A 56,300-nucleotide genomic window follows, 5' to 3' on the forward strand; every position below is an offset into this window, starting at 1 on the left:
CTCGTCGTTCCTGGCCCAAGCTCAGATCGCGTGTCTCTGCTTATGGCTTAAAATTTCGTGACGACACGCCTTAGGTCGATAGCATTTCGTCTACGAGATCCCTCAGTGCTTCAGACCTAAGACCAGACGCCCAAGCGCTCTCTAAGGCCCTTGATACTGCGAGAGGGTTCTTATTTAACCCCCCAGCATTGCCGTAGTATGCAGCCGCCTGATCGACGTGCTGCTTCCATTGTTCACCTAACTCGGGCCCGATTGTCTTTGTAATATTCGTTTCCCACATTCTGAGATTGTGCTTCTTAATATCGTGGCCCGGCCAGTTTTCACCTTTATCGTGCCCCAATAAATGCAAGATAGCCGCGTTATCTTTCTTATGTTTTCCAATCTCTTGTTCATTTGTCTTGTCGGTGTCGGCGTCGCACACCACAAAAACCTTAATATCGAGTAGCTTGGCGATAGCTAGTGGCTTTATCAGTTCATTTTTCCCGCCTACAGGAATAATGTGATACCCAGAGCGCCTAAAATCGTTATACCTATCCATTAACTGTATATACGATGTTATATATGCGACATCTTCCACTCCTTCAGCCAAAACAAGCCTTTCGCTGAAAAACATTTCGCTGATCTCTGGGCGTAGAGTTGGATAAAGCTTTGCAACCATGCCGCTTTCTTTTACAGGATTTTCGCCAGCATTGCTCAATTCTAACGCCAGCTCACTATATTCTAGAGAAGAAACGGCGGAACGAGCAGGATTACCAGACTCCCTAACAAGCCTCACATTATGAAAATCATCGCCCGGTATAAAATGAGGACTGTGCGAACATAGTATAACCTGAGACTGGTCTCTTGATAGCTCCTGCAAAACTTCTGATAAATATCGAGCTTGGGGTGGATGCTGATAAAGCTCTGGCTCCTCGATAGCCATTATTAGAGTTGGCGAATTTTCTTCGTCTAAATCTGCAAGCTCTTGCAATAAGGTTAAAAGATACGATCTCTGCATGCCATGGCCGAATCGTGCAAGATCACTTTCAAAACCTTTTTCGCCAATCCTAATATGAGCAAGCGGCTCTTCTATTTTAATTGATTTTTCAGCATGGTTTTCCAGAGAACCTTTGCTTTTGCACTGGGGTTAGCCCATAATTTTAGTTTTTTTTCAAGCGAATCAGATATATCCGAAAGAACCCCTTGCTCCTCATCCAGCATTTGTTGGTAGCTTTGCCGTAACCCGTCTTTCAACTCATCCACTTTTTCTGTGAAATTGACCTTGGCCCTAATAGCCCTAGACAGGAGCTACCCAAGAGCAGAATTTTTACTTTCTTCCGCCTCCTCGGAAAAATCTTTTGATGCAGAGACGAAGACCCACTGCAAATGAGGCGCAAGCCGATTGGCCCCTTTTGAAACCCCGTAGAATTGATCTTCACTCGGAATCAAGCTACAGCTATCGGGGTTAGATGCTTCAAATTCATTTAAATCCGCTGCCATATCAGATTTCGAATTTGCTCCTGTAATTCCAGGCCATTTCTCCCTTAGCTGCGCGAAAATCTCTTTCAATTTTTTGGCTGGCGTTTTCGATTTCTCCGCTTCAAACCAAACCTTGAAGTCAGTTATGCCAAGACGATTCCCGAATTGCTTGACCTCAGCTCGCTCCGTCCCCTCATCGTATTCAGCTTGCGCAGTTATAACGAGCTTTTCTTGCCTTACGTAATCAGCTAAATCCTTCTTGGCTTCATCTGAGAGATCTCCAAATGTGACGGTTATCGAAATTGGATCAGCTGTATTTTTATGATGGAAATCGTCGGCTGATAGCTTACTCAGGTCAGTTTTCGAATCTTTATGTTGTCTAAAAAACACATTTAGCGCGTTTATTACAGTTGACTTACCGGCACCATTTGGCCCCACAAAACAGTTGTAATCATCAAATTCAATCTTCTCGTCTTTGAATGCTCGAAAGTTCTGTATTCGCACCGATTTCAATTTCATTTTTGTTCCCTGATTTAGAAACTAACGCCGAAGCTCAGTTGCCGACCGAAGCGCGGCAGCGCTTTCGGAGTAAGATTGGGAGTAGGTCTTGCATCGTGCATCAACTGCGCGATCCCGAGTTCCGCGATTAGCCGCGAGCCCAAACCATCGAACGCGTCGGCTCCAAAGTCTGCGCCATAGCCCTACCAGCATCCGCGTGCGCCGTACTTTCACCGGCGCACAGCGCCGCGCGGCGATAATTCGACAACTCATGTTCCCCTCGTCTCGCACGGCTGCTTGCCGCGACCCGGCTAGAGCGCAAGTGCACCCGAAAACCGAAAAGACAACATTCCATGAACGGCGCGCAAAGAAAAGGCCCGCCGAGGCGGGCCTTTCTTAGCTATTCGTCGCACAGAGCGGCGAAATCAAGGCATGGCAAACGATGCACGCTTACCCCTCGGCGGCGCGGCGCGAGCGGCTGCCTCGGCCAGCCCGTACCGAAGCGCGGCCCTAGATCAGCAACAACGCCCCAATCGCCACACCCGTAACCAGCATGATCACCACACAGAAGCCCATGATGTCGCGGGCCTTGAGGCCGGCGATGGCGAGCGCGGGCAGCGCCCAGAAGGGCTGGATCATGTTCGTCCAGGCGTCGCCCCAGGCGAAGCCGGTGATGACGTTGCCGATATCGGCATTGAGCGACTGCGCGGCTTCGATGAGGATGGGCCCCTGCACGGCCCACTGGCCGCCGCCGGAGGGGATGAAGATGTTGATGAAGCCGGCCGACAGGAAGCTGATGAACGGCAGGGTGTGGGCGGTGGAGATGCTCACGAAGCCGTTGGCGAGTTCGGCCGCGAGGCCGGAGGCGCTCATCATGCCCATGATGCCGGCATAGAACGGGAACTGGATGAGCACGCCGGCCACGCCGCGCACGGCTTCGTCCAGTGTTTCCAGAAAGGCCTTGGCACTGCCGTGCAGGGCCAGACCCAGAAAGATCAGCACGAAGATGACGATGTTGAGGTTGAGCCCGCCGCCGGTGAAGGCATAGGCGAGCACCGCGGCGAAGCCGAGTGCGGCGCTGATCCAGGCCAGCCATTTCGACTGTTCCAGGCGCTCGGCCGGGCGCGTCTGCTCGTCGTGATCGCGCTTGGCGGCGGGCGCATCCTCGAGCTGGTCGGCCTTGACGGTGACGGGGTCCTTGATGCCGCGCATCATCAGCCCGCAGACGATCGGCATGAGGACCAGTATCACCAGACAGATGATGAGATTGATCGGGCTGAAGATGGTCTCGCTCGTGGAGATGAGCCCGATCTGGTCTTCCAGGAAGTGGCCGGGCGTGGCCACGACCAGGGGCGCGGCCGCCGACAGGCCGGCATGCCAGATGATGAAGCCGGCATAGGCGCTGGCGACCAGCAGGCGGTAATCCACGCCCTCGACGCGGCGGGCGAGTTCACGCGCGAGAATCGCGCCCACGACCAGACCGATGCCCCAGTTGAACCACGTAACCACCAGCGACACGAAGCTGACCGTGACCACCGCGCGTACCGGCGTGCGGGCGACGGTGGCGATACGCGAGACCAGGCTCATGAACAGCGGCGTCTTGGCGACGGTGAAGCCGGTGACCAGCATCAGCGCCATCTGCATGGCGAAGCTGAGCAGATTCCAGAAGCCGTCCTGCCAGAAGCCGAGCATCGCGACCGGGCCGTGGCCCTGGAAGACCATGCCCGCGGCGAACACCACCAGCGTGATGATGAGCACGAGGATCAGTGGATCGGGCAGGTAGCGGTCGAATACGCGAACACAGCCGCGGGTGAGTGCGCTGAACATAGTTGGAATCCCCCTTGTGAGCCGGTGGGCTCGTTATAGACACAAAGTCAGTGGGCGTTGGCCTCGTAGATGAGCGTCGCGCTGGCCAGATCCTCCAGCGCGGTGCCGACGGCCTTGAATACGGTGATGTCGTTGTCGTTCTCGCGGCCGGGATGGTCGCCGCGGCACAGCGTGGCCAGATCGGCGCGGATGTCGGCCTCGGCGAGCGCGCCGCTGGCGATGGGTTCGATGAGATCGCCGCTTTCGTGCAGCGCGCCGAGCACGTCCACGAAGACCTGTCCGCGGGCGAACACGGCGTCGTCGGCCTCGCGCATGGCGGGCGAGAAGCTGCCGATGAGGTCCACGTGCACGCCGGCCTGCAGCCACTCGCCGTGAATCAGCGGCGCGGTGGACAGCGTGGCGCCGACGACGCAGTCCGCCGATTTCACGGCGGCTTCCAGGTCGGACACGACCTCGGCGTCGAAGCCGTCCTCGCGCAGCGCGCCGACCAGGCGCTCGGCGTTGGCGGCGGTCGGATTCCAGACGCGCACGCGCTCTATGGCCCGCACGCTGCGATAGGCCGCGGCCATGAGCGAGCCGATCCGCCCGGCGCCGAGAATCAGCAGCTCGCGGGCGTCCTCGCGGGCGAGATAGGACGCGCCGAGCGCCGAGGCCGCGGCCGTCCGCCTTGCGGTGATCTGGTCGCCGTCGATGAGGGCGAGATGCTGGCCGGTATCGGCATCGCAGAGCAGATAGCTGGCGTGCAGGCCCGGCAGGCCGCGCTGGCCGTTGCCCGGAAACACGCTCACCACCTTGATGCCCATATAGCGCTCGGACCACGCCGGCATGAGCAGCAGCGTGCTGTCGGCAGCGTTGCCCACGCCGTGGTGATGATGGCGCGGCGGCGCCTGGCAGCCGGCGACGAAAGCGTCGCGCAGGGTGGGCACGAGGCGCTCGAAGGCCAGGCACTGGCGGGCGGTGTCGGCGTCGATGGTCAGCATGGGAACTTCCGGGGTCGTGAACATGGGGCGAGCGCATGGCGGCGGCGACAGACGGCGCGCCGCGCGTTCATGCGTCGAGCTCGATATCGGTGAGCGGCACGGCCTGGCAGGTCAGGCAGACATCGTCGGCGAGTGCGGCGGTATCGACCGCGGTCTGCACCCGCCCGGAGACCAGCCGCAGGGCACAGCTTTCACACTGGCCGGCGCGGCAGCCGCTGGGCAGCTCGACGCCGTGGCGGTCGGCGCAGTCGAGAATGGAGGCATGCGTCGGCGTCCAGTCGATCGTGATGCCCGAGCGGGCGAGATGCACCCGCTGCGGCGCCAGCCCGGCGCGATCGACCGGCGCCGGGGCGGTGAACGCTTCGGAAAATATCTCGAAATCGAACACGCCGCGCGCGGCCAGCAGGGTGCGCGCCTGCGCCATGAGCGCATCCGGCCCGCAGAGATAGAAGCGCGCACGGCGCGCGATCCAGTCGTCGGCGATCACGCGGTCGTCGAGGCGTCCGGCGCGGTGGTAGTCGCGGCCAGGTTCGTCGGTGGCGCGCGGCGCGCTGTAGAGATCGCTCACGTTCAGCCGGGGCAGGCGCGCCTGCAACGCACGCAGGCGCGCGGCGAAGGCGTGGCTGGCGCCGTGGCGGTTGGCGTAGACGAGATGAATCTCGGGCATGGCGTCGTCGTCGCTCGCGGCCAGCGTTTCCAGCAGCGACAGGAACGGCGTGATGCCGATGCCGCCGGCGATCAGCACGATCGGCGCGTCGTGACGCGTGGGCAGCGTGAAACGCCCGGCGGGCATGCGCGCTTCGACCACGTCACCCTCGCGCAGGGCCTCGTTGATATGCGTGGACACGACGCCGGGCGCGCCCTCGCCTGCGCGCGCGAGCCGCTTGACGCTGATGCGGTAGGTGCGCGGCGTGTCGAGCGCGGCGCCCGACAGCGAATAGAAGCGCTCGGCGGCCTCGCCGTTCGCGAGCGCGAAGCGCAGCGGCAGATGCTGGCCCGGGCGAAAGCCTGCCAGCGGGGCGCCGTCCACGGGCTGCAGGATCACCGAGGCCACGGCCTCGCTCTCGCGCTGTATCGCCATGACCCGAAAGGCGCGATAGCCGGCCCAGCCGGTCGCGCCGGCGAGCGCGCGCACCTCGCAGCGCGCGCTGCGCAGCGCGATCGCCCCGCTGACCGGGTCGCGGGCAGTGTCGTCGATCACGGCGTTGATATTGCGGGTCGCGGCGCCGCTGATCGGCGCGCCGGGCAGGCCGAGATCGTCGCAGGCCTGCCACCAGCCGTAGTCGGCGATGGCCACGTCGTCCTCGAGCGCGTCGTCGATCGTCAGACGCAGATGCGCGCTGCCGGTCGCACCTTCGACGGCCACCCACTGCCCGGCCCCGAGGCCGCGCTGCGCGGCGGCGCCCGGCGACAGCGCCACGCGCGGGTCGGGCGAGCGCCGGCGCAGCGAGCTGATCTGGCGATGCTGGGAATGACAGTAGTAGCCGTCCTTGACCGTGACCAGCCGCAGCGGCCGCCCGGGCTGCGCCGCGGCCGGCGCGCGCGCCTGCGGTACCGCCGGATAGCCGTGGACGTGCAGCATTTCGCTGTAGAACTCCACCCGGCGCGAGGGCGTGGCGAAACCGGCGGCTTCGCCGTCGGCGTTCACGCGCGCGTACTTGCGCTCGCCGCTGTCGAGCTCGACGCGGCGCCCGCCGGGCTCGGCCCGCAGCGTATCGACGTCGAGGCCCAGCGGTTCGAGCATGTAGTCCCAGCCGGCCTCGATATCGCCGCCGAAGAAGTCGCCGGCCATGCCCAGCCGACAGGCGAGCGCCATGGCGACGTCGTAGTCGGCCCGGGATTCGCCGCGCGGCGCGACCATGCGCGGGCGCAGCTGCACGTGGGCCGCGGCATCGGCGTCGACCTCGAAGCCCAGGCGCAGGCCTTCGCGCTCCCAGGGTGTGTTGATGGGCAGCAGGATATCGGCGTAGGCGTTGGTGGGCGTATGAAACAGGTCGCAGTGGACATGAAACTCCAGCGCCTCGAGCGCACGCTGGCCGCGCTCGGTGCCCGGCTGGGAGACGAGAAAATTGGCGCCGAAGCCGAACAGCGCCTTGACGGCATAGGGTTTGTCGTCGAGCACGGCGTCGTAGACATCCGCCGCGGTGACCCAGCCCGTCGCCGGCGGGCCGAGCGGGCGCGTGTCGATACCCAGGGCTTTCGCGCGCTGGGTGGCTTCGAGCAGCGACGGATCGTTGACGCCGTTGGCGGGCAACGGCCCGTAGATACGATTGCCGCCGATCCGGTCGAAGCTGCCGGTGAGCGCATAGAGCGTGGCGATGGCGCGCTCGGTCTGGGTGGCGTTGGCGTGCTGGCCGATGCCGGTCCAGCCGTGATAGCTCACCGCCGGCCCGGCGGCGGCGATCATGTCCGCGGCGCGGCGGATATCGTCGGGCGCCAGGCCGGTCACCTCGGCGGTGCGCGCGAGCGTCCACGGCGCGCAGGCGCGCCGGTAGTGGTCGAACGCCGGCCGACAGGTGACGGTATCGCCGTTGGCGAGCGTGACCTCGTAGCGCCCGTGCAGGCACAGGTCGTCGGCGTGCGCGGCCGGCATCGGCGTGCGCGTATCGACCGTGAAGGCGCCGTGCCCGGTGCGCGACCAGGCGACATAGCCCTGCGCATGCTCGTCGAACCGCTCGGCGCGCAGCAGCGCACCGCTGGCCTCGTCCACCAGAAAACCGGCGTTGCTCCAGCGGCGCACGAAGTCGTGATCGATACGCCGTTGTTCGATCAACAGCCGGGCCAGGCCCAGCGCCAGCGCGTCGTCGGTACCGGGGCGAATACGCAGCCACAGGTCGGCCGCACGGGCGTGGGCGGTGGCGCGCGGGTCGACGACCAGCAGCGTGCGGCCCTTGGCCACGCGCGCCGCCTGGGCCAGCCAGACGCTGGACGGGTTATGGCCCCAGAGAATGTTCAGACGCGCGCGGGCATAGTCGGCCACCGGCATACCGCAGCCGAAGGTGAACTGGTGGGCGACATCCTTGTGCCAGTTGCACAGCTCGGTGGCATAGATGGTGTTGGGGCTGCCGTAGCGCCGGATGAAGCGCTCGACCCAGTCGATGCTGTCCGACATCGGCGTGCCGCTGGGCGTGGTCACCGAGAACGCCACGCTCTCCGCGCCGAGGCGCGCGCGATAGTCGGCGAGGCGATCGGCAATCTCGGCGAGGGCCACGTCCCAATCGATCCGCTGCCAACCGGGGTCGGCATCGCCCTTGGGGCGCGTGCGCTTGAGCGGGTAGAGAATGCGATCGCGCGCATGCACGAGTTCGGGCGCGGCGCGGCCCTTGGCACAGGTGGCCTGGCCGGTGGGATGCGCGGGGTCGGCCTCGACGGCGACGAGGCCGTCGCCGTCGACGGTATTAAGCGTGCCGCAACGCGAGCGACACAGCGTGCAATAGCCGGGAATGCGGCGTGTCACCGCGATGTTGCGCACATTCTGTCCATCACTCGACCCTACCGGGGGCGGCTCGAAACAATCTAATATGTATTTTCGAGCCCAGCGTATAGATAAAAACTATAGATGAAGCTTCAGCAACTGCGCCATTTCCTGGCGGTCGCGGAGACAGGCACGCTTTCGGAAGCCGCCCAGCGCTGCCATATCTCGCAGCCGTCGATGTCGGCCTCGCTGCAGAAGCTCGAGCAGGACGTCGACAAGCCGCTGTTCCTGCGCCACGCCCGCGGGCTCACGCCCACCGAGTACGGGCGGCGCCTGCAGCAGTACGCCCTGCGCATCCTGCGCACGGTCGAGGAGGCCCGCCTGAGTCTGGACGACGAGCCCGTGGAGCTGACGGGCTGCCTAACCGTGGGCGTCACCGAGACGATCTCGGCCTACCTGCTGCCCCGTATCCTGCGGTGGCAGCAGAGCATGCTGGCCGGGCTCGCGATCCGCTTCGTGGAGGACGATATCGCCGGGCTCCAACAGCAGGTCAAAGACCGTCGACTCGACATGGGCCTGATGGTCACCGACAACGTCACGCCGGACGACGCGCTGCGCTGCGACGTGTTGTTCACCTCCCCGCGCCATCTCTGGCTGAGCTCCGGCCATCCACTGCAGCAGGCCGAACGGATCACGCTGGCCGACGTGGCCGATTACCCGTTCGTGCGGCTCGAGATGGACGAGCACGCCAGCACCTGGACGCGCTACTGGCGCACCAGCCCCGTGCGACCCGAGATCGCGTTCCGCAGCCATTCGATCGAGGCCGTGCGCAGCATGGTCGGCCGCAACATCGGCATCACGATCCTGTCGGATCTGGTATTCCGCCCGTGGACGCTCGACGGCGAGCATCTATCGCGCCGCGCGCTGGTCGACAGCATCCCCGGCATGGACATCGGCGTGATTCGCAGCGGCGGCGCCGACAGCGCGCCGCTGCAGGCCTTCGTCAACATGCTGAACCACAACCTGCAGCGCGATGCTTTGCTCGAGCAACAGCGCTGAGCACACGCTCGCCGTACACACGGCCACGACACCGCGCCGCCGGACGGCGGGCGCGCCCGGCCCGACCCGGGCCCTCGGCCCGCCAGAGCGAAGCCACCGCACCAGCCAGCCCACGGCTTCGCGCCCGTACGGGCGCCTCGTGTCCGGGCCTCGTCAGCCGGCCGCCGACCGCACCGCGCCGAAGTCCTTCGCCAGCTGGGTGCGCACCAGCGCGGCGACCAGGCGGGGGAACTCGCGCGGCTCGACCAGGCCGGCGAGATGCTCGACCTCGGTGGGCAGCCCCAGTTTCTCGGCGGCCTTGAGTGCGGCCTTGTCGGCGAAGGGATGGAACTCCGGCCATGCGGCCTGGACCTCGCGCAGGAAGATGCCGGCGCCGGTCTCGCCGATGCCGTGGAACTGCTTCAGGGCCTTGCGCGCGGCGCGCAGGTCGCCGTCCGCCTCGCCGCGCAGCCGTCGCAGGTCGCCGCCGTATTCGGACAGCAGCCGGTCGTTGAACCGCTCCAGCTGGGTGGCGGTCTTTTCATCCACGCGAGCGTAGCCGGCGCGGTTGAGCACCGCCGCGCGCTCGGCCCAGCTGCTGCGGCGCAGCTTGTCGGGCGTGGTCCAGCCGGCCGTGCCCAGCGCCTGCGCGCCGCGCATGGCCAGATCGGCCTGTACCGGCGCGCTCGTCAGCAGCGACAGACACAGCAGCCGGAACAACGGCGAGGGCGTGTTGCGCTGCAGCCGGACGCCGAGCTCCGCGGCGAAGGTGCGGCCGTGCCGCCGGAGCGCGGCCTGCGCGATATCCTGTTGCCGGGCCATGCGGGCTCCACGGTTGATGTTCTGCCCGCATTGTCGGGGCCGCATCCGCCACGGGCCCATCCGTAGGATTCCGGGTACGCGGGCCTTTTCACGACCTGCGATAGCCGGACGCCCGCGCCATGGAAGCGCCCCGCGCCGCGCGGTTTGCGGCGCCACACGCTGCCGGCCGGCTCCGCCGCATCGCTCAGGATGCGGCATATGGCGGGCCTCGAGCGGGCTCAGCGATATCCCCAAATGCGGCGGATATCGAAGCTCCGCGCCGACAACGCGAGGCGACGGACGACGCAACCCGCAGTGCGTCAGCGTTCGGGCACGGGCCGGGCGGGTGCGACCGCCCACGGTGGGTCGCTGCGCAGCAGCGCGGCGAGATCCTCGGCCGGCACGGGGGCAGAGAACAGATAGCCCTGGGCCTGATCGCAGCCGCGGGCGGCCAGTTCGGCGAGCTGGGCCTCGGTCTCCACGCCTTCGGCCACCACATCCAGATTCAGGCTGTGGGCCATGCGGATGGTCGCGTCCACGATCGCGGCGGTACTCGCGTCCACGGCGATATCGCGCACGAACGAGCGATCGATCTTGATGACATCCAAGGGGAAACGCCGCAGGTAACTCAGGCTCGAATAACCCGTGCCGAAGTCGTCCAGCGCCAGCCGCACGCCCAGCGCCTTGAGCGCGGCCAGCGTACGCACCGCGCCCTCGGCATCGTCCATGAGCATGCTTTCCGTCAGCTCCAGCGTGAGGCGCTGCGGCGCGACGTCGGCCGTATGGAGCATCGTCTCGACCTGGCGGACGAAGTCCGGCCGCAGGAATTCGCGCGCCGAGATGTTGACGCTGATCTGGGCCAGCGCCAGCTCTCCGGCCAGCCAGCCGCGGGTCGTCGCCAGCGCGGTCTCCAGTGCCCAGGCGCCCATGGGCACGATGCGCCCGGTCTGCTCGGCGATCGGGATGAAACGATCGGGCGGCACCACGCCGTGGCCCGGCCGGCGCCAACGCATGAGGGCCTCGGCGCCGACGATCCGCCCCGAGGCCAGATCCACCTGCGGCTGATAGCACAGGAAGAGCTCGTCGCGCTCGATCGCGTGGTGCAGCGCGGATTCCAGCGCCAGCCGCTCGGGGTCGCGATCGTCCGGACCCCGCCGGTACACCTCGGCCAGGTTGCCGCCGCGCGCCTTGGCGCCGTACAACGCCGCGGAGGCCTTCTTCAGCAGCAGACCGTCGTCGGCATCGCCGGCGGCGCTGTGGCGCGCACAGCCGATGCTGCAAGTCAGATGAATCTCCTGGCCTTCGACCGTGATCGCCCGCCCCAGGATGTCGGCCACCGCCGTGGCCGCAGCCGCCGGATCCACGTCGCCGTCGAGCAGTACGGCGAACTCGTCACCGCCCACGCGCGCGACCCGATCCCGGTCGCCGGCCCAGTCCATCAGACGGCGCGCGGCCTCGCACAGCACCGTGTCGCCCGCGCCGTGGCCCAGCGACAGGTTGATCAGGTTGAAGCGGTCCAGGTCGATCAGCAGCACGATGACGACTTGATCGGGCCCGGCCTGCTCCATCGCCTCCGCCAGGCGCGCCTGCAGCAGGTGCCGATTGGGCAGGCCGGTGATCTCGTCATGCGTGGCCAGATACTCGATACGCTGCTCGGCGACGCGGCGCTCGGTCAGATCGCTGGCCGCGGGCACCAAATACTCCACCTCGCCGCTCGCCCCGTAGAGCGGCTCCAGCGAGAAGTCGAGCAGCAGCACGCGGCCGTCGCGGTCCTGCATCGCGGCCTCGAAACGGGAGCGCTTGCCGTCACGACCATCCCGGATCGCGGCGCGCAGCTGGCGCCGCGACACCTCGGAGAACCGCCACCAGGGCGTGGTCTCGAACGGCTGGCCCAGCACGTCCTCCGGCCGCGCATCGATGGCATCGAGCGCCGCCCGGTTGGCGTCGATCAACACACCGTCGACGTCCAGCAGCCCGGCGAACACCGACCGCGGCAGCCGGTCGATCACGGCCCGCAGCTGCGGCAGATCGAGCGGCTTCGGCTTCTCCGCCGGCGCCGACCCGCCCTGTCCTCCGGCTCCGCTCATGACGCCTCCCGCGTATCGTCCGGGGCCCTCAGGCCCCAGCGGCATCGGCCCGCCGCCGGTCGCGGCGCTGCCCCAAGCCTTCCAAGCACCATGAAGTGCCGGCCGGGCGAGCGCAACAAGTCAGCGCGACATCCCGATATATCGGCGCGTATCGAGAATTCATGAGTTACAGAAGACCGGCGACGCAATAGCCCGCTATACGCGGGCCTTGTCGGAAAGGCTGGGCGGCTCATCCCTGCCCGGTCCGCTGTTCAGATGGACTGTTGGCATAGATTGAAGATCAGCCAAGCGCTAGTGGGATCCCCTGTGAATTCGACTCCATCTTGAATAACGTACTACGAAAAACTAGACCCCATCGCCCCTTATGCTTCCCACCCACGATAAAACGCGGGCTAACAGCGCGCTTAGCATTTAATGCTGTACGCCCCTGTTATCCGTTCACCGTCGGGCCAGAGTGGCACGGCAAGCCGTCATCAAGGCGGTAGTAATCGCCCGCTTCGGCACAGCAGATATGTGTGGCCGTGGCCAGGCCGGTGGGGCCATCGAGCGCGCCCGGCGCGACCGAAATGCGGTCCGCGTCGTGCAGGCGGTAGAACAAGCTCGAACCGCACCGATTGCAGAACCCGCGCTCGGCGATGTCCGACGACGCCCACCAAGCGAGCGTCTCGTCGCTGTCGATGACGAGCGCAGTACGTGCGACGTGGGTCGCGGCCCAGTAATAACCGGAGACGCGGCGACAGGTCTTGCAGTGGCAGGCGATCACGTCGGTCGGCTGGGTCATGAGGCGGAAGGTCACCGCACTGCAGGCACAGCGCCCGGAATGTATCCAGGTCATCACATCCATTCTCCGGTCAACGGGGCCCGCGGCCGGGCGCCCCGAGTCGATGAACAGGGTAGGTGTTTTCAGCTGCCGCGATTATTGGGATACGTCCTGTAATATTTCCGGTCTTGATTATGTATCAAACTCAGCTGGCTCTCGGTTGGCGATATGCGTGAGCCACGGGACGCCTCGCGACGAAGGTTTTGCTATGTCTGCGTGGCCGGTGATGATTACCTGTAGATTGGGCGACAGCCCCTCAACGACCGGCGGTTTTCGCGACGCCGTCCCCGTAGGCGCAGGTAGCCGCGCCGGCGAAAATCGCCTGCCCGAACAGGATTCGGTTGATCAAGATTGCCCCTCACTTCGCACGCGGATGCGTGCGCCCCTCGTTCTTTGATCTACGCCATGCAGTCAGCGCATTCGTGCAAACATGCCACAATGGCGGAAAACGTCAAAGACCCGACGAGGCGACAGTTGTAGGCTATTTGCCTTGCGGAATCCGCAAACCAAAGCGGTGCGACGATCAGGCGAAAGACGTATTATTCGAAATTAACCGAGCTTTTCAGCAAACGCCGCCTATCCCGCAGCTAGAAATAGTCTCGTTCGCGCTGATGCCGAACGGCGAGAACAGTCACCGTCGAATCATCGGTGATTTCGAACAGGGCGACATGGCCTGCACGGCCGAAGCTGATGACCAGTTCCCGCAGGAACGGCGTGTCTTCGGTCGCCTTGCGGCACGTGAAGGGGAAATCGGCGAGCAGAGGCCGAACGCCCTGCGTATCGCGGCGCGCGCACCAGCGCCCGCCACCGGGTCGCGCCTGTCGAGAAAGTCGTACAGGCGCGTCAGATCATCACGCGCCTGGCGCGTGAAGACCACGCGGTAAGTCACTCATCGCGAACCCGGGCGTTTTCTTCGGCGAGTGCATCCAAGCCGTCGAGAACTTCATCCCCGGTGAGGTATTCACCCGTGCGGCGTGCTTATTCGCGCGCTGCCAGCCCGCGGGCAATGAACGCTTCCTGACTTTCCCGCACATACACCTGGTCGCGAATCGCGGCTTCCACGAAGGCGGACAGCGTTTCGCCGTCGCGCAGCACCCGCTCGGCGGCTTCGCGAAGCTGGGGCGACACGCGTACGGCCGGGATCGATGCGGATCTCATGAACGACTCGCGATGCATTGCATTTGCAATGCAATATACGGCGCGGCAAGAGCCACGCCGAGTGGCCTAGTGCCGGGTGTGGCCTAGTGCCGGGTCTGGTCCCGCGAGGCTTCGGCCTGTTCGAGGCGCGCGAGGTATTCCTTCCAGTTGGCCTCGTAGTTGTCGCCGAGCTCGCGCAGCTCTTCCCAGGAGAAGATGCCGGTGTTGTGGCCGTCGTCGAAGTGGAGCTGGATGGCGTAGTTGCCGACCGGTTCGATCTTGTCGACGCCGACGTCGCGCTTGCCGGTGACCAGTTCCATGGGACCGCCGTGGCCTCGGACCTCGGCGGAGGGGCTGTAGACGCGCAGGTATTCCAGCGGCAGCTCGTAGCGGGCGCCGTCGGGGTATTCGACCTCGAGCACCCGCGATTTCTGGTGCAGGGTGATGTCGGTGGGTGCGTCCATGGCGGATGTCCTGTAGGCGAAAAAAAGCCGGGCCGCGATGGTATCGCGACCCGGCTCGAGCGTACCGACCTGTCGACTACAGAATATAGCGCGACAGGTCCTCGTCGGCAGCCAGGTCCTTGAGCTTGGAATCGACGTAGGCGGCGTCGATGGTCAGCGTCTCGCCGGTGCGGTCCGGGGCGTCATAGGAGATCTCCTCCATGAGCCGCTCCATGACCGTGTGCAGGCGGCGGGCGCCGATGTTCTCGGTGCCCTCGTTGACCTTGAACGCCATCTCGGCGATGCGGTGCACGCCGTCCTCGGTGAAGGTCAGCGTGACGCCCTCGACGTTCATCAGCTCGCTGTACTGCTCGGTGAGCGAGCAGTGCGGCTCGGTGAGGATGCGCACGAAGTCCTCGGCCTTGAGCGCATCCAGCTCGACCCGGATCGGCAGGCGACCCTGCAGCTCGGGGATCAGGTCCGAGGGCTTGGCCACGTGGAATGCACCCGATGCGATGAACAGGATGTGATCCGTGCGGACCATGCCGTACTTGGTGGAGATGGTGGAGCCTTCCACCAGCGGCAGCAGGTCGCGCTGCACGCCCTCGCGGGAGACGTCGCCACCCGAGCCGCCACCGGCGTCCGAGCGCTTGCAGACCTTGTCGATCTCGTCGAGGAAGACGATGCCGGAGTTCTCGACCTGCTCGATGGCTTGGGTCTTGATCTGCTCCTCGTCGACCAGCTTGGCGGCCTCTTCGTCGACGATCTGACGATAGGCGTCCTTGATGCGGATCTTCTTGCGCTGGGTCTTGCCGCCCTGCATGTTCTGAAACATGGACTGGAGCTGGTTCGTCATCTCCTCCATGCCCGGCGGCGCCATGATCTCCATGCTCTGCTGGTTCTGCTGGAGTTCGAGCTCGATCTCCTTGTCGTCGAGCTTGCCCTCGCGCAGACGCTTGCGGAACGCCTGGCGCGTGGCACTCGACTCACTGGCGCGCTGGTCGGATTCGGAGGCCTCCTCCCAGTTCTTGGGCCGCGGCAGCAGCGCGTCCAGGATCCGCTCCTCGGCGGCGTCCTCGGCCTTGACCCGCACCTGGGCCTTGGCGGCCTCGCGGGTCATCTTCATGCCGACCTCGACCAGATCCTTGACGATCGAGTCAACTTCCTTGCCGACGTAGCCCACTTCCGTGAACTTGGTCGCCTCGACCTTGGTGAACGGCGCGTTGGCGAGCTTGGCCAGACGGCGCGCGATCTCGGTCTTGCCGACGCCGGTGGGGCCGATCATGAGGATGTTCTTGGGCGTGATCTCGCCGCGGATGGCCTCGTCGAGCTGCATCCGCCGCCAGCGGTTGCGCAGGGCGATGGCCACCGAGCGCTTGGCCTCGGCCTGGCCGATGATGTGGCGATCGAGCTCGGCGACGATCTCGCGCGGGGTCATTTCGTGGCGCGGCAGCATGGGCGCTTCGCGGCGCTCCTCGCCGGCGGATCCGGGGGCTGTATCAGGCATGGTCCAGCACCTCGACGGTGATGTGATGGTTGGTATAGATGCAGGTGTCGGCGGCGATGTGCATCGCCTTCTCGGCGATGGTGGGTGCATCCATGTCGGTGTTCTCGGCCAGCGCCCGGCCGGCGGCCTGGGCGTAGGCGCCGCCGGAGCCGATGGCCATGCAGGCGTGTTCGGGCTCCATGACGTCGCCGTTGCCGGAGATCATCAGCGTGGCGGTCTCGTCGGCCACCAGCAGCAGCGCCTCCAGCCGGCGCAGGGCGCGGTCGGTGCGCCAGTCCTTGGCCATTTCCACGGCGGACTTCACGAGCTGGCCGCTGTGCTCGCCGAGCTTGCCCTCGAAGCGCTCGAACAGCGTGAAGGCGTCGGCCGTGCCGCCGGCAAAGCCCGCGAGGACCCTGTCGTCGTAGAGGCGGCGCACCTTGCGGGCGTTGCCCTTGAACATGGTGTCGCCCATGGAGACCTGGCCGTCGCCGGCCACGGCGACGCGGCCGTTGTGGCGCACGGCGAGAATAGTGGTGCCGTCGAATTGTCGCAAAGCGTTCACCCGCGTTGACGTCGATGGAGCCGACTTGGGGCCGCGCGCGCAGCGATTCAAGCGAGACCGCAGCCGGCGCCGTTCGGCCGCGGTTCAGCCGGCCTCGGGATCGCCCGCGCCGGGAGCCGCCTCGGGCGCGCTGTCGGCCGCGTGCCGGGCGCGCGGATGGGCAGCGTCGTAGACCCGCGCCAGATGCGCGAAATCCAGATGCGTGTAGACCTGCGTGGTGCTGATATGGGCGTGGCCGAGCAGTTCCTGCACGGCGCGCAGATCGCCGCTGGATTCCAACAGATGGGTGGCGAAGGAGTGGCGCAGCTTGTGCGGATGCAGGTGCACCGGCAGGCCGTGGCGACGGGCCCAGAGGTCCATGCGCCGGGCGACGCTGGAACGCGACAGCCGCGTGCCGTGGACGGAGACGAACAGCGCCGTCTCATCGGCCGCCGCCCACCGCTCGCGCACGGGCAGCCAGCGCGCCAGGGCGGCCGCCGCGCGGCGGCCCACCGGCACCGCGCGCTGGCGTGCGCCCTTGCCGAGCACGCGGGCCTCGCGCCCGGCCAGGTCCACGTCGGCCGCGTCCAGGCCCACGGCCTCGGCCAGACGAATGCCGGCGGAGTAGAACAGCTCCAGCAGGGCGTGGTCGCGGATGTCGATGTCGGTTTCGGGGGTCACATCCAGCAGCGCGGCGAGGTCGTCCACGTCCGCCGTCTCCGGCAGCCGCGCCGGGCGTTTGGGCGCGCGCACGTCGACCGCCGGATTGGCCGCGGCGCGGCCTTCGCGCATCTGCCAGACATAGAAGCTGCGCAGGGCCGAGAGCAGGCGGGCGAGGCTGGCCGGCTGGATGCCCTGCCGGTGCCGATGGGCGAGCAGGTCGCGCACGTCGGCGTCGGTCACGCGCGTCCAGTCGGGGACGCCGGTGTCGGCGAAGCGCCGGGCGGCCACACCCAGATCGCGGGCATAGGCGTCGCGCGTATGGGCCGAGGCGCGGCGCTCGTGAGCCAGGTGCTCGAGAAAACCGTCGAGGCCGACGGCCATGGCCTCGGGCAGCGCGTCGTCGGCGGGTCGGTTCACGGTCGGCGTCGCGGCCGCTTCGTCGCGCCGGCCGGGCGGATCCTGATGGCCCACGGCGGGCGCGGCGCGCCTACGGCAGGACGTCCGGGCCGAGCAGGCGCTGCAGCGAGGCGGTGACCAGCTCGCCCATCAGCTCCAGAAACAGGGTGCCCACCTCGGCGACGAAGCGCTGCGGCCGCCGGCTGGCCAGCACCAGCGCGCCGTGCACGCCGCGGCTGCCCAGCGGAATCATGGCCGCACTGGCCAGGGCCGGCACGTCGTGGCTGTCGGTGGCGAACAGGGCCTCGGACTGGTCCGCCGACAGCGGCCCGCAGATGGGCTTGCCGCGGCGGAAGACGTTGGTCAGGGCGCGGTCGGCCTCGGCATCGCTGCCCAGGGCGTGGATCTCGCCGTCGGCGTGGGCGGTGGTGCCCTCCAGGCCGATGTAGATGTGATCGACATCCAGGTGCTGCTGCATGCAGTAGTCCAGCTCGCGGACCATGGTCGCGGCGTCCTCGGCCTCGACCAGCACCTTGGCGAGCCGGTTCATCTGCACCACGCGCTGCTCGTTAGAGCGCGCGGTCTCGATGAGTTCGTTGAAACGCGACTGCAGCTGCCGGTTGTGGGTCCGCAGCACGCCCACCTGGCGTTCGATCAGGGAGACCGCGCTGCCGCTGTCGTGGGCGACGTGCAGCGCCTCCAGCGCGGCCGGGTAGCGGTCGAAGAAGTCCGGATGCGCCTGCAGATAGGCGGCGATCTCGGCCTCGTCGAGCTGGGGCGTGGAGGTCTGCTTCTCGGCTTCGTTCATTGCGAAACATCTCTTGCGTTGCCTGACGCCGTCTGCGCCTCGACCCCGGTGATGCGGTCGCCGGCGCGCGGTCCACCCTTCATCCAGACGATACCAGCTTGCCGTCGAACACGCGCTCCGCCGGGCCGGACAGAAACACGGGCTCGCCCGGCCCGGCCCAGTCGACGCGCGCCCGCCCGCCGGGCAGATCCACGGCCACGGTCGGGTCGAGATCGCCCGCGGCGATGCCGGCGACCACCGCCGCCGCGGCGCCGCTGCCGCAGGCCAGCGTCTCGCCGGCGCCGCGCTCGAACACCCGCAGCCGCACGTGGTCGCGGGCCAGCGGCTCGAGAAAGCCCACGTTGACGCGCTCGGGAAACGCCGGATGCGATTCCAGCGCCGGGCCGATGGTGTCGACCGCCGCGGTGTCGACGTCGGCTACCCGCAGCACCGCGTGCGGGTTGCCGATGGCCAGCGCCGCGAAGGTGACCCGGCTGCCGGCGACGTCGTCGAGGCTGTAGTCGGGCGCGGCGTCGAAGCCGGCCAGCGGGATGCGCGCCGGGTCGAACTCGGGCACGCCCAGGGCGACGCGGTAGTGATGGTCGCCCAGCGTCTCGATGACCATGCGGCCGTCGCGAATGTCGACCGTGATGGTGTCCCGGTCGGTCAGCCCGTTCTCGCGCACGAAGCGGGCGAAGCAGCGTGCGCCGTTGCCGCACTGGCCGGACTCGCTGCCGTCGGCGTTGAGGATGCGATAGCCGAAGTCGGCGTCCGCGCTGCGCGCCGGCTCGACCAGCAGGATCTGGTCGCAGCCGATGCCGAACCGGCGATCGGCGATCCGCCGGGCCCGGGCCGTGTCCAGGTCGATCGGCGTGGCGGTGGCGTCGATCACGACGAAGTCGTTGCCGAGGCCGTGCATCTTGGTGAAGGCGAGTGTCATGTAGCGCCGCGGCTATTCGGCGGTGGCCGAATCGTCGGCCGCGCCCGCGGTCTCGTTCTTGCCCGCGGCGTCCTCGCCGGCCGGCTCTTCGTCGGCCTCGCCGGCGTCCGAGTCGCCGTGATTCATGTCCTCGTGGTTCATGCCCGGCTCCGCGTCCGCATCGGTGGCGACGCCCGGCGCGTTGGCGCGCACGATCGCGGCCGCGGGCAGTTCCGCATCCTGGCTGCCACAGGACAGGATCAGCTCGACCTGGTCGCCGGCGGCGTAGGGCTGGCTGGGCGAGAACAGCATGACGTGGCGCCCGCCCGGCTCGAAGGCCACGCGCTCGCCGGCGGGCACGACGACCCGCTCCATCGGCTGCATGCTGGCCTGGCCGTCGTCGTTGACCACCGTTTCGTGAACTTCGGCGCGCTCGAACTGGGTGCTGCTCACGCCGTTGACGACGACCGTGTCGTCGCCGCTGTTGTCGAGCGTGAAATAGGCGCCCATGACGTCCATGCCCGACGGCGCTTCGCGCACCCAGGGATCGCCCACCTGGAGGCCGCCGCAGCCGGGTGCTTCGGACTGGCCGCAGGCCGACAGGCCCGCCGCCAGCAGGACGGCCACGCCGAAGCCTGCGGGCCGTTGGAAACGCTGCATCATCGCCCCTCCTGTACAAATGTTATATATTAACGCAAAGCAACCGCCAGGGAGGCCTTGCCGTGCGCCGCGCGTCATCCAGCAATTTTACCGGCAAACTCGACAAGACCGCAGTCGCGCTGTCCGGACTGTGCCTGGTGCATTGCCTGGCCCTGCCGCTGTTGATCGCGGTCTTTCCGGTGCTGGGCTTCACGGTGGTCGAGCACGAGACCTTCCATCAGCTGATTCTGATCGTGGTCATCCCCACCACGGCGATCGCGCTGGGCGTGGGCTGCCGGCGTCACCGCAGCCGTCTGGTGGCCGTGCTCGGCATCCTCGGCGTGCTGGCCCTGGTGGTCGCCGCCTTCGTGGTCCACGCCATGGGCACGGAGGCGCTGGAGCGCACGGTCACCGTCGCCGGCGGGCTGGTGCTGGCCGCCGCCCACGTGCGCAACTTCGTGCTCACGCGGGCCCTGCACGATCATCGCCACCATGCGGCGCAGCCGGCCCCGCCCGGCTGATACGCCGCCCATGCCATGCTGTACGCATCATGAGTGACACCTTCGGCCAAACCGTATTCGAGGCTCCCGGCCACGATCACGACGCCTGCATTCGCGGGGCGCTGGCCCGTGCGGACGCGCTCTGCGCCGAGCGCGGGCTGCGGCTGACCGCGATCCGGCGCCGGGTGCTCGAGCTGATCTGGGACAACCACCGGCCCACCAAGGCCTACGATCTGCTGAGCGCGATCAGCGCCGAACGCGGCAATGCCGCCCCGCCGACGGTCTATCGCGCGCTGGATTTCCTGCTGGAGGCCGGGCTGGTGCACAAGATCGAGTCGCTGAACGCCTTCGTCGGCTGCGATGCGGGCCACGAGCGCGGCCACCCCAAGTTCCTCATCTGCCGGCGCTGCGAACACGTCGCCGAGATCCCCGGCCCGGCGGTCGACAGCGCGATCGCCCGCGAGGCCGAGCGCAGCGGCTTCACCGTCGATCACGAGACCATCGAGATCGGCGGCATCTGCCGGCGCTGCGCCGCCGCCGACTGACCGATCGCTGTACGAAACAGCATTCCATCGTCATCGACTAAGGTGGCATAACGACCCGACGCACCGCACCGCTAGACTCGGATCAAAGCCGGCAGCCGCCGGCGATCGCCAGAACAAAAGCGACGATCTATGGTGCGGAGCAACGAGCGAGAACCGCGTCGAGCCGGCGCGGACGCGGGCCGATGAGCGATGCCATCCTGCAGGCCCGCGGGCTGACCAAGACGTTCGCCGGCTTCACCGCCGTCGAGAACGTCGACCTCGACGTCGTCTGCGGCAGCATCCACGCGCTGATCGGGCCCAACGGCGCGGGCAAGACCACGGTGTTCAACCTGCTCACCCGCTTCATCACACCGACCGCCGGTTCCATCGTCTACGACGGCACCGACATCACCCGCGCCAAGCCGACCGCGATCGCCCGTCAGGGTATGGTCCGCTCGTTCCAGATCTCGGCGATCTTCGGGCATCTGTCGGTGTTGGACAACGTCCGCGTCGCGCTGCAGCGCCATCAGGGCAAGGCCTATCACTTCTGGCGCTCGGAGAAGATGCTGGACTCGCTGACCGACCGCGCCATGGCGCTGCTGGACGAGGTCGGCCTGGCCGAGTTCGCCGACACCCTGGGGGTGGAACTGGCCTACGGCCGCAAGCGCGCGCTCGAGATCGCCACGACGCTGGCCCTGGACCCGCGCCTGATGCTGCTCGACGAACCGACCCAGGGCATGAGCGCCGAGGACGTGGGCAAGGTGACCGAGCTCATCCGTCAGGTCGCCGCCGACCGCACGATCCTGATGGTCGAGCACAATCTGCAGGTGGTCTCGCGCCTGGCGGACACAATCACCGTGCTCAACCGCGGCGAGATCCTGGCCGAAGGGCCCTACGAGACGGTCTCGCGCGATCCGGCTGTCATGGAGGCCTACATGGGGACGGCCGATGCCTGAACTGCTCGCCATCGAGAATCTGCACGCCTGGTACGGCGAGTCGCACATCCTCCACGGCATCGAGCTGTCGGTCGCCGAAGGCGAGGTGATCACGCTGCTGGGCCGCAACGGCGCCGGCCGCACCACCACGCTGAAGGCGATTCTGGGCATGGTGGACAAGCGCACCGGCTCGATCCGGCTCAACGGCCGCGAGGTGATCAAGGAGCCGACGCACAAGATCGCCCGCATCGGCATGCTCGGCTACTGCCCGGAGGAACGCGGCATCTTCTCGCGCCTGACGGTCGACGAGAATCTGGCGCTGCCGCCGACGCTGGGTGACGGCGGCATGAGCCGCGACGAGATCTACAGCATGTTCCCGAACCTGGCCGAGCGCCGACGCAGCACGGGCACCCAGCTGTCCGGCGGCGAGCAGCAGATGCTGGCCATGGCGCGGGTGTTGCGCACCGGCGCCCGCATCCTGCTGCTCGACGAGATCACCGAAGGGCTGGCGCCGGTCATCGTGCAGACGCTGGGCCAGACCATCCGCCAGATGCGCGAACGCGGGCTGACCATCGTGCTGGTGGAGCAGAACTTCCACTTCGCCGCGCCGCTGGCCGATCGCCACTACATCATCGAACACGGCGCGGTGGCCGAAGTCGTCGCCGCGCACGAGGCCGAGGAAAAACGCGAACGCATCAACGCGTTCCTCAGCGTCTGATCGGACGCACACGACACGACAGACAACCCACGGGGGAGACATGAACAAATCATTTCTGACCGCACTGTGCGCGACCGGCGCCCTGATGTTCGGCGCCGCGCAGGCGGCCGACGGACCGTCCGACGGCAGCGTCAAGGTCGGCGTACTGACCGACATGTCCGGCGTCTACGCCGCGATCGAGGGGCCGGGCTCGGTCATCGCCGCCGAGATGGCCATCGAGGACTTCGGCGGCGAGGTTCTCGGCCAGCCGATCGAACTGGCCTCGGCAGACCATCAGGAAAAGGCCGACGTGGCCTCCTCGATCGCCCGCCGCTGGATCGACCGCGACAACGTCGACATGATCGTGGGCATGGTCAACTCCGCGGTGGGGCTGGCGGTCCAGGGCCTGGCCTCGGACAAGCAGACGATCACCATGAACACCGGCGCCGGCTCGCAGGAGCTCACCGAGAGCCAGTGCTCCAAGTACGGCATCCACTACGTCTACGACACCTACGCGCTGCCGGTGGGCACCGCCACGGCGATGGTCGAGAACGGCGGCAAGAAGTGGTTCTTCATCACCGCCGACTACACCTTCGGCCACTCGTTGCAGAAGAGCACCGCCCGCGTGGTCCGGGAACTCGGCGGCGAGGTCGTGGGCAGCGTCAACGCACCACTGGGCACCAACGACTTCTCCTCCTACCTGCTGCAGGCCAGTAGCTCCGGCGCCGACGTGATCGCCCTGGCCAACGCCGGCAACGACACCGTCAATGCCATCAAGCAGGCGCATGAATTCGGCATCGTCGACCGCGGCCAGAAACTGGCGGGCATGCTCGTGTTCCTGTCCGACGTCAAGGCACTGGGCCTGGAGACCGCCCAGGGGCTGCAGTTCACGACCGCGTTCTACTGGGACCGCACCGAAAAATCGCGAGAGTGGTCGCAGCGCTTCCTGGACAAGCACGGCGAGATGCCGACGATGGTCGACGCCGGCGTGTATTCCGCGACGCTGGCCTATCTCAAGGCGGTCGAAGCCGCGGGCACCGACGAGGCCGACGCCGTGCGCGCCGAGCTGGGCGACATGAAGATCAACGACTTCTTCGTCACGGATGGCTCGATCGAGCCCAACGGCCTGATGCCGCACGACATGTACCTGGTGCGCGTCAAGCAGCCCAGCGAGTCCGAGGGCCCGTGGGATCTGCTCGAGGTGGTGAGCACCATCCCGGCCGATCAGGCCTATATCGCCACCGAGGACAGCGCCTGCCCGCTGCTCGGCGAATAGCGGCCCGCACCGGAGCGAACGCGCGATGAGTCTCAACGCGATTCTGGCCCAGACGATGCTCGGGCTGAGCCAGGGCGTGTTCTACGCCATGCTCAGTCTGGGCCTCGCGATCATCTTCGGGCTGCTCAACGTGATCAACTTCGCCCACGGCGCGCTCTACATGCTGGGCGCGTTCGTGGCGCTGATCGGCTATTCGTATCTGGGACCGTGGCTGGGCCAGCCCGACTGGCACATGGGCTTCTGGACCGCCCTGGTGGTCTCGCCGCTGCTGGTCGGCGGCCTGGGCATGCTCATCGAGCGCTTTCTGCTCCGGCGTCTGTACGACTTCGACCATATCTACGGCCTGCTGCTCACCTTCGGCATCGCGCTGATCCTGCAGGGCCTGTTCGCCAACTACTTCAACATCTCCGGCACCCCGTACCCCGGCCAGCCGGAGAGCCTGTCCGGGATCGTGAACCTCGGCTTCATGTACTTTCCCAAGTACCGGCTGTTCGCGATCCTGTTCTCGATCGTGGTCTGTTTCGCGACCTGGTTCGTGATCGAGCGCACCTCGCTGGGCGCGGTGCTGCGGGCCGGCGTCGAGAACCCGAAGCTGGTGGAGGCCTTCGGCATCAACGTGCCCCGCATGGTCACGCTCACCTTCGGCTTCGGCGTCGCGCTCGCCGCGCTCGCGGGCGTGCTGGCCGCGCCCATCTACTCGGTCAGCCCGCTGATGGGGGCCGATCTGATCATCACCGTGTTCGCGGTGGTGGTCATCGGCGGCATGGGCTCGATCCTCGGGGCCATCGTCACCGGGCTGATGCTCGGTCTGGTGCAGGGCCTGACGCAGGCGGTGTACCCACCGGCGGCCAACACGGTGATCTTCTTCATCATGGTCGTCGTTCTGCTGATCCGTCCCGCCGGCCTGTTCGGCAAGGTCGTCTGAAATGTCCATCATGAACCGTGTCTTCTGGGTCGTGCTGATCGTGGCGGGTCTGATCGCGCCGCATTTCGTCTACCCCGTGTTCGCGATGAAGCTGCTCTGCTTCGCCCTGTTCGCCTGCGCCTTCAACCTGCTGCTGGGCTATGCCGGGCTGCTCTCGTTCGGGCATGCGGCGTTTTTCGGCGGCGCGGCCTACATCACCGGCCATGCGGTCAAGGTCTGGGGCCTGAGCCCGCTGCCGGGCATCCTGGTCGGCACCCTGTTCGCGATGGTGCTGGGGGCGATCTTCGGCAGCCTGGCGATCCGCCGCCAGGGCATCTACTTCGCGATGATCACGCTGGCGCTGGCCCAGATCATCTTCTTCCTCGCCCTCAAGCTACCGTTCACCGGGGGCGAGAACGGCCTGCAGGGCGTGCCCCGCGGCACCCTGCTGGGCGTGGTCGATCTGAGCGATCCGATCGCGATGTACTACATGGTGTTCGCGATCTTTCTGATCGGCTTTCTCATCATCTACCGCACGGTGCACTCGCCGTTCGGCCAGATTCTCACCGCCATCCGCGAGAACGAACCGCGGGCCCGATCGCTGGGCTACGACGTCGAGCGCTTCAAGCTGATCGCGTTCACGCTGTCCGCCGCGCTCGCCGGTACCGCGGGCGCCACCAAGGCGCTGGTGTTCCAGTTCGCATCGCTCACGGACGTGCACTGGCAGATGTCCGGCGAGGTTGTGCTGATGACGCTGCTCGGCGGCATGGGCACGCTGTTCGGCCCGGTCGCCGGTGCGGTGACGATCGTGACGCTGCAGAACGAGCTCGCCAGCTTCGGGTCCTGGGTCCAGGTCGCCATCGGTTCGATCTTCGTGGTCTGCGTGCTGCTGTTCCGGCGCGGTTTCGTGGGCGAGCTGGCGCGCCGTCTCGGTGCGAAATCAGCCTAGGTCCGGTCGAGCGCGTCAACCGTCGCCCGCGCGGGTGAACAGCGGGCGGCAGGCGGTCGCCGAGCCGGCGTTGGGTGGCTTAGGGATGTCCCTGCCCCGCAGTGCGTACGCGTCATCGCGGGTTGCAGCCACGCCTTGGGGCGGCCACAGCCGTAACACCGCGCCCGCCCCGACGGCGGCTCGCCGAAACGCCGGCCGTCCTGCGCCGCCGCCCGCGCGCCGGCCGTTATCCCGCGACGTCACGCCACGCCTTCGTTCAGTCATCCCGGTCGCCGCGGGCGCCGCATCGGCCCGCCAGCGGCCGCGCCGTATTCGAGGGCGTCGATGTCTGCGCTGGATTCGCGGGCGGCCTCGACAGGGAAACGAGGCCGCCTGGCCGCGGGCCCCGGAAGGGCGCGCCGCGACAGCCGCCGGCCACAGGGCTGGCGGCGCGCCGAGCCCGCGTCGCGCCCGGAGCCGACGACAAAAAAGAGCCGCCCCGAAACCCCGACGGGGCGGCCAATCCGCCGCACAACAACGATTCGGTGCCGGGCTTCCGGCGAGCGCCACCCCGCCGTCGGCTCAGGCCCGGAGTTCGGGAAAATCGCTCTCCGCGTACGCGTGCTCGCCGTGGTTGCGCTCGGCGGCGTGCGCGCGCAGCTCGACCCGGCGAATCTTGCCGGAAATGGTCTTGGGCAGTTCCGCGAACTCGAGCTCACGGATGCGCTGATAGGGCGCCATCCGCTCCCGGGAGAAGGCGAACAGCGCCTTCGCCGCCTCGCTGCCGGGTTCGTGGCCGCGGCGCAGGACGATATAGGCCTTGGGCACCGAAAGCTTCATCTCGTCCGGCGCCGGGACCACCGCGGCCTCGGCCACGGATTCGTGCTCGATGAGGATGGACTCCAGCTCGAACGGGCTGATGCGATAGTCCGAACTCTTGAACACGTCGTCCGCGCGGCCGACGTACCAGTAGTAGCCGTCGGCATCGCGGCGGGCGACGTCACCGGTGCGGTAGTAACCGTCGTGCAGAGCCTTGGCCATGCGCTCCGGGTCGTCGCGGTATTCCTGCATCAGCCCGAGCGGCCGGGTGTGGCGAACGTCGATCGCGATCTCGCCCTCGTCGTGCTCCTGATCGAAGGGATCGAGCAGCGCGATGCGATAGCCCGGCAGGGGCCGCCCCATGGAGCCCGGCTTCATCTCCTGGCCGGGCGAGTTGCCGATCTGGGCCGTGGTCTCGGTCTGGCCGTAGCCGTCGCGGATCGACAGCCCCCAGAGCCTGCCCACGCGGTCGATGACTTCCGGATTGAGCGGCTCGCCCGCGCCGACCAGGCTTTTCAGGCTCACATCGTAGGCGGACAGATCCTCCTGGATGAGCAGCCGCCAGACGGTGGGCGGGGCGCACAGGCTGGTCACGCCCTTGTCAGCGATCACCTGTAGCGCCTCGGGCGCGGAAAAGCGGGATGTGCGGTAGACGAACACCGTGCAACCGGCGTCCCAGGGTGCGAACAGGTTGGACCAGGCGTGCTTGGCCCAGCCGGGCGAACTGATGTTGAAGTGGACGTCGTCCGGCTGCAGACCGAGCCAGTACATCGTCGACAGCGAACCCACGGGGTAACTCTGGTGGGTGTGCAGCACGAGCTTGGGCTGCGACGTGGTGCCCGAGGTGAAATAGAGCAGCAGCGGATCGGTCGCGCGGGTGACGCCTTCGGGCGTGAACCCGGTGTCTTCGGCATACGCTTGCTCGAAGGCGATCCATTCGCCGACGGGCGCGCCGACTACGATCCGCGTCAGGCCGTCGGCCACCCCCTCGAACTTGGCCACGTGGGCCTCGGCGGCCACCACGTGCGTGACCCCGCCGCGGCCGAGTCGATCGCCCAGGTCCTTCTGCGAGAGCAGCGTGGTCGCCGGGATGACCACGGCACCGAGCTTGATCGCGGCCAGCATCGTCTCCCACAGCTCGACGACGTTGTCGAGCATCAGCAGGATCGTATCCCCACGGCTGACGCCCTGGGCGCGCAGGAAGTTGGCGACCTGGTTGGACCGGCGCCGCATGTCCTCGAAGCTGTAGCGCTCCTCGCTGCCGTCGGCATCGACCAGCCAGAGGGCGAACCGATCGTTGTCGGCGGCGTAGTCGTCGAACCAGTCCAGCGCCCAGTTGAACGTGTCCAGCTTCGGCCATTCGAAAACCTCGTAGGCCTCGGTATAGTCTTCCCGCCGCTCCAGCAGCTGCTGCCGGACGGCCTTGAACGCGTCGACGGATGCCATCGTGGTGTCCTCCTGCGCGGGACGGCCGCCGGGGCGGCGCCCGCGTTGTTGTTGTGTCGGCGGTGCGAAGCCGCGCTAGGTCGTGCCCTGCCCCTTGAGCAGATTCATGATGCTGGAGAAATCGGCGCCGCCGTTGCCGGCCTGGCTGTGCATGGAATACAGGTTGCGCGCCATCGAGCCGAGCGGCGTGGACACGCCGTTGGCCACGCTGGAATCCATCGCCAGCCCGAGGTCCTTGAGCATGAGATCGACCCCGAAGCCGGGCTTGTAGCCGTTCGAGGCGGGGGCGTTGTCCATCACGCCGGGATAGGGGTTGTAGACGTTGAGCGTCCAGTTGCCGCCGGAGGCGTTCTTCATGATCTCGGAGACCACGGCCGGGTCCAGGCCGTTGGCCACGGCGAGGTTGAGCGCCTCCGAGGTGCCGGTCATGAGGATGCCCAGCAGCATGTTGTTGCACATCTTGGCGACCTGGCCGGCGCCGCCGGGCCCGGCGTGGAAATGCGCCTTGCCCATGACCTCGAACAGCGGCGTGGCGCGTTCCACACCCGCCGCCTCGCCGCCCACCATGAAGGTCAGCCCGCCGGCCTTGGCGCCGTTCACGCCACCCGAGACCGGCGCGTCGAGCATCGCGATGCCGCGCTCGCCGGCGGCTCCAGCCACCCGGCGCGCGGTCTCGGCGTCGATGGTGCTGCAGTCGATGAGCAGGGTGTCGGCGTCGGCCGCCGCCAGCAGATCGCCCTCGCCCAGATAGAGCGACTCCACCTGCGGCCCGGCCGGCAGCATGGTGATGACGAACTCGGCCTCGGCCGCTGCGGCCGCCGCGCTCTCGGCCACCCGCGCGCCCCGGGCCGCGGCGTCGGCGCTCGCCTGTTCGGCAAGATCGAACACGGTCAGCGTATAGCCCGCCTCGATCAGATTGGCGGCCATCGGCGCCCCCATGTTGCCCAGGCCGATGAATCCGACGGTGGCGCTCATGGCAGTCTCCTCTCGCAGTGCATTGGTGGTTCAGCCCGGCCCGTCGGCCGACAGATCGGCCAGCGGGTGCGGGCCGCCATAGTCGTCGGGCAGCCGGAAGTGCGCGTCCACGTCGGCGGCGCGAACGTCCGCCAGCCGCGCCGGCGACCAGGCCGGTTGCTTGTCCTTGTCCACGAGCAGCGCACGGATGCCCTCGGCCAGATCCGGCCGCCGGCTACAGGCCACGGCCATGGCGTAGTCGCGCTGCAGAACGGTCTCGATGGCGGCCCGCGGATCGCCGGCAAGCTGGCGATGCACCACCGCCAGCGAGGTCGGCGAGGCGCCGGCGATCGCGCGGACGCCGTGCTCGAAGAAGGCGTCCTGATTGGCGGCCGCCTGCAGGCCCTGGACGAACGCGGCCGCATCGGCCGCATCGTCGAGCCCGGCGATGGTGGCCTGGCGCTCGAACAGCGGCGACTCGCGGCGCTCGGCCGCCGCCGTGTCGTCGTCCTCGAAGCGACGCAGCAGCTGGGAAAGACGGGCGTCGTCGGCAGCGCGTTCGCCGCTCCAGCGCAGCGTCGTCAGTGCCTCGAACACCGCCTCGCGATCGTCGCCGTCGAGACGGAAGTCGGCCATATTCAGCCACAGCGCGTCGCCAGCGCGCATGGGCGTGGTCGTCATGCCCAGAAAACGCCCGATACCGCCCGGCATGCGGCCCAGGAACCAGCTCGCGCCGACGTCCGGGAACAGGCCGATGGTGACCTCGGGCATGGCGATGCGGCTGGCTTCGGTGACCACCCGGTGGCTGGCCCCGGCCATCAGGCCGAGGCCGCCGCCCATGACGATGCCATGGCCCCAGCACAGCACCGGCTTGGGGAACCGATGCACGCTGTGATCGAGCCGGTACTCCGCCGCGAAGAAACCCTCCGCGTCGGCGCTGGGCGCCCCGTCGGCCGCCCGCAGCGCGGCGTGAATGCCGATGACGTCGCCGCCGGCGCAGAAGGCCTTCTCGCCGGCACCGTGCAACACCACTGCGGCGACGTCGTCGCGGCGGGCCCATTCGGCCAGCTTGGGCTGCAGGATCGCGATCATAGCCTGCGACAGGGAGTTCAGCGCCCGCTCGGCGTTGAGACAGGCGAAGGCCACCGTGTAGCCGCCGCCGGCGGGGCGCTCCTCGATGAGCACGGGTGCGTCGGGCGTCGTCATGACGGACGCGTCCAGACCGGATCGCGCTTGTCGAAGAATGCGCTCACGCCCTCGTTCGGATCGTTTGTCTCGAACAGGGCGGCGAAGGCTTCGCTCTCGCGGGCGTGGCCGGTCTCCAGCGCGCTCAGGCGCGTGCCGTCGATCAGCCGCTTGGAGGCGGCCACGGCCCGCGGGCTCTGGCGCGCCGCGCGCTCGGTCAGCGCCATGGCGGCGTCGAAGGCGCCGCCGCGGGGCACGACCTCCTCGACCAGGCGGATGCGCTGGGCGGTCTCGGCGTCGACGTGCTCGCCGCAGAGAATGATGCGCTTGGCCCAGCCCTCGCCCACCAGCCAGGGCAGCCGCTGGGTACCGCCGCCGCAGGGCAGCAGGCCGACCCGCGCCTCCGGCAGGCCAAGCTGGGCGTGCTCCTCGCAGATGCGCACGTCGCAGGCCAGCGCGAATTCCAGCCCGGCGCCCAGGCAATAGCCGTTGATGGCGGCCACGGTCAGGCCGCGGAAACGGGCCACGCGGGCCACCGCCGCGGCCAGCAGCCGTGCCAGTTCGCGCGCGCCGGCACGATCGGCGTTGCGGAACATTTCCAGGTCGTCGCCGGCCGAAAAGTATTGATCACCGGCGCCGGTGATCACGATCGCGTCGATCGCACGATCCTGCTCGATACGGGCCAGCCGGCCCTCGAGCCCGGACAGCGCGGTCACGGACAGGGTGTTGGCCGGCGGATGGTCGAGCGTGAGAATCGCGATCCGGCCGCGCGTCTCGATGGTGGGTTCGCCGTTACTCATCGAAGTCGGTCTCCGTTGTCGTCCGCCAGTACGCGGCGGGCGATGATCAGTCGCATGATTTCGTTGGTTCCCTCGAGAATCTGATGCACGCGCACGTCGCGCACGTGCCGCTCGAGCGGGTACTCGCGAATATAGCCGTAGCCGCCGTGGATCTGCAGCGCGGTGTTGCAGACATCGAAACAGCGGTCCGTGGCCAGGCGCTTGGCCATGGCGCAGAAGGCGGTCGCCTCGGGGTGGCCTTCGTCGAGCCTGGATGCCGCCAGCCACACCATCTGGCGGGCGGCGATCAGCTCGGTGGCCATGTCGGCGAGCTTGAACTGCAGTGCCTGGAAATCCGCGAGCCGGCGGCCGAACTGCTCGCGCTCGCCCAGATAGGCGCGCGCCGCGTCGAGCGCGGCCTGGGCGGTGCCGAGCGAGCAGGCGGCGATGTTGATTCGGCCGCCGTCCAGCCCCTTCATGGCGATGGCGAACCCCTCGCCTTCGGCCCCGAGCCGGTTGGCCGCGGGCACGCGCACGCCGTCGAAGGTGATCGTGCGCGTGGCCTGGCTGTTCCAGCCCATCTTGGCTTCCTTACGGCCGTAGCCGATGCCCTCGGCGTCGGCCGGCACCGCGAACGTACTGATGCCGCCTGCCCCGGCGCCGCCGGTGCGGGCCATGACCACCAGCAGATCGGTATCGCCCGCACCGGAGATGAAGCACTTGCTGCCGGTGAGCACGTAGTCGTCGCCTTCGCGCGCCGCCCTGGTCTTCAGGGCGGCCGCGTCGGAACCGGCACCCGGTTCGGTGAGGCAGTAGGAGGCGAGTTTCGTGCCCGCGGCGAGCTCGCCGCACCAGAGATCGCGCACGTCATCGCCGCCGAAGGTGGCCACCATCCAGGTGGCCATGTTGTGGATGCTGATATAGGCCGCAGTGGAGGTGCAGCCGCCGGCCAGCGCCTCGAATATGAGGGCGCTGTCGAGCCGGGCGAGCCCGAGCCCGCCCTGGTCCTCCGGCGTGTAGAGGCCGCAGAAACCGAGCTCACCGGCCCGGGCGATGACCTCGCGAGGGAAGATCGCCTCCGCATCCCAGCGCGCCGCCTCGGGGGCGAGCGCCTCGCGGGCGAAATCCTGCGCGGCCTCCTGCAGTGCGCGCTGGGTCTCGTCCAGGTCGAAGTTCATCGTGGACCGCCGCCGACGTCCGTCATTTCATGTTGATCGTCATGTTCGGACCGTCCGGCACATCGGTCTCCGGCCAGCGCGAGAGCACCGTCTTGGTCTCGGTGTAGAAACGCACCGCCTGCTTGCCGTAGGCGTGCAGATCGCCGAAGAAGGAATGCTTGGACCCCGTGAACGAGAAGAACGGCGCCGGCACCGGGATCGGCACGTTGATGCCGACCTGGCCGACCTCGGTCTCGTGCTGATACTTGCGGGCCGCGGCGCCCGAACGCGTGAAGATGGAGGTGCCGTTGCCGTAGGGGTTGGCGTTGACCAGCTCGATCGCTTCCTCGAGCGTGTCGACGTGGATCACGCACAGCGCCGGTCCGAAGATCTCCTCCTGATAGACGCGCATCCCGGTGGTGACGTTGTCGAACAGCGTCGGCCCGATCCAATTGCCGTCGGGATAACCCTCGACCACGCAGTCGGCGCCGTCCAGACGCACGTCGGCACCCTCGGCGGCCGCGCCGCGGATGATCTCGCGCACGCGATCGCGCGCCTTGCGGTTGATCAGCGGCCCGTAGGCGGCGCCGTCGTCCCCGGGCGCGCCCGGGCGGATGTCGGCGAGCGCGGCCTCTATGTCGTCGACCCAGTCGCGGGTGGCCTCGCCCACGAGCACGGCCACCGATATCGCCATGCAGCGCTGACCCGCCGCACCGCAGGACGAGCCCACGAGCGCGGAGACCACCTGCGCCTTGTCGGCGTCCGGCATGACGATCATGTGGTTCTTGGCGCCGGCCATCGCCTGGACGCGCTTGAGGTTGTCGGTGCCGCGGCGATAGACGTGCTCGGCCACCGGCACCGAACCGACGAAGGACACCGCCCGGACGTCCGGATGATCGAGCAGGAAATCCACCTGGCGCTTGTCGCCGTGCAGCACCTGCAGCAGGCCCTTCGGAAAGCCGGCTTGCGCGAACAGCTCGGTGAGCATGGTGGGCGTGAGCGGGTCCTGCTCGGAGGGCTTGAGAATGAAGGCGTTGCCGCAGGCCACCGCCAGCGGATACATCCACAGCGGGATCATCGCCGGGAAGTTGAACGGGGTGATGCCGGCACAGACGCCGATCGGATGGACGTAGCTGTGGGTGTCGATGTTGCGGGCCACGTTCTCGGTGGTCTCGCCCATCATGTGGGTGGTCATGCCGCAGCCGTGCTCGACCACCTCGATCCCGCGCCAGACGTCGCCCATGGCGTCGGCGAAGGTCTTGCCGGTCTCCTCCGAGAGCACCGCGGCGATGGCTTGCTGGTGTTCCTTGAGCAGCGCCTGATAGCGGAACAGATAGCGCACGCGCTCGATCGTGGGCACGTCGCGCCATTCGCGGAACGCCACCCGGGCCGACGCCACTGCCCGCGTCATCTCGTCGTCGGTGGCCACCGGCACCTGCGCGATCACGTCCTGCGTCGCGGGGTTGCTCAGCTCGATCCAGTCCGTGGTCCGGCTGTCGACGAATTCACCGTCGATGAAAAGCGGCACCGTGCCCGCGCTGCGGATACGGTCGATCTGGCTGTCACTCATGAAAACTCGCTCGTTGTTGCAATCAAAGGCCTGCCCGCCGGCACGCGGGCCGGCGGGCATCGGGCGGCGGCCGCGCTACTCGGCCACGCGCGGGCAGCCGGATTCGGCCAGCGAAGCGTAGGCGCGGTCGCCGGGAATCGTGCGTTCGATGGTGGCCAGATCCCACGTCCCCTCGGACTCGGACGGCTGCTTGGCCTTGAGCAGATACATGTCGTGCTCAAGCAGGCCGTCGTCGCGGATCGTGCCGCCCTGGGCGAAGAAGTCGTCGATCGGCTTGTTGCCCATGGCTTCGCGTACCGCATCGCTCTCGTCGGTGCCCGCCGCTTCGACCGCTTTCAGATAGGCCATGGTCGCGGAATAGAGCGCGGCGTGCGGGGAGGTCGGCGTGGTGCCGCCGTTGTCGAGATAGCGCTCGGTCCACTCGCGCGAGGCCTCGTCCCGATCCCAGTACCAGCCGGTGGTGAACTGCAGCCCGGCGGTCGTCTCCAGCCCGAGGCTGCGGATGTCGGACAGCAGCACGAGCATGCCGGCCAGCTGCTGGCCGCCCGCGACGATGCCGAACTCGTTGGCCTGCTTGACCGCGTTGGTGGTGTCCTGACCGGCGTTGGCGAGCCCGATCACCTGCGCGCCCGAGCTCTTAGCCTGCAGCAGGTAGGAGGAGAAGTCATTGGTGTTCAGCGGCGCGTTCACCGAGCCGACGACGCTGCCGCCGAGCTCCTCGACCACGGCCCGGGTGTTCTTTTCGAGCGAATGCCCGAAGGCATAGTCGGCGGTGATGAAGAACCACTTCTTACCGCCGTTCTTGACGATGGCCGTGGCCGTGCCGACCGGCAGGGCATGGGTGTCGTAGCCGTAGTGGATACCGTACTCGGTGCAGGACGCGCCGGTGAGCTCGGAGGTGGCCGAGCCGGTGTTGATGGTGATGATGCCCTTCTCGGAGGCCAGATTCTGAACCGCCAGCCCGACCGCGCTGTTGGTCAGATCCATGATGACGTCGACGCCGTCGCGATCGATCCAGGCGCGCGCCGTGGCCGAGGCGACATCGGCCTTGTTCTGGTGGTCCGCGGAGACCACCTCGATCGGCTTGCCGAGGACCTCGCCGCCGAAGTCCTCCGCCGCCATCTCCACCGCGGCGACCGCGCCGTCGCCGGAGAAGCCGCTGGAATACACGCCCGACATGTCGCCGAGCACCCCGAGCTTGACCTGACCGTCGTCGTTGCCCGCGGCCTGGGCCGGCAGACCGACCCCGACCGCCGCCGCCATGACGCACCCTGCCAGTACACGTTGCACGCTGACCATCGCGAATCTCCTCGCATCGTTGTTTTTATGTCTTTGGTTGCACAATGCAGCACGCCGTGTTCGGCGGCCCATTCAACTTTGGTGGAACAGCCGGCTCCGCGGCGTTCGGCGGACGCGTCACTGCGACAATCGATCGCCGTCGCGGCCGTGTCGCCGCCGTTCAGAAGACCTGCCACGGCGTGCCGATCACGGCCGCGCCCCGACGGTCGAAACGGCCGAATCCACGATGGCTGAGGCGCGATGCCCGGCGCCCGCACGCAGCGCCGAGCAGGCCGCGAGACTGACGCCCGCGCGACACGACGCCCTCGGAAAAGGCCAGCCCCGATCGCCGGCACACCGGCCCTGCGCCGTGCACGCCGCACCCGACCGACCGTTTCCGCCCCCCGCTCGCGCGTCGAAGCACGGCGACAACCCGGCGGGCTCCGTCGAGCCGCGATGCGACCGGCGCGGCCGCCCGGCGCGTCATGCCGCCGACGGCGACCGGCTCGGCCGCAGCAGCCCGCGGTGCCCAAACGTCCCCGCTTGCCGGCGCGACGCCGAACGAACGCGGCCGGGTCGCTCTGCCCGATGACGCGTGGATGCGCGAGCGCCGCCGCCAGCCCGCCATCGCCGTGGCCGGTTGCCCTGCCCCGCTCGCGTGGACCGTCCTCGCGGACGCGCGCGAGGCCGGCCTGCGGCATCCCGGACAGCACCTCCGCCGTCCGCGGGCCGGGGCGCCGTACCGACATCGCCCCGGGCGGCGCCCGCGTAACATGGACGCATCCGGTGACGGCCGCCCGCCTTCCGGCCCCACTCCGACACGGGCACGGCGGCCGTCACCCCGTCCGACCGACACGGAGACACGGATGAGCGCATCGATCCCGGATTTCGAGCACGCCCGGCTGACCTGCGACGACCGCGGCGTCTACACGCTGACGATCGTCGAGGCCGGCGCCCTGAACATTCTCGGCACGCCGGTGCTGCGCGGGCTGACCGACGCGCTGCAGTGGCTGGCCGGACGCACCGATCCGCGCGTACTGATCCTGCGCGGCAGCGGCGAGCGCGCCTTCGTCGCCGGCGCCGACATCCACGAGATGGCCGCGCTGGCGCCGGAGTCCGCGCGGGCCTTCATCACCCGCGTGCGTGCGCTGTGCGATGCGGTGCGGGCGCTGCCGGTACCCGTGATCGCCCGGGTGCCGGGCCACTGCCTCGGCGCCGGCATGGAGCTGGCCGCGGCCTGCGACATCCGGCTGGCCGCGAGCGCCGCCCGGGTCGGCATGCCCGAGGTGCGCGTCGGCCTGCCCTCGGTGGTGCACGCCGCGCTGCTGCCGGGCCTGATCGGCCAGGGCGCCAGCGACTGGCTGACGCTGACCGGCGAGACGGTCGACGCCGAGCAGGCCCGGGCCTGGGGATTCTTCCAGTTCGTCGCGGAGGCGCAGGAGCTGGACGCCCTCGTCGAACAGAGCGCGGCCGCGATCGTCGCCGCCGGAGCGCGGGCTGTCGGCGCCCAGAAGCGGCTGAACCAGCACTGGGCCGATGCCGATCTCGAGACCGCGCTCGATCACAGCGTGTCGGTCTTCGGCGCGGCCTTCGAGACCGACGAGCCGGCGCGCTGCATGGCGCCGTTTCTGCGCCGGCGGAGCGGGTGATCGCGCTACTGCCGCACCGTACGCTGCGGGCCCGGGTCGGCGCGCCGCTGGCCATCGCGCTGGCCTATGCGGTCTTCGCCCTGCCGGCCGCACCCGCCGCGCCGACGGCCTATATCGGCCTGCCGATCGAGCTGGCGCTGCTCGTGCTCGCGGTCCTGATCATGCCGGCGCCGCTGGCCCGGGCGACGCGCCTGGGGGCGACGCTGGCCGTGGGCCTGCTGCTGCTGTTCAAGCTGGTCGATCTCGCGACCCGGCTGGCCATCGGCCGCAGCTTCAACCCGGCGCTGGACGCCGCCCTGCCCGGTTTCGGCTGGAACGTGCTCTCGCGGGCGCTCGGCCCGGGGGTGGCCGCGCTGCTGCTGGCCGCGATCGCACTGCTGTTCTTCGGCCTTCTGTGGCTGATCGCGGCCGGGCTGCGCGGACTGCAGGATTGGCCGCGTTCACGGCGTCGGGCCGCCGCGATCGCGAGCGCCGGCCTCGCGGTCGCGGGCACACTCCTGCTGCTGGCGCCCGCAGCCGCGCGCCCGCCGCTGGTGGGCATCGACAACAGCCGCCTGCTGCTGGCCCGGGTGACCGAGACCCAGCGCGCGCTGCGCGATCTCGCCGTCTTTCGCGCGCGCCTGGCCAGGGGTTCGGCAACCGCCGACGACGGCGCCGATTTCGGCCCGCTGGCGGGCAAGGACGTGCTGTTCGTATTCGTCGAGTCCTACGGCCGCACCGTGTTCGAGCGGCCGCGCTATGCGGACACGATCGGCCCGCGGCTGGCCGCATTCGAACGCCGGCTCGCCGACGCCGGCTTCGGCGCGCGCAGCGGCTGGCTGACCTCGCCGACCGTGGGCGGCCAGAGCTGGCTCGCCCACGGCACGCTGTTCTCGGGGCTGTGGGTGGACAACCAGGCGCGCTACGAGCAGCTGGTGGCCAGCGAGCGCGTCTCGCTCAACCGTCGTTTCCGGGCGGCGGGCTGGCGCACGGTCGCGGTCATGCCCGCCATCACCCGGGCCTGGCCCGAGGGCGAGTGGTTCGGCTACGACCGCGTCTACGGCGTCGACGATCTGGGCTATGAAGGCCGGCCCTTCAACTGGGTGACCATGCCGGACCAGTACACCCTGGCCGCACTCCAGCGCCGCGAGCTCGCCCGCGGCGACGACGACCCGGTGATGGCCGAAGTCGCGCTCATCTCCAGCCACGCGCCGTGGACGCCGATTCCGCCGCTGCTGGACTGGTCGGCGGTGGGCGACGGCCAGGTGTTCGACGCCTACGCCGACGCCGGCGATCCGCCGTCCGTGGTCTGGCAGGACAACGAGCGCGTGCGCGCCCAGTACCGCAAGGCCATCGACTACGCGCTGGCGACGCTGGCCTCCTTCGTCGAGACCTACGGCCACGAGGATCTGGTGCTGGTGATCCTCGGCGATCATCAGCCCGCGCCGCTGGTCACCGGCGATGCGGCGACCCGGGACGTGCCCGTGCATCTGATCGCCGCGGACGCCGACGTGCTGTCGGCGATCGACGGCTGGCAGTGGGCGCGGGGCATGCGGCCGACCGCGACGACACCGGTCTGGCGCATGGACGCGTTCCGCGACCGTTTCCTCGACGCCTTCGAGTCCGGCGACCGCACGGCCCGATAGACGACCGTCGGCGCCGCAGCCGCTCGCCGGGCGCTGGGCCGAACCCGTTGCTGCCGGGCCGGGCGGCGGCCGGCCCGGCGTCCGCTAGCCGCTCTCCAGGGTCACCAGCAGATCGCCCGCCGCGACGGTGACGCCGCTGGAGACGTGCAGCTCGGCGACCCGGCCGGCGTGCGGCGCCGAGATGGTGGTCTCCATCTTCATCGCCTCCAGCCCGAGCAGCGCCTCGCCGGCGGCGACCTCCTGGCCGACCTGCACGGCGGTATGCACCACCATGCCGGGCATGGGCGCGCCGACGTGATCGGGATTGGCCTTGTCCGCCTTGGGGTGGGCCGCGGCGGCATCGCTGCCGGCCTTGGCGATGCGGATCGGCCGCGGCTGGCCGTTGAGCTCGAAGAACAGCCGCACGATGCCGGCCTCGTCGGCCTCGGCCTGCCCCTGCAGGCTGATGATCAGCCGCTTGCCGGTCTCGATGTCGACGTGGGTCTCCTCCTCGCCGCGCAGGCCGTAGAAGAAGACCTGGGTCGACAGGCCGCTGACGTCGCCGTAGCGCTGCCGGTGCGCGACGTAGTCGGCGAAGACCTTCGGATACATCAGATGCGAGGCCAGTTCCGCGTCCGAGAGCTCGGCGCCGAGCGCGGCTTCCGCGGCCTGCTTCTCCGCGGCCAGGTCCACGGGCTCGAGCAGCGCGCCCGGCCGATCGGTCAGCGGCGGTTCGCCGCGCAGCACCTTGGCCTGCAGATCCTTCGGGAAGCCGTCGGCCGGAAAGCCGAGCTCGCCCTTGAACAGCGCGACGACCGAATCGGGAAAGTCGATATCGACGTTCGGATCGGCGATCTCAGCCGCGGTGCGATCGTTGGAGACCATGTGCAGGGCCATGTCGCCGACCACCTTGGAGGTGGGCGTGACCTTCACGATGTCGCCGAACAGCTGGTTCACCTCGGCATAGGCCTTCGCGATCTCGGGCCAGCGCTCGGCCAGGCCCAGCGCGCGGGCCTGCTCGCGCAGATTGGTGTACTGCCCACCCGGCATCTCGTGGCGATAGACGTCGGCCGTGCCCGAGCGCACGTTGGCCTCGAACGGCGCGTAGACGCTGCGCACGCCCTCCCAGTAGTCGGACAGCGACTGCATGCTTGCACGGTCGAGGCCCGGATCGCGCTCGGTGTGTTCGAGCGCGGCCGCCATCGAGCCGAGGTTCGGTTGCGAGGTCAGCCCGCTCATCGAATCCAGCGCGCCGTCGATGGCGTCCACGCCCGCCTCGACCGCGGCCAACAGCGTGGAGGCCGCGATGCCGGAGGTGTCGTGGGTGTGGAAGTGGATCGGCAGGCTGATCTCTTCCTTGAGCGCCCGCACGAGCGCGCGCGCCGCCTTCGGCCGGCAGATCCCGGCCATGTCCTTGATGCCCAGCACGTGGGCCCCGGCGGCCTCCAGCGCCTTCGCCTTGTCGACGTAGTACTTGAGGTTGTATTTCGGCCGGCCTTCGTCGAACAGATCGCCGGTGTAGCAGATCGCGGCCTCGCAGACGGCGCCGGCCTCGATGACCGCGTCCATGGCCACGCGCATGTTGTCGACCCCGTTGAGCGAGTCGAACACGCGGAAGATATCGATGCCGTTTTGAGCCGCCTGGGCCACGAAGTAGCGCACGACGTTGTCGGGGTAGTTGGTGTAGCCGACCGCGTTGGAGGCCCGCAGCAGCATCTGCAGCGGGATGTTGGGCGCGGCTTCGCGGATGCGACGCAGCCGGTCCCAGGGGTCCTCCTTGAGAAAGCGCAGGGCGACGTCGAAGGTCGCCCCGCCCCAGCATTCCAGCGACAGCAGCCCCGGCAGCAGGCGCGCGTAGTGGGGCGCGACGGCGGCGATGTCGCGGGTGCGCATGCGGGTGGCCAGCAGCGACTGGTGGGCGTCGCGCATGGTGGTGTCGGTGAGCAGCACGCGTGGCTGGTCGCGCAGCCACTGGCCGAAGGCGGCCGGGCCGCGCTCGAGCAGTTCGTCGCGGAGCCCGCGCGGCGGCGGCGCGGTCAGGTCGCAGGCCGGCAGCGGCGCTTCGGGGAAGACGCCGCCGGGCACGCTGCGGCCTTCCATCTGCGGGTGGCCGTTGACGGTGACGTCGCCGATGTAGCGCAGCAGCCGCGTCGCCCGATCCTGGCGGGTCTTGAACTCGAACAGCTCCGGCGTGGTGTCGATGAAGCGCGTGGTGTACTCGGCCGCCGCGAACTTCGGGTGGCCGATGACGTTCTCGAGGAACTGCAGGTTGGTCGACAGCCCGCGGATGCGGAACTCGCGCAGCGCGCGATCCATGCGAGCGATGGTGGCGTCGACCGTGCGCGCCCAGGTCGTGACCTTGACCAGCAGCGAGTCGTAGTAGGGCGTGATCACCGCGCCGGTGTAGGCGGTGCCGCCGTCCAGACGCACGCCGAAACCGGCGGAACTGCGGTAGGCGGTCAGGCGGCCGTGGTCGGGGGCGAAGCCGTTCTCGGGATCCTCCGTGGTCACGCGGCACTGGAGCGCGTGGCCGTCTATGGTGATCGCGTCCTGGCCCGGCAGCGCCTCGTCCGCACCGATGGCCCCGCCCTCGGCGATGCGGATCTGCGCACGCACGATGTCCACGCCGGTGACTTCCTCGGTGACCGTGTGCTCGACCTGAATGCGCGGATTGACCTCGATGAAATAGAACGCGCCGCTGTCCACGTCGAGCAGGAATTCCACCGTGCCCGCGCCGACGTAGCCCACCTCGCGGCACAGGCGCAGGGCCGCGTCGCACAGGCCCGCCCGGGTCTCGGCGTCCAGATAGGGCGCGGGCGCGCGCTCGACCACCTTCTGGTTGCGCCGCTGCACCGAGCAGTCGCGCTCGAACAGGTGCACCACGTTGCCGTGGGCATCGCCCAGAACCTGGACCTCGACGTGGCGGGCTCGCTCGATGAGCTTTTCCAGATAGACGGCGTCGTTGCCGAACGCCGAGCCCGCCTCGCTGCGCGCGGTGGCCACCTCGCCGAGCAGCGCGTCGGCATCCTCCACCCGCCGCATGCCGCGGCCGCCGCCGCCCCAGCTGGCCTTGATCATGATCGGGAAGCCGACGTCCGTCGCGGCGCGCTCGACCGCGGCATCGTCATCCGGCAACTCCTCCGAGGCCGGCACCACCGGCACCCGCGTGCGCTCGGCGGCATGCCGGGCCGAGACCTTGTCGCCGAAGGCCTCGAGCACCTCGGCAGGCGGCCCGATGAAGATGATGCCGGCCTCGGCACAGGCCCGCGCCAGCGCCGGATTCTCCGACAGAAAACCGTAGCCGGGATGAATGGCATCCGCGCCCGCCGTGCGGGCGATCTCCACGATCGTTTCGATATCCAGATAGGCCGCGATGGGCTTTTCGCCCTCGCCGACCAGATAGCTTTCGTCCGCCTTGAAGCGGTGCAGGGCGAAGCGATCCTCCTGGGCATAGATCGCCACCGTGCGGATGCCCATCTCGTTGGCCGCGCGCATGACGCGAATGGCGATCTCGCCGCGGTTGGCGACGAGCAGCTTCTGTATCTTTTCCGGCATGAACTCCCCCGACACAACGTCGCTGCGTGCCAGCGTACGCTGCCACATGCGTTCTGTAACTGGATGCTGTTTACAGTATACGAAAAGGCACGACAAGCGCCCGATCGCGCCAAAAAGAGCCCCGATGTCGGGAGGCGTAAAGACATCGGAGCAAGACGAGACATCGACACGACGCAGTTGAGGGGTCGCCGGCAGTCGAACGGTCCCCTGCCCGCCCGGCAACGCCTGAGTCCACGGCCGCCCGGCACGCGGATCGAACGCACGCGTCGTCGGTCACTAAGCAAACATCGACCCGCGCCGCGCGCCGCTCGACGCGGTTCACAGCGATGGGCGTGATCGGCCGTCGGCGATCGCCCTTGGGCGCATACCGCCTGCGGTGGCGAACGCCATGCCGAGCGCCCCATGCAGACGAACGCTCAGCCGAAGGCGATACGCAGCGCCATCATCAGGCCCATGCCGACGCCCACCGGCAGCCAGATCCGCCAGCCGGGCGACTCGACGGCCGCGCCGCCGGGCCCTTCCAGCGCCACGCATTCCAGGCCGACGTGCAGGAAGACGCCGGCGGCCAGCCCCTGGCACACCGCGCCCACCGCGGCAGAGGGCGGCAGCACTGCGCTGGCCGTTGCGACCGGCACCGCCACGACTCCCACCGCACAGGCCGGCAACGCGACGCCGGCGAGTGCCCCGCCCTGCGCGCGCAGGCGGCGGGCGACGGCGTAACCGGCCGGCAGTTTGTGCGCGACGATGACCGTGCCCAGCCACAGCCCGAGCTCGGGCATCTGCCCGTAGAGCATGCCGATGACCACACCGGCGCCGGCTGAATGCACGGTCAGCGCAATCAGACGGGATTCGCCCAGCGCGCCCGGCGGCCAGGCCCGTTCGCGACAGGTCCGGTGCAGCGCAAGGCCGAACAGCAGTCCCAGCGCCACGCCCAGACCCGCCAGCGGCGGGTCCAGTTCGATCGCCGCCGGCAGCAGCAGAACACAGGCCGCCGCTATCATCGCGCCCCCGGCCACGCCGTCGAGGGCCTGCCATGCCGTACTCGAGCCCGTCGCCCGGTAACCAAGCACGGCGCCGGCAGACATCCCGGCACAGGCGACCAGGGCGATTAGGGCGACCTTGTCGTATCCGGCCAGCGCGCCGAGCGCGACCACGCACAGAAAGACCAGCCCTATCGCATGGCCGGCGCCGCGCCCGCGCGGGTCGGCCGCTGCACCCGTACCGGTATGGCCCATCGCTAGCCCCCGAACGGCAGACGCGCGGTCAGCCGGATGTCACGCCCCGGCGACAGCGCATAGCCCTTGTAGGTATCGAGAAAGCCGCGATAGTCCTCGTCGAGCAGGTTGTTGACGGCCAGATCGAGATGCACGGTCTGACCGGCGATCTGCGGTGAAAACCCGGCACCGAGATCGACGAGATAGTAGTCGTCGGTCGAAGCCGAGCCGAACGGCGCATCGTCGAACTGGGCGAACGGCTCGCCCGGCGCGGCGTCCTTCGACGCGTAATAGCTGAGCTTGACCGAGGCCCGCGGATCGCGCAGCCAGCCTTCGTTGGCGGGCGTGAAATCCGCGCCGAGGCTGACGCTGTCGGCCGGCAGCAGCGGCAGTTCGTCGCCGTTGTCGCGGCGTTCGCCGTCGACGGTCTCGCCGGTGAGCGACAGAGTGACGGCATCGCTGACGTCGGCTTCGATCGACAACTCGGCGCCGATCAGCCGTGCATCGGTCTGGTCGTTCGCCAACACCGGCAGGCCGGCCATGGTTTCGCCGGTATCGCGCAGGAAGATGTAGTTGTCGATCGTATTGCGATAGACGGTGGCCTTGGCCCGCAGGGTGTCGGATGCCCAGCGTAGCGACAGGTCGGTATTCAGCGAGGTCTCTTCCTCGAGGTCCGGATCGCCCACCTGGAATGCCGCGACGCCACCGTGCTGGCCGGCCGCGTACAGCTCGAACAGGCTCGGTGAGCGAAAACCGCGACCGACGTTGGCCGCGACCGACAGCCGGTCGGTCAGGCTGTAGATACCACCCAGGGAGCCGGTGATCACATCGTAGGACTGTTTGTCGGCATCGACCACGCTGGCCGAGGGGTTGGCCGTCTTGGACGCCTCGCCCTCGACTTCGTGATGGTCGTAGCGCAGCCCGGCCTGAAGCAATAGATCGCCGATGCCTTTCTCCTCGAACGCGAAAATCGCAGCATTGTCGACGGTGCCGCCCGGCGAGAGCTGGGTGGTGCCGCGCGAGACCTGGTCCTTGGTGACGTATTCGATACCCACCGTGCCACCGTCCAGCCCGAGGACCGGGCCGTGCTGGCCTTCCAACCGTGCGGTGTACTGATCGAATTCGATATCGATGGCGTTGTCGAAACCGGCCGCGCGCGGCGTGCCGGCCACGTTCGAGCGGCGACGGTTGTTCTGCCAGACGAGCCTGGGTTTCCAGGTGATGCTGCCGACCTGTTTCTCCCCGGCGAGCTCGATCTGTTCGTTGTCGATGTACTGGCCCACCCCTTCTTCGCCGGCCGCGGGCGGCAGATTGCCGGCCGGCGGCGGCAGCAGGAAGTTGTGTTCGTCGTTGAAGCGCGAATAGCGCGCGGTCCACTTCCCGCCGTCGTCGTCGCGATAGCCGAGCGCGAAGTCGCCGTTGACCTGGTCGAAATCGGTATACCCCAGCTGGCCGGTATAGGCCGGCGCATCCCGGAACCGTTCGGCCGGCGGCGGCGGGAAATAGGTCGACTCATCCGGGGTTTCGATATCGCCCGCGCTGCGCCGGACGATACCGGCGGCATAGCCGAGGCGGCCGTTGCCGCCGCTGGCCTTGATGCCGGTATCCCATTGGTCGTTGTTGGTGGAATAGCGGGTGAGCGTTTCGCCTTCGACCGGGGTATCCCAGGCGATGTCGGGCGGCAGCAGGTTGATCGCGCCGCCCAGCGCGCTGGAGCCGTAGAGCACGCTCGATGCGCCGCGCACGACTTCAACGCGATCCAGCAGGAACGTGTCGGTGGTCGGCATATGACGTACGCCGAACTGCTGGTGATCCACGCCCACGCCGTTGGACAGGATCTTGATGCGCTCGCCCGACAAGCCGCGGATGACCGGTTTGCCCACACTGTTGCCGGTGCTGATCGAATTCACGCCGGCCAGATCGTCGACCGCTTCGCCGAGGTTGCTCGCGCCCTGGGCTTCCATCGCATCGGAATCGACGATATCGACATCGGCGGCCTGCGACAGCGGGCTGCCGGGCAGCGGCGCGCCGGTGACCGAAATCGGGCCGAGCGCACGTTCCGTTGACGGCGCATCGAGGGCCCCGAGCGATTCTGCCGCGGAGCCATCCGCGTCCTGAGCTGCGGCATACGAATGAAATAACGTTGCAGCAACCAGGCCGGCAATGCCGACGTGGCGCCGGCGCGTAGGCGATGCCCCCATGAAATGCTCCCTTGTCGAATGATGGTCCTGAGACGCGGCCTATATTGTTATATTATTACGTTTCAATCAAGCCTCGATCGCGGCGAACGCGCGCCACGCTCGAATAAGGGTTCTGGCAAGGTCCGGACAGGGCCGGCAGCGCGCCCTCGTTCCCGTTCGACAAGCGGCCCTATCGTGGCCGCCGACGCTGGAGACGAAGCGGTACGGGGTGTCGCGACTGCGTTTCCGGCATCTGGGCCGGGCCAGTTTGGCTGCCAGCGTTCTCCCCATCGGTGGCCGGAGCCGTCGACCCGCGCGAGACGAGGCGCCAGTCGGGGCGCGTCTGCGGCGACGCCATGGCCTGGCGACGGCTCATGCGCCCCCGCGCCGGGTCGCCGTCGCGCGGCGGAACGGAATGCAGCACGTGCAGCACGGTCACGTCACGCCAGCGGGCCGCAACGCTGATTGCCGCAGTGTGTTCGTTTGATGAGGCGCTCGGACAGCCGGGGCGGTCCGCCCATGAGCCATTCGCGAACGGGTACCCCGCGGCGTTGCATGTCTCGATCGTGGCGTCGCGGTCGGCGACCGCGCCGTGCAGCAGCCCGTGCAGTCTCTGACGCAGCGTTCTCGAGACGTCGTGACAGACGCTAGGAACGCGCCCCGACCAGCCCGGCCCGGAACACCTGCCAGGCCGAATCCAGCCGGCGGCGATACTCCGCCTCGTCGTAGATGAAGCGCTCGGTGTAGAGCCCGTCCATCAGGCAGTAGAAGGCATCCGTGAACGTCCGGCAGGCCAGCCCCGGCCAGACGTTCTCGCGCATGCCCTGAGCGTGCAGCGCCTCCAGCGCCGCGTCGATGCGCGCTTCGCTGCGGGCGTTGATCTCGCGAATCGCCGCCCGCAGCGGCTCCGGTGGAAACAGCAGGAAGCGTTTGTAGAAACTGCCCTGGTCCTCGGCGAAGATGAAGGCGCCGAGATCCTCGATCAGGGCGCGCAGGCGTGTCTCGACCGGGGTGTCGGCGTGGCGCGCCAGGCTGGCGTCCTGGATCTCGAAAAAGCGCGCCTCGACCCGTTCCACGAGCGATAGGAACAGCGCCTCCTTGCTGCGGATATGGTTGTACAGCGACGGCTTGCGGATGCCCACGGCATCGGCGATCTGGCCGAGCGTGGTCGCCTCGTAGCCTTGACGGGCGAACAGTCGCAGCGCCGTGTCGTGGATGCGATCGGCGGTGGGCACGCGGGTCGAGCTGGACATGTCGGCATCTTAACCCGGCCCCGGCGTTGCGGCCCTTGCAGTTGCCTGTGACGACCTTATACTAACGACCGTTAGTTCGTATTCGTTTCATCCGGAGTATGCGATGAGATCCTGGGCATGGCTGGTCGCCGCCGCGCTCACCGAGGTGGGCTGGGTCGGCGGCCTCAAGGCCGCGGACGGCGCACTCGACTGGCTGGCGACGGCGGCCTGCGTACTCGCGAGTTTTGCGCTTGCGCTGGGTGCGGCCCGCCGTCTGCCGGCCACCACCGTCTACGTGGTGTTCGTGGGTCTGGGCGCGGCCGGCACCGCCATGCTCGACGCGGCCGTTTTCGGGCAGGCGCTCGGCCCTGCGGCGCTGGCCTGCCTGACCTTGCTGATCGGCGGCGTCATCGGGCTCAAGCTCACGTCCACCGGGAACCAGCGATGAGCTGGCTGTTGCTGCTCGCCGCGGGCGGCTTCGAGATCGTGGGCGTGGCGGGCTTCGAGCGCCTGACCCGGCGCCGATACGCCACCGGCCTGGCACTCGGCGTCCTCGGCTTCGGCCTCGGCCTGACCTGCCTGCGACTCGCGATGGCCGATATTCCCATGGCCGTGGCCTACGGTGTGTTCACGGGCATCGGCGCGCTCGGCAGCACTGTCGTCGGCATCGTCTGCTGGGGCGATTCCGCGCGCCCGGCGCGACTGGCCTGCATCGCGGCGATCGTGATCGCGGTGGCCGGCCTGAAGGCCACGGTCTGAGGCCGGGCACAGTGCCAGGGTATGTTGACGTATCGTCCGAACGCTTTGGTTTCCGACCGCAAATCGTGTCCGGCAAGGCGCGAGCCGCCGGCTCTGGGCGTGCCGCGGCACAGGCTCGCAACGCCGCCGGGCGCCCCTAGTGGTTTTGTGGGCGGCCCAATCCTTCGGGACGAGCGCCCGGAAAATCAACGACAAGACGGCAATCCAGCGTTGTCGCACGCTGGTGCAGAGTGACTGCACGGCGCGCACTACGCCTCGTCTTGCCGCCCATGGTCAAATTTTCAGGAAGCGCTTGGCGCGGATTCGTACAAAACGTCAACAGGCCCTAGAATCCGCACATCACCCGACCGCTCAGGCCGTTTCGTGGACAAGCAACTGCTCGACATCCTCGTCTGCCCCGCCACCGGTGCGGCGGTCGCACCGGCCGAAGCCGGGACGCTGTCCCGCCTGAACGCGGCGATCGAGGCCGGCCGCGCCCACTATGCCGACGGCAGCCCGGTGGATCGCCCCCTGCAGGCCGCGCTGATCACCGCCGACGGGATCACCGCCTATCGCGTGGACGACGACCTGCCGGTGATGCTGCCCGAGCGCGGCATCGACCTCTCCGACGCGGTGTGAAGCCGGGCGACACCGTCGATCTGTTCGTCGAGCAGGTCACCCACATCGACTGCGGGGTTCTGGATCCGGACACCGGCCTCGACGGCCGCACCTGGCTGGTCGACGCCCGCCTGTCGGGCACGCGCGACGCCCACGGCATGCTGTTCGACTTCGGCCCCGCCCGGCGTCTGCTCAAGCGGGCGATCGACGAACGCCTCGACCACCGGCTGCTGGTCCCGCTGCGGGCGCCGGGGCTGTCACGTCACGGCGATGACCTGCGTCTGACGACCACCCGCGGCGCCCACATCGATTACGCCGGCCCGGCCGAGGGCGTGGCGCTGCTCGACGCCGAGCGCATCGGACCGGCGCTGCTCGCGGACTGGCTCACCGACCGCATCGCGCCGCTGCTGCCGGACAACATCGACGATCTGCAGCTGTCGCTGCGGGCCGAGGCCATCGACGGCGCCGCCTACCACTACTGCCACGGGCTGCGCAGCCACGACGGCAACTGCCAGCGCATGGGACACGGCCATCGCTGCCGGCTGGCGATCGCGGTCGACGGCCGCGACGACCCGGCGCGGGCCCGACGCTGGGCCGAGGGCTGGCAGGGGGTGTTCATCGGCGACCGCGCGGATCTCGCCCGCCGCGACGCCGACGGCCGCCACCACTTCGACTACGTCGCGCCGCAGGGACGCTTCGCCCTGACGATCGACGCGGGGCGCTGCGTGCTCCTCGACGGGCCGCCGACGGTCGAGAACGTCGCCGCGCACATCGCCGACACACTCGCCGCCGAGCTGCCCGACCGACACCTCGAGGTGCGCGCCTACGAGGGCGTCGGCAAGGGCGCGATCGTGTGCCGCGGTCCGGCGTGAACGTGCCCGCCCTGCCGCGACCCCGCGGCGGGCGCTAAACTGAGCCCCGCCATACGACGAGCGCTGCCGCCATGAGCGATTATCTGATCACCAACGCCTGCCTGGTCAACGAGGGCGAACGCCGCGAAGCCGATGTGCTGATCGGCAACGGCCGCATCGAGAAGATCGCCGCCGCCATCGATGCCCCGGCCGGGGTCGAGGTCATCGACGCCGCGGGCCGGTTCCTGCTGCCCGGCATGATCGACGACCAGGTCCATTTCCGCGAGCCCGGCCTCACCGACAAGGCCGACCTGGCCAGCGAGTCGGCCGCGGCGGTGGTCGGCGGCATCACCAGCTTCATGGACATGCCCAACGTCAAGCCGCCGACCGTGGATCACGACGCGCTGGTGGCCAAGCACGCGCTGGCCGCGGGCCGCTGCAGCGCGAACTACGGCTTCCACTTCGGCGCCACCAACGACAACATCGAGCAGATCAAGGCGCTCGACACCTCGCTCGCCGCAGGCGTGAAGATCTTCATGGGGGCCTCCACCGGCCGGATGCTCGTCGATGACGACACAGCACTCGAACAGATCTTCGAGCATTCGCCGCTGACCGTGCTGACCCACTGCGAGGACACGCCGATGATCGAGGCCAACGCCGCGCGGGCCCGCGATCACTACGGCGAGGACGTGCCCATGAGCCAGCATCCGGTGATCCGCTCGCGCGAGGCCTGCTACGCCTCCTCCTCGAAGGCGGTCGACCTGGCGCGCCGGCACGGCACGAATCTGCACATCCTCCACATCACCACCGCGGACGAGCTCGACCTGTTCGCGCCCGGACCGATGGCCGGCAAACAGATCACCGCCGAGGCCTGCGTGCATCATCTGTTCTTCGACGACAACGATTACGCCGCGCGCGGCACGCTGATCAAGTGCAACCCGGCGATCAAGACCGCCGCCGATCGCGCGGCACTGTTGAAAGCCGTGGCCGAAGACCGCATCGATGTGCTGGCGACGGATCACGCCCCGCATCAGGCCGAGGAGAAGGCCAACGCCTACTTCAAGGCGCCGGCGGGCCTGCCGCTGGTCCAGCATGCGCTGGTCTCGCTGCTGGATCACGTCTCGGCCGGCCACTTCAGCCTGGAGCAGCTGGTCGCCAAGGCCGCGCACAACCCCGCCGAGCGTTTCGGGGTGGCCGGGCGCGGCTACCTCCGCGAAGGCTACTGGGCGGATCTGGTGCTGGTGGACATGGCCGGCCGGACCGCGGTGGACGACGAGCCCATCCACGCCAAATGCGGCTGGTCGCCGTTCGCGGGACACGTCTTCACAAGCCGCGTCACGAGCACTTTCGTATCTGGCCAACTGGCCTATCATGAAGGTAAACTTAGCCAAGGCTGTATCGGTCGCGCGCTGACGTACGATCGATGAGCCCGGCTGAATCCGAATCATTCAGCGCCGCGGCGGTCCAACGACGCGCGACCGCCCGCCACATTCGAGGTGTTGAGCCATGCAATCCAGCGATCTGCGCAAAGCCGGACTCAAAGCGACGCTGCCGCGCCTGAAAATCCTGGAAGTGCTCCAGAGCAACAAGCAGGACCACCTGTCCGCGGAGGACGTGTATCGCCTGCTCATGGAGGACGAGGAGGACATCGGCCTGGCCACCATCTATCGCGTGCTGTCGCAGTTCGAGGACGCCGGCCTCGTCATCCGCCACCACTTCGAGGACGGTCATGCCCTGTTCGAGCTCGAGCAGGGCCCGCACGATCACCTGATCTGCGTGAAGTGCGGCAAGATCGAGGAATTCTTCGACGACGAGATGCAGCAGCGCCAGCGCGACGTCGCGCAGAAATCCGGCTTCGACCTGTCCAAGCACACGCTCGTGCTCTACGGCGAATGCCAGGCGGACAACTGCGAGAACAACACCGGCAAGAAGAAGCCCTCCTGAGGCCGCCCGGCCGGCGCCGCCCGCCGGCTTGCGTTAGAATCCCTCCCGTTCAGACGAAAGCGCGGTCCGGCCGCGCTTTTTCTCGTGCCGGCGGGGCGGACCCGCGGCGGGCGCGGGCTCCATTCATCAACGCAGACGCGATGCCATGATCAAACCGCACGGTTCCGATACGCTCAATCCGCTTTTCGTGGCCGACGAGACCGCCCACGGCCAGCTGCTCCAGGAAGCGCACGAGCTGCCGTCGATCACGCTGTCCTCGGCCGCGGCCGCCAATGCCGTCATGCTCGGCGCGGGCTACTTCAACCCGCTGACGGGCTACATGAGCAAGGCCGACGCGCTGTCGGTCGGCGAACACATGCGCACCACCGACGGCCTGTTCTGGCCGGTGCCGGTGCTCAACGTCACCGACGACATCGAGCCCATCAAGGGCGCGGCCCGCATCGCCCTGCGCGACCCCAACGTCAAGGGCGAGCCGGTGATCGCGGTGCAGGACATCGAGGGCATCGACGAATTCAGCGACGCCGAGCTGGAGACCCTGACCGGCCAGATCTTCGCCACCAACGATCCGGCGCACCCCGGGGTGGCGACGTTCAACGGTCTGGGCCGCTACGTCATCCACGGCCCGATCCAGGTGCTGAACTTCAGCTACTTCGAGACCGAATTCCACGAGACCTTCCGCACCGCGGGCTCGATCCGCGAGGAATTCGCCGAACGCGGCTGGGACAAGGTCGTGGCCTTCCAGACCCGCAACCCCATGCACCGCGCCCACGAGGAGCTGTGCAAGATGGCGCTGGATGCCACCGGCGCCGACGGCATCCTCATCCACATGCTGCTCGGCAAGCTCAAGCCCGGCGACATCCCGGCGGGCGTGCGCAACGCCGCCATCCGCAAGATGGTGGACGTCTACTTCCCGCCGAACACGGTGATGATCACCGGCTACGGCTTCGACATGCTCTATGCCGGCCCCCGCGAGGCCGTGCTGCATGCCGTGTTCCGCCAGAACGCCGGCTGCTCCTATCTCATCGTCGGCCGCGACCATGCCGGCGTGGGCGATTTCTACGGCCCCTTCGACGCCCAGACCATCTTCGAGGAACGGGTGCCGGACGACGCGCTGGAGATCGAGATCTTCGCCGCCGACCACACCGCCTTCTCCAAGAAGCTCGGCAAGGTCGTGATGATGCGCGACGTGCCCGACCACACGAAGGACGACTTCGTGCTGCTCTCCGGCACCGCGGTGCGCGAGATGCTGGGCCGCGGCGAGGCTCCGCCGGCGGAATTCTCCCGGCCCGAGGTCGCCGAGATCCTGATGGACTACTACCAGAGCAAGTAGCCCGGCGCGGGCGGCGGGTCGTCATGGCCCGCCGCTTTCATCCGCGTGGAAACCGGGGCCGCCGCGTTCGGCCGTACGCCTGCCGAGCTGGCGGCGGCTGGCGGCGGGGCGTCACGCCGTATCGTCGGCGCCGGCCGCCAGCACGCTCTCCAGATCCAGGCGGCGCATCGTGCTGATCGCCACCTCGAGGGCACCTTCGCCGCACAGCCCGGACACCGCCGCATCCTCGTAGCCTTCCAGCGCGGCAGCGATACAGGCCTCGCGGATACGTTCGGCAAGCGCCAGACGTTCTGAGTCGTTCATCGCGTTCCTCCTCCTTCGGCATGCACCGTGTTCCCGGGCGACCGCGGGCCGACGCCAGAACGCCGCCCCGGCGCGGCCCCGACGGATGATCCGGCGCCTGCGCCCGACCGGCTCCATCTCGCGGTCATCCGCGGCCTGGCCCCGACCCGCGCGGATCGCATTGCCACAGGCTCCGTGATCCCGCCAGACCCACGGCGCCGTCCCTGTTCGGCGCCCGGGACGAACCACCCGACACCGCCGGGCACGATTTCGGAGGCAACCCGCAGGGCCGCTCGTGTGGTACCGGCTACCGGGATCGCCTCTGGCTCCGGCAGCACGACGGCACGACGCGCCCGGCGACCTGTGCTGCACGAGCGTCGTCTGCCGGCGCGCCATACGCGGGTCGCGCCGACAGACTCTCACGCGCCGTGGCGCGCGTTCGCGGCATGCATCCCGGCTGACTGTTCGCGTCGGGCAGGGCGCGGTATCGGGGCTCATGGCCGTGGCTGAGGTGCCATAATGCGAAACACGCCGGAAACAATACGATGAATCGTGCGACAGGGCACTAGCTGGCGATGCCGCAGTCCGGCTCGCAGACGCAGTCGCGTGCGGTCGCCCGGTCCTCGGGCTGGAGCGTGGTGTGCGTGATCGCGTACTTGTCCGCCAGCAGGCGCTGCAGGCGCGGCAGGATCGCCTGCCACTCGGACAGCCGCGCGATCTCGATGTGGGCGGCCAGCGCACGCTGGCTGGACGAGAGGCTCCAGATATGCAGGTCGTGAACGGACCGCACGCCCTCCACATCGGCGAGCTCGCGGCCGACGGCACCGGCGTCCACGCCCTTGGGCACGCCTTCCATGAGCACATGCACCACATCGCGCAGCAGCCGCACCGCCGAGACCAGGATCAGTACGCTGACCAGCAGCGAAAGCAGCGGGTCGATCGGCATCCAGCCGGTGAGGATGATGATCAGACCGGCCGCGAGCGCGGCCACCGAGCCGAGCAGGTCGCCGATGACGTGAATGAGCGCGCCGCGCACGTTCATCGTCTGCTCGCCGCGCATGAGGATCACCGCCACTCCGATATTCATGAGCAGCCCGATCGCGGCGATGATCATCACCGGCGCGCCGGCCACCGAGCGCGGCTCCGCGAAGCGCTCGATCGCGGACACGGCGATGGCGACCACCACCACGATCATCAGCACCGCGTTGATCAGCGCGCCCAGCACCTCCGCACGCTGAAGACCGAACGAATGCATCTTGGACACCGGGCGCTTGGCCATCCAGGCCGCGAGCGCGCCGATCGCCAGCGACGAGCTGTCGGTGAACATATGCCCGGCGTCGGACATCAGGGCCAGCGAATCGGCCCACCAGCCGCCCACAGCCTCGACGACGGCGAAGGACAGCGTGAGCAGCAGCGAGAACACCAGCACACGACCGCTGCCGCCGTGATGATGGTGCCCGCCGAGACCACCGTGGTCGTGATCGTGGTCATGGTCGTGGTGGGCATGACCGTGTCCGCCGTCATGTGTGTGGTCGTGCGTATGGGCCATGGCTACTACTCCTCGTCGCTGTGCTCGACCATGTCGCGCAGCACGCGTTGCACATGCGCGTCGGCGGCGACATAGAACACCTGCTTGCCGCGGCGCTCCGCGCGCAACAGGCGTGCAGAGCGCAACAGCCGCAGGTGATGGCTTGCCAGCGACATCGAGATATCGATATCGGCCGCCAGCGTCTGCACGCTTTGCGGCTCTTCGAGGCAGGCATAGACCAGCGACAGGCGGTTGGGCTCGCCCAACAGGCGAAACATCTCGGCCAGGCGCGATGTCTGGCCGGTGCTCAGAACCTGCAGTTCAAGATAAGTGGTCGTCATGCATACCTCGACAATTGAACAAGCATTGTATCGACCACACCGCTGTTATGGTGTTGCGTCTTTCATTGCCTGCCGCCGCGCCCCGAAGCCATGCGTTCGCACTATCGGCTGCTGAGCTTCGACGGCGACATGACGCTGTGGGATTTCGAGGCGGGCATGCGCGCCTCGCTCGACGCCACGCGGCGACTGCTTATCGAGCGGCGGCCGCAGATGGCCGATACGCTCGCCGATATCCAGCCGATGATCGCCATCCGCGATCGGCTGCTCGCCGATCCAGGCGCTGCGGGCCTGTCGTTCGCCGAGATCCGCCGCCGCGCGTTCCAGACATTGCTCGCCGAATACGACGCCCCGGATGACGCGCTCGCCGCCGAGCTCTATGACGCCTATCTGCAACATCGGTTCGACACCACGCCGCTATATGCCGATACGGCCGCGCTTTTCACGAGCCTCGATCCCGCCCTGTGCCTGGCGTTGCTTTCCAACGGCAATACACACCCGAAGCATCTGGGCATTGCCGATCGCTTCGACGTGATCGCGTTCGCGGACGACACGCATCGCCCCAAGCCCGCGCCCGATCTGTTCGAATATGCCTTCGAACGGCTCGGATGCCGGGCCGACGAAACGATGCATATCGGCGATTCGCTGGAAACCGATATCGCCGGGGCCAACACCGTGGGCGCGACCTCGGTCTGGCTCAATCGCGACGGTCGGCCCAACGATACCGCGATCGTGCCCGATTACACGATCGCCAGCCTCGCGAAACTGGACGCGCTGCGCGCTAGCCTTTCAACGCCGCGAATTCGGAGACCGCGGCATCGAGGCGCGTGAGCGTTTCCTCGCGGCCGAGCAACGCCAGCGTATCGTCGATCGAGGGCGAGACCGGGCCACCGGTCACCGCGATCCGGATCGGTTGGGCGACCTTGCCCATGCCGACCTCGTTGTCGGTCGCTACCTGCTTGACCACGGCACTTGCCGCCTCGCCGTTCCAGTCGTCGAGGGCAGCCAGGCTGTCGCGGACCTGGGCGATCAGGTCGGGCGTGGCGGTCTTGATATGTTTCTTGACCGCCTTGGGCTCGTACTCGGTCACCGACTGGAACACGAACAGACTCTGCTCGGCCATCTCCCGCACGGTCTTGCAGCGGCCTTTCTGGATCGCCGCGATCTCGGTCAGACGGGCGTCGTCCACGCCGTCGATGCCCAGTCGCGCAAGATGCCACCGCAGCTCACCGACCAGGTCTTGCGGCGCGGCCATCTTCAGATGTTCCTGATTCACCCACAGCAGCTTGTCGGGGTCGAAGGTCGAAGCCCCGCCCTGTACGTTTTCGATATCGAAATGCTCGAGCATCTGCTCGCGGGTGAAGATTTCCTGATCGCCGTGGGCCCAGCCCAGGCGCACCAGATAGTTGAGCAGCGCCTCGGGCAGATAGCCCTCTTCGCGATAGCGCATCACGCCGACCGCGCCGTGGCGCTTGGACAGACGCTTGCCGTCGGGGCCGAGAATCATTGGCACATGGGCATAAACCGGCAGATCACCGTCGTCACCCACGAGCGCTTTCAGGATGTTGATCTGGCGCGGCGTGTTGTTCACATGGTCGTCGCCGCGAATGACATGGGTGATGCCCATATCCATGTCGTCGACCACGACACAGAAGTTGTAGGTGGGCGTGCCATCGGCACGGGCGATGACCAGGTCGTCCAGTTCGGTGTTGCTGATGGTGATATCGCCTTTCACCAGGTCGTGGATCACCGTATGGCCGTCCAGCGGCGTGGCAAAACGGATCACCGGATCGACCCCGGCCGGCGGCTCGGGCAGCGTCTTGCCCGGCATCGGCCGCCAGGTCCCGTCGTATTTCGGCTTTTCGCCTTTCGCACGCGCGGCTTCGCGCATGGCCTCGACTTCCTCGGCGCTCGAATAGCAGCGATAGGCCTTGCCTTCGTCGATCAGCCGGTCGATGACGTCGGCATAGCGATCGAAACGCCGGGTCTGGTAATAGATCTCACCGTCGTGTTCGAGATCCAGCCAGGCCATGGCATCGAGGATCGCCTGCACGGCTTCATCGGTGGAGCGCTCGCGGTCGGTATCCTCGATACGCAGCACGAATCGTCCATCGCCGGGGCCACCGCTGGCCTTGGCGTGCAGCCAGGAATACAGCGCGGTACGCGCACCGCCGATATGCAGATAACCGGTCGGGGACGGGGCGAAACGGGTGACGACGCTCATCGATACACCTTGGGCAGCGGGGCGTGAAAGGCGCGTAGTTTAGCAACCGGCGCCCGGGGACCGCGCCCGGGCGCCGGTTGCTCATGTCGACATTCGATCCGCCTGCGCGGTGCCCGCGAGCTG

51 protein-coding genes and 1 pseudogene (1 of these 52 running past the window's edge) are annotated in these 56,300 nt (G+C 68.0%); 19 read left to right on the forward strand and 33 right to left on the reverse strand.

From position 1 onward, the window contains the following. Nucleotides 1-70: 70 nt before the first annotated feature. The 6 genes from SAOR_RS16985 to SAOR_RS14625 form a co-directional block, all read right to left on the reverse strand. Nucleotides 71-1,102, reverse strand: a complete 1,032-nt coding sequence (locus tag SAOR_RS16985) for an ATP-dependent nuclease (protein WP_221180022.1) — start codon at nt 1,100-1,102, stop codon at nt 71-73. Then, the gene (locus SAOR_RS16990; RefSeq protein WP_221180016.1) at nt 1,069-1,242 is read right to left on the reverse strand and encodes a hypothetical protein; all 174 of its coding nucleotides are present in this window, start codon (nt 1,240-1,242) and stop codon (nt 1,069-1,071) included. Before SAOR_RS16990 ends, SAOR_RS16985 begins: the two co-directional genes overlap by 34 nt. A 45-nt stretch (nt 1,243-1,287) precedes the next feature. Further along, nucleotides 1,288-1,977: an ATP-dependent nuclease gene (locus tag SAOR_RS16995; RefSeq protein ID WP_221180017.1), complete on the reverse strand. Its 690-nt coding sequence runs from the start codon at nt 1,975-1,977 to the stop codon at nt 1,288-1,290. A gap of 489 nt (nt 1,978-2,466) precedes the next feature. Then, entirely contained in the window at nt 2,467-3,783 is a 1,317-nt protein-coding gene (locus SAOR_RS14615) for a short-chain fatty acid transporter (protein WP_123632081.1), read from the reverse strand. Nucleotides 3,784-3,830: 47 nt separating this feature from the next. Next, nucleotides 3,831-4,763: a bifunctional Delta(1)-pyrroline-2-carboxylate/Delta(1)-piperideine-2-carboxylate reductase gene (lhpI, locus tag SAOR_RS14620; protein ID WP_185015714.1), complete on the reverse strand. Its 933-nt coding sequence runs from the start codon at nt 4,761-4,763 to the stop codon at nt 3,831-3,833. Nucleotides 4,764-4,830: 67 nt separating this feature from the next. After that, nucleotides 4,831-8,235 carry a molybdopterin-dependent oxidoreductase gene (locus SAOR_RS14625; RefSeq protein WP_221180018.1) on the reverse strand — a complete coding sequence of 1,135 codons (3,405 nt, stop codon included), beginning with the start codon at nt 8,233-8,235 and terminating at the stop codon, nt 4,831-4,833. A gap of 87 nt (nt 8,236-8,322) precedes the next feature. On the opposite strand from SAOR_RS14625, the gene SAOR_RS14630 reads away from it, so the two are divergent. Continuing rightward, nucleotides 8,323-9,237: a LysR substrate-binding domain-containing protein gene (locus SAOR_RS14630; protein WP_123632083.1), complete on the forward strand. Its 915-nt coding sequence runs from the start codon at nt 8,323-8,325 to the stop codon at nt 9,235-9,237. 153 nt (nt 9,238-9,390) lie between these two features. On the opposite strand, the gene SAOR_RS14635 is transcribed toward SAOR_RS14630, so the two are convergent. The 3 genes from SAOR_RS14635 to SAOR_RS14645 all read right to left on the reverse strand — a co-directional run bounded on the left by SAOR_RS14635 (nt 9,391) and on the right by SAOR_RS14645 (nt 12,948). Further along, nucleotides 9,391-10,038 (reverse strand): hypothetical protein, encoded by a 648-nt coding sequence (locus tag SAOR_RS14635; RefSeq protein WP_123632084.1) that lies wholly within the window; start codon nt 10,036-10,038, stop codon nt 9,391-9,393. Nucleotides 10,039-10,337: 299 nt separating this feature from the next. After that, the gene (locus tag SAOR_RS14640) at nt 10,338-12,104 is read right to left on the reverse strand and encodes a putative bifunctional diguanylate cyclase/phosphodiesterase (protein ID WP_185015715.1); all 1,767 of its coding nucleotides are present in this window, start codon (nt 12,102-12,104) and stop codon (nt 10,338-10,340) included. Between the two features lie 430 nt (nt 12,105-12,534). After that, nucleotides 12,535-12,948 (reverse strand): GFA family protein, encoded by a 414-nt coding sequence (locus tag SAOR_RS14645; RefSeq protein ID WP_484336709.1) that lies wholly within the window; start codon nt 12,946-12,948, stop codon nt 12,535-12,537. A gap of 317 nt (nt 12,949-13,265) precedes the next feature. Between SAOR_RS14645 and SAOR_RS17410 the strand changes: the two genes are divergently transcribed. Next, complete coding sequence (locus SAOR_RS17410) at nt 13,266-13,808, forward strand: hypothetical protein (protein ID WP_245965491.1); 543 nt, start codon at nt 13,266-13,268, stop codon at nt 13,806-13,808. Between the two features lie 97 nt (nt 13,809-13,905). Here the strand turns inward: SAOR_RS17410 and SAOR_RS14655 are convergent. The 8 genes and pseudogenes from SAOR_RS14655 to SAOR_RS14690 all read right to left on the reverse strand — a co-directional run. Next, nucleotides 13,906-14,082 (reverse strand): annotated as a pseudogene (locus SAOR_RS14655) (YlcI/YnfO family protein); the annotation flags it as partial. 83 nt (nt 14,083-14,165) lie between these two features. Beyond that, on the reverse strand, nt 14,166-14,525 hold the full coding sequence (locus SAOR_RS14660) for a gamma-butyrobetaine hydroxylase family protein (RefSeq protein WP_123632086.1): 360 nt from the start codon (nt 14,523-14,525) through the stop codon (nt 14,166-14,168). A 76-nt stretch (nt 14,526-14,601) separates the two neighbouring features. Beyond that, nucleotides 14,602-15,960, reverse strand: coding sequence for an ATP-dependent protease ATPase subunit HslU (hslU, locus tag SAOR_RS14665; protein WP_123632186.1), 1,359 nt, complete (start codon nt 15,958-15,960; stop codon nt 14,602-14,604). Nucleotides 15,961-16,003: 43 nt separating this feature from the next. After that, nucleotides 16,004-16,546: an ATP-dependent protease subunit HslV gene (gene hslV, locus SAOR_RS14670; RefSeq protein ID WP_123632087.1), complete on the reverse strand. Its 543-nt coding sequence runs from the start codon at nt 16,544-16,546 to the stop codon at nt 16,004-16,006. Between the two features lie 93 nt (nt 16,547-16,639). After that, nucleotides 16,640-17,578 (reverse strand): tyrosine recombinase XerC, encoded by a 939-nt coding sequence (xerC, locus tag SAOR_RS14675; protein ID WP_123632187.1) that lies wholly within the window; start codon nt 17,576-17,578, stop codon nt 16,640-16,642. Between the two features lie 106 nt (nt 17,579-17,684). Beyond that, a complete protein-coding gene (locus tag SAOR_RS14680) occupies nt 17,685-18,401 on the reverse strand; it encodes a DUF484 family protein (RefSeq protein WP_123632088.1) in 717 nt (238 codons plus the stop codon). A 79-nt stretch (nt 18,402-18,480) separates the two neighbouring features. Continuing rightward, nucleotides 18,481-19,320 carry a diaminopimelate epimerase gene (dapF, locus tag SAOR_RS14685; RefSeq protein WP_123632089.1) on the reverse strand — a complete coding sequence of 280 codons (840 nt, stop codon included), beginning with the start codon at nt 19,318-19,320 and terminating at the stop codon, nt 18,481-18,483. A gap of 12 nt (nt 19,321-19,332) precedes the next feature. Next, the gene (locus SAOR_RS14690; protein ID WP_245965493.1) at nt 19,333-19,962 is read right to left on the reverse strand and encodes a copper chaperone PCu(A)C; all 630 of its coding nucleotides are present in this window, start codon (nt 19,960-19,962) and stop codon (nt 19,333-19,335) included. A gap of 59 nt (nt 19,963-20,021) precedes the next feature. Here SAOR_RS14690 and SAOR_RS14695 point away from each other — a divergent pair, with 59 nt between their 5' ends. From SAOR_RS14695 to SAOR_RS14725, 7 genes are all read left to right on the forward strand, one after another. After that, nucleotides 20,022-20,459: a MerC domain-containing protein gene (locus tag SAOR_RS14695; RefSeq protein WP_123591352.1), complete on the forward strand. Its 438-nt coding sequence runs from the start codon at nt 20,022-20,024 to the stop codon at nt 20,457-20,459. 29 nt (nt 20,460-20,488) lie between these two features. Continuing rightward, complete coding sequence (locus SAOR_RS14700) at nt 20,489-20,983, forward strand: Fur family transcriptional regulator (RefSeq protein ID WP_123591353.1); 495 nt, start codon at nt 20,489-20,491, stop codon at nt 20,981-20,983. A 182-nt stretch (nt 20,984-21,165) separates the two neighbouring features. Then, nucleotides 21,166-21,918 (forward strand): ABC transporter ATP-binding protein, encoded by a 753-nt coding sequence (locus SAOR_RS14705; protein ID WP_123632091.1) that lies wholly within the window; start codon nt 21,166-21,168, stop codon nt 21,916-21,918. After that, nucleotides 21,911-22,615 (forward strand): ABC transporter ATP-binding protein, encoded by a 705-nt coding sequence (locus SAOR_RS14710; protein ID WP_123632092.1) that lies wholly within the window; start codon nt 21,911-21,913, stop codon nt 22,613-22,615. The genes SAOR_RS14705 and SAOR_RS14710 overlap by 8 nt, the downstream gene beginning before the upstream one ends. A gap of 40 nt (nt 22,616-22,655) precedes the next feature. Beyond that, on the forward strand, nt 22,656-23,870 hold the full coding sequence (locus tag SAOR_RS14715; RefSeq protein WP_123632093.1) for an ABC transporter substrate-binding protein: 1,215 nt from the start codon (nt 22,656-22,658) through the stop codon (nt 23,868-23,870). A gap of 25 nt (nt 23,871-23,895) precedes the next feature. Continuing rightward, entirely contained in the window at nt 23,896-24,795 is a 900-nt protein-coding gene (locus SAOR_RS14720) for a branched-chain amino acid ABC transporter permease (protein WP_123632094.1), read from the forward strand. A gap of 10 nt (nt 24,796-24,805) precedes the next feature. Beyond that, nucleotides 24,806-25,723, forward strand: a complete 918-nt coding sequence (locus SAOR_RS14725) for a branched-chain amino acid ABC transporter permease (RefSeq protein ID WP_123632188.1) — start codon at nt 24,806-24,808, stop codon at nt 25,721-25,723. Between the two features lie 561 nt (nt 25,724-26,284). On the opposite strand, the gene SAOR_RS14730 is transcribed toward SAOR_RS14725, so the two are convergent. From SAOR_RS14730 to SAOR_RS14760, 7 genes are all read right to left on the reverse strand, one after another. Next, complete coding sequence (locus SAOR_RS14730; protein ID WP_123632095.1) at nt 26,285-27,967, reverse strand: AMP-binding protein; 1,683 nt, start codon at nt 27,965-27,967, stop codon at nt 26,285-26,287. 75 nt (nt 27,968-28,042) lie between these two features. Then, nucleotides 28,043-28,942 carry a 3-hydroxyisobutyrate dehydrogenase gene (mmsB, locus tag SAOR_RS14735; protein WP_123632096.1) on the reverse strand — a complete coding sequence of 300 codons (900 nt, stop codon included), beginning with the start codon at nt 28,940-28,942 and terminating at the stop codon, nt 28,043-28,045. Nucleotides 28,943-28,972: 30 nt separating this feature from the next. After that, nucleotides 28,973-30,127, reverse strand: a complete 1,155-nt coding sequence (locus SAOR_RS14740) for an enoyl-CoA hydratase/isomerase family protein (RefSeq protein WP_123632097.1) — start codon at nt 30,125-30,127, stop codon at nt 28,973-28,975. Next, nucleotides 30,124-30,906: an enoyl-CoA hydratase gene (locus SAOR_RS14745; RefSeq protein ID WP_123632098.1), complete on the reverse strand. Its 783-nt coding sequence runs from the start codon at nt 30,904-30,906 to the stop codon at nt 30,124-30,126. The genes SAOR_RS14740 and SAOR_RS14745 overlap by 4 nt, the downstream gene beginning before the upstream one ends. Further along, nucleotides 30,903-32,063: an acyl-CoA dehydrogenase family protein gene (locus tag SAOR_RS14750; RefSeq protein ID WP_123632099.1), complete on the reverse strand. Its 1,161-nt coding sequence runs from the start codon at nt 32,061-32,063 to the stop codon at nt 30,903-30,905. Before SAOR_RS14750 ends, SAOR_RS14745 begins: the two co-directional genes overlap by 4 nt. Before the next feature lie 22 nt (nt 32,064-32,085). Then, nucleotides 32,086-33,612, reverse strand: coding sequence for a CoA-acylating methylmalonate-semialdehyde dehydrogenase (locus SAOR_RS14755; protein ID WP_123632100.1), 1,527 nt, complete (start codon nt 33,610-33,612; stop codon nt 32,086-32,088). Nucleotides 33,613-33,687: 75 nt separating this feature from the next. Continuing rightward, a complete protein-coding gene (locus SAOR_RS14760; RefSeq protein WP_123632101.1) occupies nt 33,688-34,875 on the reverse strand; it encodes an ABC transporter substrate-binding protein in 1,188 nt (395 codons plus the stop codon). An 881-nt stretch (nt 34,876-35,756) separates the two neighbouring features. Between SAOR_RS14760 and SAOR_RS14765 the strand changes: the two genes are divergently transcribed. Both SAOR_RS14765 and SAOR_RS14770 read left to right on the forward strand, forming a co-directional pair. After that, nucleotides 35,757-36,539: an enoyl-CoA hydratase gene (locus tag SAOR_RS14765; protein WP_123632102.1), complete on the forward strand. Its 783-nt coding sequence runs from the start codon at nt 35,757-35,759 to the stop codon at nt 36,537-36,539. Then, nucleotides 36,536-38,164 carry an alkaline phosphatase family protein gene (locus tag SAOR_RS14770; protein ID WP_123632103.1) on the forward strand — a complete coding sequence of 543 codons (1,629 nt, stop codon included), beginning with the start codon at nt 36,536-36,538 and terminating at the stop codon, nt 38,162-38,164. The genes SAOR_RS14765 and SAOR_RS14770 overlap by 4 nt, the downstream gene beginning before the upstream one ends. An 84-nt stretch (nt 38,165-38,248) precedes the next feature. Here the strand turns inward: SAOR_RS14770 and SAOR_RS14775 are convergent, their stop codons facing one another. The 4 genes from SAOR_RS14775 to SAOR_RS14790 form a co-directional block, all read right to left on the reverse strand. Then, entirely contained in the window at nt 38,249-41,698 is a 3,450-nt protein-coding gene (locus SAOR_RS14775; protein WP_123632189.1) for a pyruvate carboxylase, read from the reverse strand. 416 nt (nt 41,699-42,114) lie between these two features. Then, nucleotides 42,115-42,933, reverse strand: coding sequence for a ZIP family metal transporter (locus tag SAOR_RS14780; RefSeq protein WP_123632104.1), 819 nt, complete (start codon nt 42,931-42,933; stop codon nt 42,115-42,117). A gap of 2 nt (nt 42,934-42,935) precedes the next feature. After that, nucleotides 42,936-45,113: a TonB-dependent receptor gene (locus SAOR_RS14785; RefSeq protein WP_123632105.1), complete on the reverse strand. Its 2,178-nt coding sequence runs from the start codon at nt 45,111-45,113 to the stop codon at nt 42,936-42,938. A 626-nt stretch (nt 45,114-45,739) separates the two neighbouring features. Beyond that, the gene (locus tag SAOR_RS14790; RefSeq protein WP_123632106.1) at nt 45,740-46,345 is read right to left on the reverse strand and encodes a TetR/AcrR family transcriptional regulator; all 606 of its coding nucleotides are present in this window, start codon (nt 46,343-46,345) and stop codon (nt 45,740-45,742) included. Between the two features lie 103 nt (nt 46,346-46,448). Here SAOR_RS14790 and SAOR_RS14795 point away from each other — a divergent pair, with 103 nt between their 5' ends. From SAOR_RS14795 to sat, 7 genes are all read left to right on the forward strand, one after another. After that, nucleotides 46,449-46,772, forward strand: a complete 324-nt coding sequence (locus SAOR_RS14795) for a DMT family transporter (RefSeq protein ID WP_123632107.1) — start codon at nt 46,449-46,451, stop codon at nt 46,770-46,772. Then, nucleotides 46,769-47,083, forward strand: coding sequence for a DMT family transporter (locus SAOR_RS14800; protein WP_123632108.1), 315 nt, complete (start codon nt 46,769-46,771; stop codon nt 47,081-47,083). The genes SAOR_RS14795 and SAOR_RS14800 overlap by 4 nt, the downstream gene beginning before the upstream one ends. 363 nt (nt 47,084-47,446) lie before the next feature. After that, nucleotides 47,447-47,701, forward strand: coding sequence for a Trm112 family protein (locus SAOR_RS14805; protein ID WP_123591372.1), 255 nt, complete (start codon nt 47,447-47,449; stop codon nt 47,699-47,701). Next, nucleotides 47,698-48,552 carry a 6-carboxytetrahydropterin synthase gene (locus SAOR_RS14810; protein ID WP_123632109.1) on the forward strand — a complete coding sequence of 285 codons (855 nt, stop codon included), beginning with the start codon at nt 47,698-47,700 and terminating at the stop codon, nt 48,550-48,552. Before SAOR_RS14805 ends, SAOR_RS14810 begins: the two co-directional genes overlap by 4 nt. A gap of 71 nt (nt 48,553-48,623) precedes the next feature. After that, entirely contained in the window at nt 48,624-49,958 is a 1,335-nt protein-coding gene (locus tag SAOR_RS14815; RefSeq protein ID WP_123632110.1) for a dihydroorotase, read from the forward strand. 79 nt (nt 49,959-50,037) lie between these two features. Further along, a complete protein-coding gene (gene fur, locus SAOR_RS14820; protein WP_123632111.1) occupies nt 50,038-50,475 on the forward strand; it encodes a ferric iron uptake transcriptional regulator in 438 nt (145 codons plus the stop codon). Between the two features lie 145 nt (nt 50,476-50,620). Further along, complete coding sequence (sat, locus tag SAOR_RS14825; protein ID WP_123632112.1) at nt 50,621-51,805, forward strand: sulfate adenylyltransferase; 1,185 nt, start codon at nt 50,621-50,623, stop codon at nt 51,803-51,805. Nucleotides 51,806-51,916: 111 nt separating this feature from the next. On the opposite strand, the gene SAOR_RS14830 is transcribed toward sat, so the two are convergent. The 3 genes from SAOR_RS14830 to SAOR_RS14840 form a co-directional block, all read right to left on the reverse strand. Continuing rightward, complete coding sequence (locus tag SAOR_RS14830; protein ID WP_123591377.1) at nt 51,917-52,108, reverse strand: acetyltransferase; 192 nt, start codon at nt 52,106-52,108, stop codon at nt 51,917-51,919. Between the two features lie 544 nt (nt 52,109-52,652). Beyond that, nucleotides 52,653-53,636: a cation diffusion facilitator family transporter gene (locus tag SAOR_RS14835; RefSeq protein ID WP_123632113.1), complete on the reverse strand. Its 984-nt coding sequence runs from the start codon at nt 53,634-53,636 to the stop codon at nt 52,653-52,655. Between the two features lie 5 nt (nt 53,637-53,641). Then, on the reverse strand, nt 53,642-53,956 hold the full coding sequence (locus SAOR_RS14840) for an ArsR/SmtB family transcription factor (RefSeq protein ID WP_123591379.1): 315 nt from the start codon (nt 53,954-53,956) through the stop codon (nt 53,642-53,644). Between the two features lie 90 nt (nt 53,957-54,046). On the opposite strand from SAOR_RS14840, the gene SAOR_RS14845 reads away from it, so the two are divergent. Continuing rightward, on the forward strand, nt 54,047-54,784 hold the full coding sequence (locus SAOR_RS14845; protein WP_123632114.1) for an HAD family hydrolase: 738 nt from the start codon (nt 54,047-54,049) through the stop codon (nt 54,782-54,784). Here the strand turns inward: SAOR_RS14845 and gltX are convergent. Next, the gene (gene gltX / locus SAOR_RS14850) at nt 54,735-56,177 is read right to left on the reverse strand and encodes a glutamate--tRNA ligase (protein WP_123632115.1); all 1,443 of its coding nucleotides are present in this window, start codon (nt 56,175-56,177) and stop codon (nt 54,735-54,737) included. The genes SAOR_RS14845 and gltX overlap by 50 nt on opposite strands. An 81-nt stretch (nt 56,178-56,258) precedes the next feature. Next, on the reverse strand, nt 56,259-56,300 hold the 3' portion of the coding sequence (locus SAOR_RS14855) for a LysR family transcriptional regulator (protein WP_123632116.1). 861 nt of this gene lie beyond the right edge of the window; 42 of the gene's 903 nt are visible here — the last part of the coding sequence; the start codon falls outside the window, past its right edge; it ends in the stop codon at nt 56,259-56,261.

This window comes from Salinisphaera orenii subsp. orenii MK-B5 (assembly GCF_003788635.1).
In the GTDB taxonomy this organism is placed as follows: domain Bacteria; phylum Pseudomonadota; class Gammaproteobacteria; order Nevskiales; family Salinisphaeraceae; genus Salinisphaera; species Salinisphaera orenii.

What these genes read in the sequence shown, in the direction of transcription:
- SAOR_RS16995 (WP_221180017.1), bottom strand. Translation starts at nt 1,977, where the DNA reads ATGAAATTGAAATCGGTGCGAATACAGAACTTTCGAGCATTCAAAGAC.
- SAOR_RS14615 (WP_123632081.1), bottom strand. Translation starts at nt 3,783, where the DNA reads ATGTTCAGCGCACTCACCCGCGGCTGTGTTCGCGTATTCGACCGCTAC.
- lhpI (WP_185015714.1), bottom strand. Translation starts at nt 4,763, where the DNA reads ATGCTGACCATCGACGCCGACACCGCCCGCCAGTGCCTGGCCTTCGAG.
- SAOR_RS14630 (WP_123632083.1), top strand. Translation starts at nt 8,323, where the DNA reads ATGAAGCTTCAGCAACTGCGCCATTTCCTGGCGGTCGCGGAGACAGGC.
- SAOR_RS14635 (WP_123632084.1), bottom strand. Translation starts at nt 10,038, where the DNA reads ATGGCCCGGCAACAGGATATCGCGCAGGCCGCGCTCCGGCGGCACGGC.
- SAOR_RS14640 (WP_185015715.1), bottom strand. Translation starts at nt 12,104, where the DNA reads ATGAGCGGAGCCGGAGGACAGGGCGGGTCGGCGCCGGCGGAGAAGCCG.
- SAOR_RS14645 (WP_484336709.1), bottom strand. Translation starts at nt 12,948, where the DNA reads ATGGATGTGATGACCTGGATACATTCCGGGCGCTGTGCCTGCAGTGCG.
- SAOR_RS14660 (WP_123632086.1), bottom strand. Translation starts at nt 14,525, where the DNA reads ATGGACGCACCCACCGACATCACCCTGCACCAGAAATCGCGGGTGCTC.
- hslU (WP_123632186.1), bottom strand. Translation starts at nt 15,960, where the DNA reads ATGCTGCCGCGCCACGAAATGACCCCGCGCGAGATCGTCGCCGAGCTC.
- xerC (WP_123632187.1), bottom strand. Translation starts at nt 17,578, where the DNA reads ATGGCCGTCGGCCTCGACGGTTTTCTCGAGCACCTGGCTCACGAGCGC.
- SAOR_RS14680 (WP_123632088.1), bottom strand. Translation starts at nt 18,401, where the DNA reads ATGAACGAAGCCGAGAAGCAGACCTCCACGCCCCAGCTCGACGAGGCC.
- dapF (WP_123632089.1), bottom strand. Translation starts at nt 19,320, where the DNA reads ATGACACTCGCCTTCACCAAGATGCACGGCCTCGGCAACGACTTCGTC.
- SAOR_RS14690 (WP_245965493.1), bottom strand. Translation starts at nt 19,962, where the DNA reads ATGATGCAGCGTTTCCAACGGCCCGCAGGCTTCGGCGTGGCCGTCCTG.
- SAOR_RS14700 (WP_123591353.1), top strand. Translation starts at nt 20,489, where the DNA reads ATGAGTGACACCTTCGGCCAAACCGTATTCGAGGCTCCCGGCCACGAT.
- SAOR_RS14705 (WP_123632091.1), top strand. Translation starts at nt 21,166, where the DNA reads ATGAGCGATGCCATCCTGCAGGCCCGCGGGCTGACCAAGACGTTCGCC.
- SAOR_RS14710 (WP_123632092.1), top strand. Translation starts at nt 21,911, where the DNA reads ATGCCTGAACTGCTCGCCATCGAGAATCTGCACGCCTGGTACGGCGAG.
- SAOR_RS14715 (WP_123632093.1), top strand. Translation starts at nt 22,656, where the DNA reads ATGAACAAATCATTTCTGACCGCACTGTGCGCGACCGGCGCCCTGATG.
- SAOR_RS14720 (WP_123632094.1), top strand. Translation starts at nt 23,896, where the DNA reads ATGAGTCTCAACGCGATTCTGGCCCAGACGATGCTCGGGCTGAGCCAG.
- SAOR_RS14725 (WP_123632188.1), top strand. Translation starts at nt 24,806, where the DNA reads ATGAACCGTGTCTTCTGGGTCGTGCTGATCGTGGCGGGTCTGATCGCG.
- SAOR_RS14730 (WP_123632095.1), bottom strand. Translation starts at nt 27,967, where the DNA reads ATGGCATCCGTCGACGCGTTCAAGGCCGTCCGGCAGCAGCTGCTGGAG.
- mmsB (WP_123632096.1), bottom strand. Translation starts at nt 28,942, where the DNA reads ATGAGCGCCACCGTCGGATTCATCGGCCTGGGCAACATGGGGGCGCCG.
- SAOR_RS14740 (WP_123632097.1), bottom strand. Translation starts at nt 30,127, where the DNA reads ATGACGACGCCCGACGCACCCGTGCTCATCGAGGAGCGCCCCGCCGGC.
- SAOR_RS14745 (WP_123632098.1), bottom strand. Translation starts at nt 30,906, where the DNA reads ATGAGTAACGGCGAACCCACCATCGAGACGCGCGGCCGGATCGCGATT.
- SAOR_RS14750 (WP_123632099.1), bottom strand. Translation starts at nt 32,063, where the DNA reads ATGAACTTCGACCTGGACGAGACCCAGCGCGCACTGCAGGAGGCCGCG.
- SAOR_RS14755 (WP_123632100.1), bottom strand. Translation starts at nt 33,612, where the DNA reads ATGAGTGACAGCCAGATCGACCGTATCCGCAGCGCGGGCACGGTGCCG.
- SAOR_RS14760 (WP_123632101.1), bottom strand. Translation starts at nt 34,875, where the DNA reads ATGGCGGCGGCGGTCGGGGTCGGTCTGCCGGCCCAGGCCGCGGGCAAC.
- SAOR_RS14765 (WP_123632102.1), top strand. Translation starts at nt 35,757, where the DNA reads ATGAGCGCATCGATCCCGGATTTCGAGCACGCCCGGCTGACCTGCGAC.
- SAOR_RS14775 (WP_123632189.1), bottom strand. Translation starts at nt 41,698, where the DNA reads ATGCCGGAAAAGATACAGAAGCTGCTCGTCGCCAACCGCGGCGAGATC.
- SAOR_RS14780 (WP_123632104.1), bottom strand. Translation starts at nt 42,933, where the DNA reads ATGGGCCATACCGGTACGGGTGCAGCGGCCGACCCGCGCGGGCGCGGC.
- SAOR_RS14785 (WP_123632105.1), bottom strand. Translation starts at nt 45,113, where the DNA reads ATGGGGGCATCGCCTACGCGCCGGCGCCACGTCGGCATTGCCGGCCTG.
- SAOR_RS14790 (WP_123632106.1), bottom strand. Translation starts at nt 46,345, where the DNA reads ATGTCCAGCTCGACCCGCGTGCCCACCGCCGATCGCATCCACGACACG.
- SAOR_RS14795 (WP_123632107.1), top strand. Translation starts at nt 46,449, where the DNA reads ATGAGATCCTGGGCATGGCTGGTCGCCGCCGCGCTCACCGAGGTGGGC.
- SAOR_RS14800 (WP_123632108.1), top strand. Translation starts at nt 46,769, where the DNA reads ATGAGCTGGCTGTTGCTGCTCGCCGCGGGCGGCTTCGAGATCGTGGGC.
- SAOR_RS14815 (WP_123632110.1), top strand. Translation starts at nt 48,624, where the DNA reads ATGAGCGATTATCTGATCACCAACGCCTGCCTGGTCAACGAGGGCGAA.
- fur (WP_123632111.1), top strand. Translation starts at nt 50,038, where the DNA reads ATGCAATCCAGCGATCTGCGCAAAGCCGGACTCAAAGCGACGCTGCCG.
- sat (WP_123632112.1), top strand. Translation starts at nt 50,621, where the DNA reads ATGATCAAACCGCACGGTTCCGATACGCTCAATCCGCTTTTCGTGGCC.
- SAOR_RS14830 (WP_123591377.1), bottom strand. Translation starts at nt 52,108, where the DNA reads ATGAACGACTCAGAACGTCTGGCGCTTGCCGAACGTATCCGCGAGGCC.
- SAOR_RS14835 (WP_123632113.1), bottom strand. Translation starts at nt 53,636, where the DNA reads ATGGCCCATACGCACGACCACACACATGACGGCGGACACGGTCATGCC.
- SAOR_RS14840 (WP_123591379.1), bottom strand. Translation starts at nt 53,956, where the DNA reads ATGACGACCACTTATCTTGAACTGCAGGTTCTGAGCACCGGCCAGACA.
- SAOR_RS14845 (WP_123632114.1), top strand. Translation starts at nt 54,047, where the DNA reads ATGCGTTCGCACTATCGGCTGCTGAGCTTCGACGGCGACATGACGCTG.
- gltX (WP_123632115.1), bottom strand. Translation starts at nt 56,177, where the DNA reads ATGAGCGTCGTCACCCGTTTCGCCCCGTCCCCGACCGGTTATCTGCAT.